Annotated in this window: 53 protein-coding genes (2 of these 53 running past the window's edge); 42 read left to right on the top strand and 11 right to left on the bottom strand. The window is 71.7% G+C overall.

Annotated features, from left to right (window positions below):
- From ACFY0F_RS21890 to ACFY0F_RS21880, 3 genes are all read left to right on the top strand, one after another.
- A protein-coding gene (locus ACFY0F_RS21890; RefSeq protein ID WP_388796667.1) for a lysophospholipid acyltransferase family protein crosses the window boundary here: on the top strand, positions 1 to 382 show its end. 383 nt of this gene lie to the left of the window's left edge; 382 of the gene's 765 nt are visible here — the last part of the coding sequence; its start codon lies beyond the left edge, outside the window; it ends in the stop codon at positions 380 to 382.
- The gene (locus ACFY0F_RS21885) at positions 379 to 1389 is read left to right on the top strand and encodes an NAD(P)H-dependent glycerol-3-phosphate dehydrogenase (RefSeq protein ID WP_388796664.1); all 1011 of its coding nucleotides are present in this window, start codon (positions 379 to 381) and stop codon (positions 1387 to 1389) included. Before ACFY0F_RS21890 ends, ACFY0F_RS21885 begins: the two co-directional genes overlap by 4 nt.
- 93 nt (positions 1390 to 1482) lie before the next feature.
- A complete protein-coding gene (locus ACFY0F_RS21880; protein ID WP_388796661.1) occupies positions 1483 to 2643 on the top strand; it encodes a D-alanine--D-alanine ligase family protein in 1161 nt (386 codons plus the stop codon).
- A gap of 19 nt (positions 2644 to 2662) precedes the next feature.
- Here the strand turns inward: ACFY0F_RS21880 and ACFY0F_RS21875 are convergent, their stop codons facing one another.
- Positions 2663 to 3181 (bottom strand): DUF3515 domain-containing protein, encoded by a 519-nt coding sequence (locus ACFY0F_RS21875; RefSeq protein WP_388796658.1) that lies wholly within the window; start codon positions 3179 to 3181, stop codon positions 2663 to 2665.
- Positions 3182 to 3201: 20 nt separating this feature from the next.
- The gene (locus ACFY0F_RS21870; RefSeq protein WP_003997603.1) at positions 3202 to 3435 is read right to left on the bottom strand and encodes an Lrp/AsnC family transcriptional regulator; all 234 of its coding nucleotides are present in this window, start codon (positions 3433 to 3435) and stop codon (positions 3202 to 3204) included.
- 213 nt (positions 3436 to 3648) lie between these two features.
- Between ACFY0F_RS21870 and ACFY0F_RS21865 the strand changes: the two genes are divergently transcribed.
- Positions 3649 to 4614 carry a thiamine-phosphate kinase gene (locus ACFY0F_RS21865; protein WP_388796655.1) on the top strand — a complete coding sequence of 322 codons (966 nt, stop codon included), beginning with the start codon at positions 3649 to 3651 and terminating at the stop codon, positions 4612 to 4614.
- Positions 4611 to 5396 (top strand): bifunctional hydroxymethylpyrimidine kinase/phosphomethylpyrimidine kinase, encoded by a 786-nt coding sequence (gene thiD, locus ACFY0F_RS21860; RefSeq protein ID WP_388796652.1) that lies wholly within the window; start codon positions 4611 to 4613, stop codon positions 5394 to 5396. The genes ACFY0F_RS21865 and thiD overlap by 4 nt, the downstream gene beginning before the upstream one ends.
- An 87-nt stretch (positions 5397 to 5483) precedes the next feature.
- Here the strand turns inward: thiD and rpmB are convergent, their stop codons facing one another.
- Positions 5484 to 5669 (bottom strand): 50S ribosomal protein L28, encoded by a 186-nt coding sequence (gene rpmB, locus ACFY0F_RS21855; protein WP_004924906.1) that lies wholly within the window; start codon positions 5667 to 5669, stop codon positions 5484 to 5486.
- Positions 5670 to 5948: 279 nt separating this feature from the next.
- On the opposite strand from rpmB, the gene ACFY0F_RS21850 reads away from it, so the two are divergent.
- On the top strand, positions 5949 to 7700 hold the full coding sequence (locus ACFY0F_RS21850) for a DAK2 domain-containing protein (RefSeq protein ID WP_388796649.1): 1752 nt from the start codon (positions 5949 to 5951) through the stop codon (positions 7698 to 7700).
- A 58-nt stretch (positions 7701 to 7758) separates the two neighbouring features.
- On the opposite strand, the gene ACFY0F_RS21845 is transcribed toward ACFY0F_RS21850, so the two are convergent.
- Together ACFY0F_RS21845 and ACFY0F_RS21840 are read right to left on the bottom strand one after the other, a co-directional pair.
- Complete coding sequence (locus ACFY0F_RS21845) at positions 7759 to 10734, bottom strand: tetratricopeptide repeat protein (RefSeq protein ID WP_388796646.1); 2976 nt, start codon at positions 10732 to 10734, stop codon at positions 7759 to 7761.
- Positions 10731 to 12602: an HSP90 family protein gene (locus ACFY0F_RS21840; RefSeq protein ID WP_388796643.1), complete on the bottom strand. Its 1872-nt coding sequence runs from the start codon at positions 12600 to 12602 to the stop codon at positions 10731 to 10733. The genes ACFY0F_RS21845 and ACFY0F_RS21840 overlap by 4 nt, the downstream gene beginning before the upstream one ends.
- Positions 12603 to 12773: 171 nt before the next feature.
- Here ACFY0F_RS21840 and recG point away from each other — a divergent pair, with 171 nt between their 5' ends.
- The 8 genes from recG to mutM all read left to right on the top strand — a co-directional run bounded on the left by recG (position 12774) and on the right by mutM (position 20045).
- On the top strand, positions 12774 to 14996 hold the full coding sequence (recG, locus tag ACFY0F_RS21835; RefSeq protein WP_388796640.1) for an ATP-dependent DNA helicase RecG: 2223 nt from the start codon (positions 12774 to 12776) through the stop codon (positions 14994 to 14996).
- Positions 14997 to 15040: 44 nt separating this feature from the next.
- Complete coding sequence (gene rsmD / locus ACFY0F_RS21830) at positions 15041 to 15628, top strand: 16S rRNA (guanine(966)-N(2))-methyltransferase RsmD (RefSeq protein ID WP_388796637.1); 588 nt, start codon at positions 15041 to 15043, stop codon at positions 15626 to 15628.
- Positions 15629 to 15654: 26 nt separating this feature from the next.
- A complete protein-coding gene (gene coaD / locus ACFY0F_RS21825; protein WP_388797071.1) occupies positions 15655 to 16134 on the top strand; it encodes a pantetheine-phosphate adenylyltransferase in 480 nt (159 codons plus the stop codon).
- 98 nt (positions 16135 to 16232) lie between these two features.
- Positions 16233 to 17333 (top strand): ATP synthase F0 subunit B, encoded by a 1101-nt coding sequence (locus tag ACFY0F_RS21820; protein ID WP_388796634.1) that lies wholly within the window; start codon positions 16233 to 16235, stop codon positions 17331 to 17333.
- Between the two features lie 131 nt (positions 17334 to 17464).
- Positions 17465 to 18115, top strand: a complete 651-nt coding sequence (locus tag ACFY0F_RS21815) for a YceD family protein (protein WP_388796632.1) — start codon at positions 17465 to 17467, stop codon at positions 18113 to 18115.
- 2 nt (positions 18116 to 18117) lie between these two features.
- Complete coding sequence (rpmF, locus tag ACFY0F_RS21810; RefSeq protein WP_003951102.1) at positions 18118 to 18291, top strand: 50S ribosomal protein L32; 174 nt, start codon at positions 18118 to 18120, stop codon at positions 18289 to 18291.
- A 7-nt stretch (positions 18292 to 18298) separates the two neighbouring features.
- Complete coding sequence (gene rnc / locus ACFY0F_RS21805; RefSeq protein ID WP_388796628.1) at positions 18299 to 19105, top strand: ribonuclease III; 807 nt, start codon at positions 18299 to 18301, stop codon at positions 19103 to 19105.
- Positions 19106 to 19184: 79 nt separating this feature from the next.
- The gene (mutM, locus tag ACFY0F_RS21800) at positions 19185 to 20045 is read left to right on the top strand and encodes a bifunctional DNA-formamidopyrimidine glycosylase/DNA-(apurinic or apyrimidinic site) lyase (RefSeq protein ID WP_388796625.1); all 861 of its coding nucleotides are present in this window, start codon (positions 19185 to 19187) and stop codon (positions 20043 to 20045) included.
- On the opposite strand, the gene ACFY0F_RS21795 is transcribed toward mutM, so the two are convergent.
- Positions 20018 to 20419, bottom strand: coding sequence for a winged helix-turn-helix transcriptional regulator (locus ACFY0F_RS21795; RefSeq protein ID WP_388797068.1), 402 nt, complete (start codon positions 20417 to 20419; stop codon positions 20018 to 20020). The genes mutM and ACFY0F_RS21795 overlap by 28 nt on opposite strands.
- 80 nt (positions 20420 to 20499) lie before the next feature.
- Positions 20500 to 21585 carry a CAP domain-containing protein gene (locus ACFY0F_RS21790; RefSeq protein WP_388796621.1) on the bottom strand — a complete coding sequence of 362 codons (1086 nt, stop codon included), beginning with the start codon at positions 21583 to 21585 and terminating at the stop codon, positions 20500 to 20502.
- A gap of 170 nt (positions 21586 to 21755) precedes the next feature.
- On the opposite strand from ACFY0F_RS21790, the gene ACFY0F_RS21785 reads away from it, so the two are divergent.
- The 4 genes from ACFY0F_RS21785 to ACFY0F_RS21770 all read left to right on the top strand — a co-directional run bounded on the left by ACFY0F_RS21785 (position 21756) and on the right by ACFY0F_RS21770 (position 28575).
- Entirely contained in the window at positions 21756 to 22037 is a 282-nt protein-coding gene (locus ACFY0F_RS21785) for an acylphosphatase (RefSeq protein ID WP_388796618.1), read from the top strand.
- A 383-nt stretch (positions 22038 to 22420) separates the two neighbouring features.
- Positions 22421 to 22624 carry a hypothetical protein gene (locus ACFY0F_RS21780; protein ID WP_388796615.1) on the top strand — a complete coding sequence of 68 codons (204 nt, stop codon included), beginning with the start codon at positions 22421 to 22423 and terminating at the stop codon, positions 22622 to 22624.
- Positions 22625 to 22869: 245 nt separating this feature from the next.
- The gene (locus ACFY0F_RS21775) at positions 22870 to 26949 is read left to right on the top strand and encodes an AAA family ATPase (RefSeq protein WP_388796612.1); all 4080 of its coding nucleotides are present in this window, start codon (positions 22870 to 22872) and stop codon (positions 26947 to 26949) included.
- A 207-nt stretch (positions 26950 to 27156) separates the two neighbouring features.
- On the top strand, positions 27157 to 28575 hold the full coding sequence (locus tag ACFY0F_RS21770) for a sugar porter family MFS transporter (RefSeq protein ID WP_388796610.1): 1419 nt from the start codon (positions 27157 to 27159) through the stop codon (positions 28573 to 28575).
- Positions 28576 to 28695: 120 nt separating this feature from the next.
- Here ACFY0F_RS21770 and ACFY0F_RS21765 read toward each other — a convergent pair whose 3' ends face one another.
- Both ACFY0F_RS21765 and ACFY0F_RS21760 read right to left on the bottom strand, forming a co-directional pair.
- On the bottom strand, positions 28696 to 29013 hold the full coding sequence (locus ACFY0F_RS21765) for a hypothetical protein (RefSeq protein WP_388796607.1): 318 nt from the start codon (positions 29011 to 29013) through the stop codon (positions 28696 to 28698).
- 111 nt (positions 29014 to 29124) lie between these two features.
- Positions 29125 to 30096 carry an LLM class flavin-dependent oxidoreductase gene (locus tag ACFY0F_RS21760; RefSeq protein WP_388796604.1) on the bottom strand — a complete coding sequence of 324 codons (972 nt, stop codon included), beginning with the start codon at positions 30094 to 30096 and terminating at the stop codon, positions 29125 to 29127.
- 326 nt (positions 30097 to 30422) lie between these two features.
- Between ACFY0F_RS21760 and ftsY the strand changes: the two genes are divergently transcribed.
- Positions 30423 to 31622 (top strand): signal recognition particle-docking protein FtsY, encoded by a 1200-nt coding sequence (gene ftsY, locus ACFY0F_RS21755; protein ID WP_388796601.1) that lies wholly within the window; start codon positions 30423 to 30425, stop codon positions 31620 to 31622.
- Positions 31623 to 31727: 105 nt separating this feature from the next.
- On the opposite strand, the gene ACFY0F_RS21750 is transcribed toward ftsY, so the two are convergent.
- The gene (locus tag ACFY0F_RS21750) at positions 31728 to 32384 is read right to left on the bottom strand and encodes a bifunctional DNA primase/polymerase (protein WP_388796598.1); all 657 of its coding nucleotides are present in this window, start codon (positions 32382 to 32384) and stop codon (positions 31728 to 31730) included.
- A gap of 458 nt (positions 32385 to 32842) precedes the next feature.
- On the opposite strand from ACFY0F_RS21750, the gene ACFY0F_RS21745 reads away from it, so the two are divergent.
- The 6 genes from ACFY0F_RS21745 to ftsH all read left to right on the top strand — a co-directional run bounded on the left by ACFY0F_RS21745 (position 32843) and on the right by ftsH (position 42704).
- The gene (locus ACFY0F_RS21745) at positions 32843 to 34321 is read left to right on the top strand and encodes a hypothetical protein (protein WP_388796595.1); all 1479 of its coding nucleotides are present in this window, start codon (positions 32843 to 32845) and stop codon (positions 34319 to 34321) included.
- A gap of 405 nt (positions 34322 to 34726) precedes the next feature.
- A complete protein-coding gene (locus tag ACFY0F_RS21740) occupies positions 34727 to 36073 on the top strand; it encodes an ammonium transporter (RefSeq protein ID WP_388796592.1) in 1347 nt (448 codons plus the stop codon).
- Entirely contained in the window at positions 36070 to 36408 is a 339-nt protein-coding gene (locus ACFY0F_RS21735; RefSeq protein WP_086730248.1) for a P-II family nitrogen regulator, read from the top strand. Before ACFY0F_RS21740 ends, ACFY0F_RS21735 begins: the two co-directional genes overlap by 4 nt.
- 82 nt (positions 36409 to 36490) lie before the next feature.
- Positions 36491 to 38938, top strand: a complete 2448-nt coding sequence (locus ACFY0F_RS21730) for a [protein-PII] uridylyltransferase (protein ID WP_388796587.1) — start codon at positions 36491 to 36493, stop codon at positions 38936 to 38938.
- 133 nt (positions 38939 to 39071) lie between these two features.
- Positions 39072 to 40622: a signal recognition particle protein gene (gene ffh / locus ACFY0F_RS21725; RefSeq protein ID WP_388796584.1), complete on the top strand. Its 1551-nt coding sequence runs from the start codon at positions 39072 to 39074 to the stop codon at positions 40620 to 40622.
- Between the two features lie 132 nt (positions 40623 to 40754).
- The gene (gene ftsH, locus ACFY0F_RS21720; RefSeq protein WP_388796581.1) at positions 40755 to 42704 is read left to right on the top strand and encodes an ATP-dependent zinc metalloprotease FtsH; all 1950 of its coding nucleotides are present in this window, start codon (positions 40755 to 40757) and stop codon (positions 42702 to 42704) included.
- A 218-nt stretch (positions 42705 to 42922) separates the two neighbouring features.
- On the opposite strand, the gene ACFY0F_RS21715 is transcribed toward ftsH, so the two are convergent.
- Positions 42923 to 43756 carry a methyltransferase domain-containing protein gene (locus tag ACFY0F_RS21715; RefSeq protein ID WP_388796578.1) on the bottom strand — a complete coding sequence of 278 codons (834 nt, stop codon included), beginning with the start codon at positions 43754 to 43756 and terminating at the stop codon, positions 42923 to 42925.
- A gap of 199 nt (positions 43757 to 43955) precedes the next feature.
- On the opposite strand from ACFY0F_RS21715, the gene proS reads away from it, so the two are divergent.
- The 17 genes from proS to whiG all read left to right on the top strand — a co-directional run.
- On the top strand, positions 43956 to 45371 hold the full coding sequence (gene proS, locus ACFY0F_RS21710) for a proline--tRNA ligase (protein WP_388796575.1): 1416 nt from the start codon (positions 43956 to 43958) through the stop codon (positions 45369 to 45371).
- 260 nt (positions 45372 to 45631) lie between these two features.
- Positions 45632 to 46234, top strand: coding sequence for a hypothetical protein (locus tag ACFY0F_RS21705; protein ID WP_388796572.1), 603 nt, complete (start codon positions 45632 to 45634; stop codon positions 46232 to 46234).
- Positions 46235 to 46510: 276 nt separating this feature from the next.
- A complete protein-coding gene (rpsP, locus tag ACFY0F_RS21700) occupies positions 46511 to 46930 on the top strand; it encodes a 30S ribosomal protein S16 (protein ID WP_388796569.1) in 420 nt (139 codons plus the stop codon).
- A 5-nt stretch (positions 46931 to 46935) separates the two neighbouring features.
- A complete protein-coding gene (locus ACFY0F_RS21695) occupies positions 46936 to 47175 on the top strand; it encodes an RNA-binding protein (protein WP_003973401.1) in 240 nt (79 codons plus the stop codon).
- A gap of 107 nt (positions 47176 to 47282) precedes the next feature.
- Positions 47283 to 47834, top strand: a complete 552-nt coding sequence (rimM, locus tag ACFY0F_RS21690; RefSeq protein ID WP_388796566.1) for a ribosome maturation factor RimM — start codon at positions 47283 to 47285, stop codon at positions 47832 to 47834.
- Positions 47834 to 48667, top strand: a complete 834-nt coding sequence (gene trmD / locus ACFY0F_RS21685) for a tRNA (guanosine(37)-N1)-methyltransferase TrmD (protein ID WP_388796563.1) — start codon at positions 47834 to 47836, stop codon at positions 48665 to 48667. The genes rimM and trmD overlap by 1 nt, the downstream gene beginning before the upstream one ends.
- 135 nt (positions 48668 to 48802) lie before the next feature.
- Entirely contained in the window at positions 48803 to 49153 is a 351-nt protein-coding gene (gene rplS / locus ACFY0F_RS21680; RefSeq protein ID WP_061925786.1) for a 50S ribosomal protein L19, read from the top strand.
- Positions 49154 to 49198: 45 nt separating this feature from the next.
- Positions 49199 to 49900 carry a signal peptidase I gene (gene lepB / locus ACFY0F_RS21675; RefSeq protein WP_388796559.1) on the top strand — a complete coding sequence of 234 codons (702 nt, stop codon included), beginning with the start codon at positions 49199 to 49201 and terminating at the stop codon, positions 49898 to 49900.
- Positions 49893 to 50987 carry a signal peptidase I gene (lepB, locus tag ACFY0F_RS21670; RefSeq protein WP_388796556.1) on the top strand — a complete coding sequence of 365 codons (1095 nt, stop codon included), beginning with the start codon at positions 49893 to 49895 and terminating at the stop codon, positions 50985 to 50987. Before lepB (ACFY0F_RS21675) ends, lepB (ACFY0F_RS21670) begins: the two co-directional genes overlap by 8 nt.
- Entirely contained in the window at positions 50878 to 51846 is a 969-nt protein-coding gene (lepB, locus tag ACFY0F_RS21665) for a signal peptidase I (protein ID WP_388796553.1), read from the top strand. The genes lepB (ACFY0F_RS21670) and lepB (ACFY0F_RS21665) overlap by 110 nt, the downstream gene beginning before the upstream one ends.
- Positions 51847 to 51904: 58 nt before the next feature.
- Entirely contained in the window at positions 51905 to 52690 is a 786-nt protein-coding gene (gene lepB / locus ACFY0F_RS21660; RefSeq protein ID WP_388796550.1) for a signal peptidase I, read from the top strand.
- Positions 52680 to 53204 carry an NUDIX hydrolase gene (locus ACFY0F_RS21655; RefSeq protein ID WP_388796547.1) on the top strand — a complete coding sequence of 175 codons (525 nt, stop codon included), beginning with the start codon at positions 52680 to 52682 and terminating at the stop codon, positions 53202 to 53204. Before lepB (ACFY0F_RS21660) ends, ACFY0F_RS21655 begins: the two co-directional genes overlap by 11 nt.
- Before the next feature lie 55 nt (positions 53205 to 53259).
- The gene (locus ACFY0F_RS21650) at positions 53260 to 53568 is read left to right on the top strand and encodes a DUF2469 domain-containing protein (protein ID WP_003965949.1); all 309 of its coding nucleotides are present in this window, start codon (positions 53260 to 53262) and stop codon (positions 53566 to 53568) included.
- An 88-nt stretch (positions 53569 to 53656) separates the two neighbouring features.
- A complete protein-coding gene (locus ACFY0F_RS21645) occupies positions 53657 to 54031 on the top strand; it encodes a YraN family protein (protein ID WP_388796544.1) in 375 nt (124 codons plus the stop codon).
- Positions 54031 to 55656 (top strand): YifB family Mg chelatase-like AAA ATPase, encoded by a 1626-nt coding sequence (locus tag ACFY0F_RS21640; RefSeq protein ID WP_388796541.1) that lies wholly within the window; start codon positions 54031 to 54033, stop codon positions 55654 to 55656. Before ACFY0F_RS21645 ends, ACFY0F_RS21640 begins: the two co-directional genes overlap by 1 nt.
- Positions 55653 to 56813: a DNA-processing protein DprA gene (dprA, locus tag ACFY0F_RS21635; RefSeq protein ID WP_388796538.1), complete on the top strand. Its 1161-nt coding sequence runs from the start codon at positions 55653 to 55655 to the stop codon at positions 56811 to 56813. Before ACFY0F_RS21640 ends, dprA begins: the two co-directional genes overlap by 4 nt.
- Before the next feature lie 312 nt (positions 56814 to 57125).
- Positions 57126 to 57440, top strand: the 5' portion of a protein-coding gene (gene whiG, locus ACFY0F_RS21630) for an RNA polymerase sigma factor WhiG (RefSeq protein ID WP_388796535.1). It continues 543 nt past the right edge of the window; 315 of the gene's 858 nt are visible here — the first part of the coding sequence; the start codon lies at positions 57126 to 57128; its stop codon lies beyond the right edge, outside the window.

Raw genomic sequence — 57440 nt, 5'->3', positions numbered from 1 at the left:
TCCGGACGGCTGGCCCATGACCGGCAAGACCGGCGCCGCGCGCGTGGCGCTGCAGACCAAGTGCCCGGTCATCCCGGTCGCCCAGTGGGGCTGCAACGAACTGCTGCCGCCGTACGCCAAGAAGCCGCACCTCCTCCCGCGCAAGACCCACCACGTGCTGGCCGGCCCGCCGGTGGACCTCTCCCGTTTCTACGGCCGGGAGATGACCGCGGACCTCCTGAAGGAGGCCACCGACGTCATCATGGAGGCCATCACCCGCCAGCTGGAGGAGATCCGCGGCGAGAAGGCCCCCGAGACCCGCTACGACCCGCGCCGGGAGCGGATCGAGCAGCGGCGCAGGACCCGGGCGCAGACCGGCCACGAAGAGGAGAACGCCAAGTGAGCGAGTCGGTCAAGGCGGCGGTCTTCAGTGCCGGTTCGTGGGGCACCGCCTTCGGAATGGTGCTCGCCGACGCCGGTTGCGAGGTCACCATCTGGGCCCGTCGGCCCGAGGTCGCGGACGCGATCAACCACACCCGGACCAACCCCGACTACCTGGCCGGCGTGGAGCTTCCGGAGAACCTGCGGGCCACCACGGACCCGGCCGAGGCCCTCGCCGGCGCGGACTTCACGGTCCTGTCGGTGCCCTCCCAGACCCTGCGCGAGAACCTCGCCGAGTGGACCCCGCTGCTCGCCCCCGGCACCGTCCTCGTCTCCCTGATGAAGGGCGTCGAACTCGGCTCGGCGATGCGGATGAGTGAGGTCATCGAGGACGTCGCCAAGGTGGGCCCGGAACGGATCGCCGTCGTCACCGGGCCGAACCTGGCCCGTGAGATCGCCGCTCGCATGCCCGCCGCGGCCGTCGTCGCCTGCACCGACGAGGCCGTCGCCCAGCGGCTCCAGACCGCCTGCCACACGCCCTACTTCCGCCCGTACACCAACACCGACGTGGTGGGCTGTGAACTGGGCGGCGCGGTCAAGAACGTCATCGGCCTGGCGGTGGGCATCGCCGACGGGATGGGCCTGGGGGACAACGCCAAGGGCTCGCTCATCACGCGCGGGCTCGCCGAGACCACCCGGCTCGGCATGGCCCTGGGAGCCGACCCGCTGACCTTCTCCGGCCTCGCCGGCCTGGGCGACCTGGTGGCAACCTGCTCCTCGCCGCTGTCCCGCAACCACACCTTCGGCACCAACCTCGGCAAGGGCATGACCCTGCAGGAGACCATCGCGGTCACCAAGCAGACCGCGGAGGGCGTCAAGTCCTGCGAGTCCGTGCTGGATCTGGCCCGCCGGCACGGTGTCGACATGCCCCTCACGGAGACGGTCGTCGGCATCGTGCACGAGGGCAAGCCGCCGGTGGTCGCCCTGAAGGAGCTGATGTCGCGCAGCGCGAAGCCCGAACGACGCTGAGCCACACCGCCGGCCGCGCCGCTGGGCCACCCGCGTCGCCGCGGCCCGCCGACGCTGTCTCCGGGCCCTACCACCGGGTACTCTCAACGCGATATGAGCACCGAGAACCTCCCCCAGAGCCCTGAGCAGCAGCCGTCCCGCAAGCCGCGGGTGGCCGTCGTGTTCGGCGGCCGCAGCTCCGAACACGGGATCTCCGTGGTCACCGCCGGCGCCGTCCTCAAGGCCATCGACCGGACGAAGTACGACGTCCTGCCGATCGGCATCACCAGGGACGGCCGTTGGGCGCTCACCGCCGACGAACCCGAACGGATGGCCATCACCGACCGGCGCACGCCCAGCGTCGAGGAGCTCGCGGAGTCCGGCGAGGGCGGCGTGGTGCTCCCCGTCGACCCCGCCAGCCGGGAGGTCGTGTACAGCGAGCCCGGCTCGGTGCCCAAGGCGCTCGGCGAGGTCGACGTGGTCCTCCCGGTGCTGCACGGCCCGTACGGCGAGGACGGCACCCTCCAGGGCCTCCTGGAGCTCTCCGGCGTCCCGTACGTGGGTTCGGGCGTGCTCGCCTCGGCGGTCGGCCAGGACAAGGAGTACATGAAGCGGGTGTTCACCTCCTTCGGGCTCAAGGTAGGCCCGTACGTGGTGATCCGGCCGCGTGAGTGGCAGCAGGACGAGCCCGCCGCCCGCAAGAAGATCGTCGACTTCGCCGGCGAGCACGGCTGGCCGCTGTTCGTGAAGCCCGCGCGCGCGGGTTCGTCGATCGGCATCACCAAGGTCGACGACCTCTCCGGGCTGGACGAGGCCATCGCCGAGGCCCAGCGGCACGACCCGAAGATCCTGGTGGAGGCGGCGCTGCGGGGCCGCGAGATCGAGTGCGGGGTCCTGGAGTTCGAGGACGGGCCGCGTGCCTCCGTGCCCGCGGAGATCCCGCCGCCGGACGCGCACGCGTACTACGACTTCGAGGCCAAGTACATCGACTCCACGCCCGGCCTCGTGCCCGCCCCGCTCACCGAGGAGGAGACCGCCGAGGTGCGCCGCCTCGCGGTGGAGGCCTTCGAGGCGGCCTCCTGCGAGGGCCTGGTCCGCGCGGACTTCTTCCTCACCGAGGACGGCGAGTTCGTGATCAACGAGATCAACACGATGCCCGGCTTCACGCCCATCTCCATGTACCCGCAGATGTGGCAGGCGACCGGCATCGGCTACCCCGAGCTGGTGGACCGACTGCTCCAGGCGGCGCTGCGCAGGCCGACCGGGCTGCGGTAGACATCCCCCGGCGCGGGTGTCAGGTCATGGAGGCGATCCCCTCGGGGATCGCCTTCTTCACGGACGCCGCGATACCGGTGAGGACGGCGGCGCTGTGATCCTGGCCCGCCAGCTTCTTCGGCAGGACCAGCTCGACGTAGGCCTCGCGGTTGGCGGTGGTGAGCCGGTAGGTCCCGTCGCCCTCGATCTCCATGAGCCATTCGACCCCGTTCACCCCGCCGGTCATCGCCTTCGGGTCGTTGCCCTCGGCCACCTTGGGGTCGACCATCTTGGGCGGCCGGGTGACACCGCAGCGCAGTATGATCGCCGGGCTTCCCCAGCCCGCCGTGTAGGCGGACCGGGGCTCGGGGTCGTTGCGGCTCCGTCCGTCCAGCTTCTTCGGCAGTACCCGGTGCAGGCTCCGGCACAGCCCGGCCGTCTTGGTGTCCGGGGTGGGAACCGCCATCCTGGCGCTGTCGTCGCTTGAGGAGCAGCCCGCGACGGCGATCAGCAGGGCGAGCGCGGGAAGACCGGCGGGCCGGTGACGGAAGAAGTTCACCGGCCAAGGGTAGACGGGGGCTAGAGATGCACGACCGGGCAGGTCAGGGTGCGGGTGATGCCGTCCACTTGCTGGACCTTGGCCACCACCATGCGGCCGAGGTCGTCCACGGTGTCGGCCTGGGCGCGCACGATGACGTCGTACGGTCCCGTCACGTCCTCGGCCTGGATGACTCCGGGGATCTTGCTGATCGTCTCGGCGACGGTCGACGCCTTGCCGACCTCCGTCTGGATCAGGATGTACGCCTGTACCACGGAACCTCCAGGGCGGCCACGAGGATCATGTGGGGAAAAGGAACGCCACGGTATCGCGTAGTCGGTCGTCGCGGGGAGACCTGCGCAGCGGTGCCTCCCGCGCGCCGGGGTAGGGGCACGCCGGGAGCCGGGGGTCGCCTCGGCCGTGACGGGGGCCAGGATGAAGTGTGAGCGGGTAGGCAGAGGCACAGGCAGAGAAGGGGCTGAAGGGCAATGAAGGGCACTGTGGGTGAGCTGGGTGAGTTCGGGCTCATCCGGGAGCTCACCTCCCGTCTCACCACGACCCCGGCGGTCCGGGTCGGCCCCGGTGACGACGCCGCGGTGGTCGCCGCTCCGGACCGCAGGGTGGTGGCGAGCACCGACATCCTGCTGGAGGGGCGGCACTTCCGCCGCGACTGGTCCACGGCGTACGACGTGGGGCGCAAGGCGGCCGCGCAGAACCTCGCGGACATCGCGGCCATGGGGGCCGTCCCGACCGCGCTGCTGCTCGGCCTGGTCGTCCCCGCCGAACTCCCGGTCACCTGGCCGAGCGAGCTGATGGACGGGCTGCGCGACGAGTGCCAGGTCGCGGGCGCCTGTGTGGTCGGCGGTGACGTGGTGCGCGGTGACACGATCATGGTGTCGATCACGGCGCTCGGCGACATGCGCAACCAGGAGCCGGTGACCCGGGCCGGCGCCCAGCCCGGCGACCTCGTCGCGGTGACCGGCTGGCTGGGCTGGTCCGCGGCCGGGTACGCGGTGCTGTCCCGCGGCTTCCGCTCGCCGCGGGCCTTCGTGGAGGCGCACCGGCGCCCGGAGCCGCCGTACCACGCCGGTCCGGCCGCCGCAGGGCTGGGCGCCACCGCCATGTGCGACGTCAGCGACGGTCTGATCGCCGACCTCGGGCACATCGCGGAGGCCAGCAAGGTCCGTATCGACATCCGCTCCGGCGCCATCGACATCCCCACCCAGATGAACGACATCGGGCAGGCCGTCGGCGTCGACCCGCTGCAGTGGGTGCTGAGCGGGGGAGAGGACCACGCGATCGTGGCCACGTTCCCGCCGGACGTGAAGCTGCCGGCCCGCTGGAAGGTGATCGGCGAGGTGCTGAACCCCTCGGCGCTGCCCCAGGTCACGGTCGACGGGGCGCCGTGGACCAGGAAGGGCGGCTGGGACCACTTCGGGGACATCGAGTCGTGATCCCCAGGGTCCTGACGGTGGCGGGCTCCGACTCCGGCGGGGGCGCGGGCATCCAGGCGGACCTGAAGACGATGCTGGCGCTGGGTGTGCACGGCATGAGCGTGATCACCGCGGTCACCGCGCAGAACTCGCTCGGCGTCCAGGGTGCCTGGGAGCTGCCGGTGGCGGCCGTACGGGCCCAGTACCGCAGTGTCGCCGACGACATCGGCGTCCAGGCCGTGAAGACCGGGATGCTCGCCTCGGCCGAACTGGTCGAGGCGGTGGCCGAGTTGATCGGCGGGACGGACGCGCCCGCGGTGGTCGACCCGGTGGGCGTCTCCAAGCACGGGGACCCGCTGCTGGCGGCCTCCGCGCTGGACTCCGTACGCACCGGGCTGCTGCCGGTGGCGACGGTGGCGACTCCGAACCTGGACGAGGTGGCGCAACTCACCGGAGTGAGGGTCGAGTCGGAGGGCGACCTGCGACGGGCCGCGGCGGCCGTGCTGGCGTACGGGCCGCGCTGGGCGCTGATCAAGGGCGGGCATCTGTCCGGGGACGCCGTCGACCTGCTGACGGACGGTTCCGAGGAGCACTGGCTGCGGGCGCCCCGGCACGACAACCGGCACACGCACGGTACGGGCTGCACGCTGGCCTCGGCGGTCGCGGCGGGACTCGCGAAGGGGCTGGCCGTGCCGGAGGCGGTGGCGGCGGCGAAGAGCTATGTCACCGGGGCGATCGCCGCCGGGTTCGCGCTGGGGGCGGGGATCGGGCCGGTGGACCACGGGTGGAGGTTCAGGGACTGACCCGGGCACGGCAAAAAGCCGGCCCACCTTCCGGTGGACCGGCTCCGTGCAGCGAACCAGGCAGTGGCCGCGCGCTCAGCTGTAGCGTCAGCGCGAGACCTTGCCGGCCTTGATGCACGAGGTGCAAGCGTTCACGCGCTTCGGCGTCCCGCCGACCACAGTACGCACGCGCTGGATGTTCGGGTTCCAGCGACGGGGCGTACGGCGGTGCGAGTGCGAGATGTTGTTGCCGAAGCCCGGCCCCTTGCCGCAGACGTCGCAGTTGGCAGCCACGGGTCACTCCAAAGACTTCAGATGCACTTACGGTTGATTCCCGGCATGCCGGGATCGAGATCCTAAGACCTGAGATCTTGAGTGGCGCTGCCAGGGGAATGGCCCGACCAGGATCGGGCAACCGGAGCAGCATACAACGGCTGCGCCCGTACAACGAAACTACCATGGCGGCCCGGCGGTCCTCCCCGCCTCTGCCCACCGGTCCCTTCCGGTGGACACCGGTCCGGGGTCTACGCTGCGTCCCAGGTCGAGCCCAGGTCGAGCCCCAGGGAGGCGCAGGTGGCGCAGGTGCCGCAGACATTCTTCGATGCTCTCGCGGTGCGCACCTGGTGCTCTCTGGCGCTCCGGGCGCTGGGACGCTCGCGCGAGGAGATCGACGCGATCAACGTGTACCCGGTGGCGGACGGGGACACCGGTACGAACCTGTACCTGACCCTGGAGTCCGCGGCGGCGGCGGTGGAGGCCGTGTTCGCCGGGCACGCGGCGGGGCCGGGGAGCCGTCCGGAGAGCGTCGCGGAAGGCTCCGGGCCGTCCACGGCCGATGCCATGCACGCCATGGCGCACGGGGCGCTCATCGGGGCGCGGGGCAACTCCGGGACGATCCTCGCGCAGCTGCTGCGCGGTATGGCCCAGGTGCTGGCCGCCGAGGGTGAGGAGACTCACGCCGACGGACGGGCGCTGCGGCTGGCCCTGCGGCACGCGGCCGACTCCGCCCGCCAGGCCGTGGCCCACCCCGTGGAGGGCACGGTCCTCACGGTCGCCGCGGCCGCCGCCGACGCGGCGGAGGGGGCCGGCGGCGACTGCGCGAGCGTGTCCCAGGCGGCCTACAAGGGGGCCTGTGCGGCCCTGGCGGCGACGCGGGGACAGCTCGGAGTGCTGCGGCGGGCCGGCGTGGTCGACGCCGGCGGGCGGGGGCTGGTGGCGGTGCTCGGGACGCTGGTGGAGACGTTCACGGGGGAGACCCCGGCGGCGGTGGCGGCGCACGAGCCCTACGCGCGCGTGGAACCCACCGGGCCAGGCGAACCCACCGGGCCAGGCGAACCCACCGGGACGGGGAAGCCCGTCGGGACTGGGAAGCCCGCCGGGGCCGAGGAGTGCGCCGAGGCGGGCGGGCCCGCCTTCGAGGTGATCTACCTGCTGGAGGCCGAGGACGCCGCCGTGGCCCGGCTGCGCGAGCGGCTCGACCGGCTCGGGGACTCCCTCGTCGTCGTCGGCGGCGACGGGCTGTGGAACGTGCACGTGCACGTCGACGACGCGGGCGCCGCCGTGGAGGCCGGTGTCGAGGCCGGGCGGCCGTACCGGATCCGGATCACCCACTTCGGGCTCGGGGACGTCCACACCGGGGCCGAGCGGCCGCCCAGGGAACGGGCCCAGCGCGCGGTGGTGGCCGTCGTGCCCGGCGAGGGCCTGGCCGGGCTGTACGCCGAGGCCGGCGCGACCACCGTGCTCGCCCGTCCCGGGGAGCCGCCCGCCAGCGGGGAGATCGTCCAGGCGGTGCGCCGCGCCCACGCGCGCGAGGTGGTGCTGCTGCCCAACGACGCGGAGCTGCGCGACACGGCGGCCGCGGCGGCCGAGCAGGTGCGCACGGAGGGGGTCCGCGTCGCCCTCATCCCGACCCGCTCGGCGGTCCAGGGGATCGCCGCGCTGGCCGTGCACGCGCCGGACCGGCGTTTCGACGAGGACGTGGTCCAGATGACCTCGGCGGCGGGCGCCACCCGGTACGCCGAGGTCGTCGTCGCCGAGCACGAGTCCTGGACGATGGCCGGCATCTGCCAGGCCGGCGACGTGCTGGGGCTCGTCGACGGCGACGTGGCGGTGATCGGCTCGGACGTCACCGCCACCGCCGGGACGGTCCTGGACCGCATGCTCCAGGCCGGCGGCGAACTGGTCACCATCGTGCTCGGCGACGAGGCACCCGAGGCCGTCGCCGACCACTTGGAGGCGCGCGTACGCGAGTCCTACCTCGCCGTCGACACGGTGGTGTACCGGGGCGGGCGCCAGGGAGCGCTGCTGCTCATCGGGGTGGAGTGAGCGGCCCGGCGGCCGGGCCTGCCGCGGGCCCCGTGCGCAGCAGAACGGGCGCTGTTGCTCACGGGGACGAGGTGAGCGGTCCTTCGTCCCGTGGCCGGGTGTCCGCGGGGAGCACGTCCAGCAGCTGCTCCGCCTCGGCTCGCCGGGCCTCGACGGTGTCGTCCGTGCCGTCCGCCCCGGCGTAGGCCGCCAGCACCGCACGCGCGCGTGCGGCCGCCTCGGTGGGGCGGCTGAGGTCGGCCTCCAGCCAGCCCGCGGCCAGCTCGGCGGCGGTACGGCTGTGCAGGGCGCCCGCGCCGATCGAGGCGAACGCCGCGACGGCCCGTGTCATCTGGGTCAGCGCGTCCTCGAACGCGGCCCGGATCGCGGCGTCCTCGGCGTCCTCGGACACCGAGCGGGCCAGCAGGTCGCCGCACTGCCGGTGGGTGTGACCGAGCTCGGCGGCGAGCCGCTCCCGGTCCTCCGGATCGTCCGTCTCCTCCAGCGCCGCCGCGCACTCCCGGACCGCCTCCGCCATCAGCTCCCGCGCCGCTTCCAGTCCCGCCTCGGTGCGCAGCGCCAGCCAGGCGCGGGCACGCAGACTGCGCACCAGGCCGTGGACGTTGCCCAGGGAGCGCCACAGATCGCCCGCGCGCGCGTAGGCCCGGTCCGCGTCGGCGGGGAGCCCGGCCTGTCCGAGGGACTCGCCGGCCAGGTGGGCGAGCGTGGCGTGGTCCTGCTGCTCGGGCCAGTGCCGGGCGATCTCGGCGGCCTGCAGCCGGTGCTCGGCCGCCGCCCGGTGCTCGCCGAGCTCGCCGAGGCAGTCCCCGAGCCACCACCGCGTCTGCACGATCGCGCCGTCGCCGTGCGTGTCGGCGGTCAGGTCGGGCAGCGCCGACTCCAGCACCTCGGCGGCCTCCGCGTACCGGCCCTGCCGCAGCAGGAAGCCGCCCAGTTGGTGGCGCGCCCAGGCGCCGAGGCCGGCGGCCTCGCCCGCCTCGTCGGCCCAGTGCGCGGCCTGCAGCGCGTGTTCCGCCGCCTCCCGCACGTCACCCCGGCCGCCGACCACCTCCGCGAGCTGAAGGTGCAACTGGGCCCGGCCGACCGCCTCCACATGGGGTCCGCCGTGTTCCAGGGCCGCCCGCAGCGCCCGTTCGGCCTCGGCCATGTCGCCCCGCTCGTGGGCGAGGCCGGCCACCCGCACCTCGTACTCCACCGCGAACCACGGCAGCCCCGCCGCGACGAACTCCGCCGCGGCCCGCCGGAACAGCTCCGCCGCCCTCCCGGCGTCCCCGGAGTGCTCCGCGGCCTCCGCCAGCATCGCCCGGGCCTCGGCGGTCCGGGACACCAGCCGCACGTCGTCCCCGACGTGCCCGTCGACGAGCGCCAGCAGCTCCCGGATCGCCTGCTCGGCGTCGGGCAGGGCGCCGGGCGCCCCCTCGTGCACCCGGCGCATCAGGATCCGCGCCCGGCTCATCAGCACGGACGCCGCCTGCCGCACGCCGGTGGCCTCCTCGGCGTAGAGGGCGAGGATCCCGTCGTAGGGCTCGGCGACCGCCGCGACCGCCTCGTCGACCCGGCCCGCCAGGGCCCGTATGTACGCCGCACGCGCGCGTGCCGCCAGCGACTCCCCGGCATCGCCCGCTTCCGCGTACAGCTCGGCGGCCCGCTCGAACAGTTCGGCCCCCTCCGGGCCGCGACCCATCGCCTCGTGCTCGACGATCTCCGCGCGGTCCCGCGCGTCCAGCTCGACGCCGTCCGCGGCCCGGGCGACCGCCGCCCACGCCTCGAGGGCGTGCGGCTGGAGGCCGTCCGACAGCCGCCGGGCCTCGGCCAGCAGTGCCTGCAGATCCGGCTCGCCCGAGTCCGAGTCGGTGCCCGTGCCCGTGCCCGCGACGGGCGGAACCGGAGCCTGCGGCCTGGCCGTGACGGCCGGCCCGGCCGCCGTGCGCACCCCGAGCGGCAGCCGCTCCACCAGCGGGCGCCGCGCCATCCGCGCGCGTGCCTCGTCGCCGATGTGAGAGGTGCCGTTGCGCAGGTCGAACCGCCCGGCCAGTTCGAGGGCCTCGGCGCGCGCGTGGGCCGCGAGTTCCCGCGCCGTCCACACCTGCCCGGCCGGGCCCGGTACCCGCCGGCCGCCCAGCCCGAGTTCGGTCAGGCGGTCCATGAGCAGCGCCACCACGGCCATGAAGTCCAGGCGGCTGCGCGGATGCCCGGTGTCCGTGAAGTAGGCCGGCCGCTCGGCGAGCAGTTCCAGGCCGCGCGCCTCGTTGCCGGTGAGCGCGCAGAACTCCACATGGTCCGCGTACGCGCCGCGCATGCTCTCCATCGGCCGCACCAGCCGGAAACCGCGCAGATGGTGGGCGCGGGCCTCGTCCACGCGGCCCAGCCTGAGCAGCGGTACCAGGGAGGAGGCGAGGACACTGTGCGGCTCGTGGGCGCAGCTGTACTCGCCCTCCAGGACCGGCCGCCACAGGTCCAGGGCCTCCGCGTCCCGGCCGCGCTTGACGTGCCAGGTGCCCTGGCCGTGCAGCTCGCAGGCGTGGCAGTCCGCCATCCGGTCCCGGTCGGCGGCCAGCCAGGCCGTGTAGGCCCGCTCGGCGCGGTCCAGGTCGCCGGTGTGCGCGGCCACGCTGAACTCGGCGCTGCGCACGGCCCGTTCGGAGTGTCCGGCCAGCCGGTAGCGGTGCTCCATCTCGCCGAGCCACTTCTCGATGGAGGCCAGCGGCACGTGCGGCTGGTCCAGCATGCCGGCCGACACCCACTTGAAGACCCAGTGCAGGGAGTGCGTCTCGTACTCGTCGAAGTCCCCGGGCCGTTCGTCCCACATGCGCAGCAGCCGCGCGAACGGGACGAACATCTTGTCCTTCTCGGAGCTGTAGTTGTAGACCTTCAGCTGGTGTCCGAGCGCCTCGATCACCGCGAGCGGGATGTCCAGCCTCTCCGCCTCGGCGAGCAACTGCTCGGCGCGCGCGTTGCGGGCCGGGCCCTCCGGCCGCTCGGAGTTCTCCGCCATCGCCCGGCGCAGCGCGTCGAAGTCCGTGATCCCGCTCATCGGTGACCGTCCTCCCCGTTCGCGGATTCCCCGTGTGTAGCCCATTCCAGGAGGCCGATGAACGCGCGGTTGAGCAGCGCGGAGTCCGCGGGCCTGAGCGGGCGCTGCGCCATCAGCAGCGCCTGTCCGTACAGCGACTCGGTCGCGGTGCCGATCAGCTCGGGATCCCGCAGGGAGGCGATCCGCCGGATCAGCGGGTTGAGGTGGTTGAGCACCAGACGCGCGCGTGGCGCGCTGCCGCGCAGCGAGCCGAGGATGCCCGCCCACAGGTCGTCCGCCTGTGCCTCGGCCTCCGCACGGGCCTGCTCGTGCCGGGCCGCCCGGTCGTCCAGGTGCAGCGCGGGCACCGAGACGGGGTGGAAGGCGCGCAGGACGACGTCACAGCCCAGCGGGTCGAGCTTCGCCCGCGCCGCCGCCAGGAAACCGGACAGCGCCAGCTCCTGCGCCGCGTCCACCGCGTCCAGATGGGCGGTCACGGTGTCCGCGTCCAGCTCGGCGACGACCGTCCCCGGGCGCACCGACGGCAGCGCCTCGACCAGCTCGCTGTCATAGGTGTAGCCGCCGTTGACCACCCCGACACCCTGTGCGGAGGCGATCGGGGCGACCTGCCGGTACTCCTCCACCGTCCGGGTGAAGTGCACCACCGGGTGGCGCAGCGCGAACTCCTCCAGGGACAGCTGCCCGTCGGTCGTCTCGAACGGCAGCCACGGCAGCATCGTGCGCAGCATGTCCTTGTCGTGCCGGGCGAGGGACTTCACCCCGAGGTGGTGCACCGACAGGAAGGCCGCCAGCCGCTCCGGATCGCCCGCCGCCAGCCCGGTCAGCCAGGACCGGATCCGCTCGCCGAGCGCTTCCCGTACGGCGGCCAGCGTCTCGTCCTCGTAGAGCGACTCGCGCGAGGCGGTGGGCCGCAGGCTGTCGGTGTCCAGGACACAGCGCACGAAGAACGCCCAACCCGGCAGCAGCTGTTCGGCCCGCTCGGTCAGCAGCATGCCCTTCAGGTGCACCCGGTGCGTGGCGCGCTGGGCCGGGCTGACCGCGGCGGGCAGCACGTACGCCACCCCGCGGATCCCGGCCAGCGGCACGTTCAGTTCGATCGAGTCCAGGGGGGTGAAGCCGAAGGTGTCGTGGCAGTGCCGGGCCAGGGCCACGCGGCGGGTCGCGGGGGAGGGGTGGGGGCGGTCCCAGGGCGCGGGCAGGTCGGTGACCGTCTCCTCGCCCACCCGCACGTCGTAGGGCAGGAGCGAGCCGAAGTCCCGGGCCAGCGCGAGCACCCGCTGCCCGGCCAGCCACTCCCCGGCGTCGGCCCGCGCCACCAGGTGCACCGTGGTGCCCGGTTCCGGCCGGGCCTCGTCGGGCAGCGTCCGCACGGTGTAGGAGCCGTCGTCGCTCGCCGTCCACTCCACCGGCGGAGCGCCGGGCTCACGGGCGCTGCGGCTGACCACCCGGATGCGCTCGGCGACCACGAAACAGGCCAGCAGGCCGATGCCGAACTGGCCGAGGAAGTCGGAGCGGGCCTCCTGCAGCCCGTCGGCGCGTTTGGAGCTGCGGCCGATGGTCGCCAGCAGGCTGTGCACGTCCGACTCGGTGAGCCCGACGCCGGTGTCCTCCACCCGCAGCGCGGCGGGCCCCGCCGAGTCCGCCGGGTCCGTGTACAGCCGCACCCGCGCCGGGGCGTCCGGCTGCTCGGCGCGCCGGGCGGTGATCGCGTCCACCGCGTTCTGCAGCAGCTCGCGCAGGTAGACCTTGGGACTGGAGTAGAGGTGATGGGAGAGCAGGTCCACCAGACCACGCAGGTCGACCTGGAACGTATGAGGTGGCTGTGATTCGTGGGATGCCTGGGCTGACTGTGAGGTCTGGGAGTCCATCGTCGCAGCGCCGCCGGTGGGGGGACTTCGCGACAGCGCGGGGTCGGGCGGCCCCTTGTTGGGGAGGTGGCCGCGGGGGATGGCCGGAGCGCGCCATCCTAGAGCGCGAACAGCCCGGCTGACCAGGACTTTCCCGACACGTATACGGCATTGTCAGTGCCGTGTTGTGCAATGGGTGTCGTGCCCGCACTGGAAGAACCACTGAAACAGCCGCTGAAGTCAGTGCTCGGCCCCGCCACCGCCAAGGTGATGGCCGAGCACCTCGGCCTGCACACCGTCGGCGACCTGCTGCACCACTACCCGCGCAGGTACGAGGAGCGCGGCCAGCTCACCCACCTCGCCGACCTCCCCATGGACGAGCACGTCACGGTGGTCGCCCAGGTCGCCGACGCCCGCCTGCACAGTTTCGCCTCCGCCAAGGCCCCGCGCGGCAAGGGACAGCGCCTGGAGGTGACGATCACCGACGGCAGCGGCCGACTCCAACTGGTGTTCTTCGGCAACGGGGTTCACAAGCCCCACAAGGAGCTGCTCCCGGGCACGCGCGCACTCTTCGCGGGCAAGGTGTCCCTGTTCAACCGGCGGCTGCAACTCGCCCACCCGGCATACGAGTTGCTCAGGGGCGGCGACAGCGAGGAGACCGTCGAGACGTGGGCCGGGGCCCTCATCCCGCTCTACCCGGCCACCGCCAAGCTGGAGTCCTGGAAGATCGGCAAGGCGATCCAGACCGTGCTCCCCGCCGCGCAGGACGCCGTCGACCCGCTCCCCGTCTCCCTGCGCGAGGGCCGCGGTCTGGTGTCCCTCCCCGAGGCCCTGCTCAAGATCCACCGCCCGCACACCAAGGCCGACATCGCCGACGCCCGCTCCCGCCTCAAGTGGGACGAGGCCTTCGTCCTCCAGGTCGCCCTGGCCCGCCGCCGGCACGCCGACGCCCAGCTCCCGGCGGTCGCCCGCGAGCCGCTCCCCGACGGCCTCCTCGCGGCCTTCGACGACCGGCTGCCCTTCACCCTGACCGAGGGCCAGCAGAAGGTCTCCCGGGACATCTTCGGCGACCTCGCCACCGAGCACCCGATGCACCGGCTGCTCCAGGGCGAGGTCGGCTCCGGCAAGACCCTTGTCGCACTGCGCGCCATGCTCGCCGTCGTCGACGCCGGCGGCCAGGCCGCCATGCTCGCGCCCACCGAGGTGCTGGCCCAGCAGCACCACCGTTCGGTCACCGAGATGATGGGCGAGCTCGCCGAAGGAGGCATGCTGGGCGGCGCCGAGCACGCCACCAAGGTGGTGCTGCTCACCGGCTCGATGGGCGCCGCCGCCCGCCGTCAGGCACTGCTCGACCTCGCCACCGGCGAGGCCGGGATCGTGATCGGCACGCACGCGCTGATCGAGGACAAGGTGCAGTTCCACGACCTCGGACTGGTCGTGGTCGACGAACAGCACCGCTTCGGCGTCGAACAGCGCGACGCCCTGCGCGGCAAGGGCAAACAGCCCCCGCACCTGCTGGTCATGACCGCCACACCGATCCCTCGGACGGTCGCCATGACCGTCTTCGGCGACCTGGAGACCTCCGTCCTCGACCAGCTCCCGGCCGGCCGTTCGCCGATCGCCAGCCATGTCGTCCCGGCCGCCGACAAGCCGCACTTCCTGGCCCGGGCGTGGGAGCGGGTGCGTGAGGAGGTGGCGGCCGGCCACCAGGCGTACGTCGTCTGCCCGCGCATCGGTGACGAGGAGGACGATCCGAGGAAGGGCGGCAAGAAGAAGTCCGCGGAGGACGAAGCCGAGAAGCGGCCCCCGCTGGCCGTCCTCGACGTGGCCGAGCAACTGGCCAAGGGCCCTCTGCAGGGCCTCGGGGTCGAGGTCCTGCACGGCCGTATGCACCCCGACGACAAGGACGCGGTGATGCGCCGGTTCGCCGCAGGGGAGACCGACGTCCTGGTCGCCACCACGGTCATCGAGGTCGGCGTCAACGTCCCGAACGCCACCGCCATGGTGATCATGGACGCGGACCGGTTCGGCGTGTCCCAGCTCCACCAGCTGCGCGGCCGCGTCGGCCGCGGCTCCGCGCCCGGCCTGTGCCTGCTGGTCACCGAGATGCCGGAGGCGAGCGAAGCCCGCCGGCGGCTGGGCGCGGTGGCGTCGACGCTGGACGGCTTCGAACTCTCCCGTCTCGACCTGGAACAGCGCCGCGAGGGCGACGTCCTTGGCCAGGCCCAGTCGGGCGCCCGCACGTCCCTGCGCGTGCTGGCCGTCATCGACGACGAGGAGATCATCGCGGAGGCGCGGGAGGAGGCGGCGGCGGTCGTGGCGGCCGACCCGGAGCTGGAGCGACTCCCCGCGTTGCGCACGGCCCTTGACGCGCTGCTGGACGAGGAGAGGGAGCAGTACCTGGAAAAGGGCTGACAGACTGGGAACGGCCACCATCCGCGCACCGACAAGGACCTGAGATGACCCGCGTGATCGCCGGGGCAGCCGGCGGACGCCGCCTGGCCGTCCCGCCAGGGAACGGCACCCGCCCCACATCGGACCGCGCGCGCGAGGGACTCTTCTCCACCTGGCAGTCCCTGCTGGGCGGCCCGCTGGACGGCGAACGCGTCCTCGACCTGTACGCGGGTTCGGGCGCCGTGGGCCTGGAGGCGCTCTCCCGTGGCGCGAGCCACACCCTCCTCGTGGAGTCCGACGCGCGGGCGGCCCGCACCGTTCGGGACAACGTGAAGAACCTCGGCCTCCCCGGCGCCGAGGTCCGGGCGGGCAGGGCCGAGCAGATCATCCAGTCACCGGCGCCGGCGGAGCCGTACGACCTCGTCTTCCTCGACCCGCCGTACGCCGTCTCCGACGACGATCTTCGGGAGATTCTGCTCACACTCCGCACGCAGGGGTGGCTCGCGGCGGAAGCCCTCGTCACCGTGGAGCGCAGCACCAGAGGCGGCACATTCCACTGGCCGGACGGCTTCGAGGCGATCCGGGCCCGTCGCTACGGCGAGGGAACGTTTTGGTACGGTCGCGCCGCCTCTACGTGCGAAGACGCACGATGACCGGACCGGAGAGCGAGGGACCACCAGTGCGCCGCGCCGTCTGTCCCGGGTCGTTCGACCCGATCACCAACGGACACCTCGACATCATCTCCCGCGCCTCCCGTCTCTACGACGAGGTCTACGTCGCGGTGATGATCAACAAGGCCAAGAAGGGCCTGTTCGAGATCGACGAGCGGATCGACCTGATCCGCCAGGTCACCGCCGAGTACGAGAACGTGCGGATCGAGGCCTTCCACGGCCTCCTCGTCGACTACTGCAAGCAGCGGGACATCCCCGCCATCGTCAAGGGCCTGCGCGCCGTCAGCGACTTCGACTACGAGCTGCAGATGGCCCAGATGAACAACGGGCTCTCGGGCGTCGAGACGCTCTTCGTGCCGACCAACCCCACCTACAGCTTCCTCTCCTCCTCCCTGGTCAAGGAAGTCGCCACCTGGGGCGGCGACGTCTCCCACCTGGTGCCGCCGCAGGTCCTCGACGCCCTCGGCAAACGCCTCAGGAAGGACTGACGGGCTGACAGTCCGTCACCCGGTGTCGGACCCGCGTCCCGGGGCCGTACAGTCGTTCCGTCCGTCTCCAACACAGCTGTAGAGAGTGGCGAGCACAGGTGGACGTCCAGAAGAAGCTCGACGAGATCGTCACCGCGGTCTCCAGCGCCCGGTCCATGCCGATGTCGGCCTCGTGCGTGGTCAACCGCGCCGAGCTGCTCGCGATGCTCGAGGAGGTGCGCGAGGCGCTGCCCGGCTCCCTCGCGCAGGCCCAGGAACTGATCGGCGACCGCGAGCAGATGGTCGAGCAGGCCCGTCTGGAGGCCGAGCGGATCATCGAGAGCGCGCACGCCGAGCGCGGCTCGCTGATCTCCGACACCGAGGTGGCCCGCCGCTCCCAGGCCGAGGCCGACCGGATCGTGGCCGAGGCCCGCAAGGAGGCCGAGGAGATCCGGGCCGAGGCCGACGAATACGTCGACTCCAAGCTCGCCAACTTCGAGGTCGTGCTTACCAAGACCCTCGGCTCGGTCGGCCGCGGCCGCGAGAAGCTGCTGGGCACCGGCCCCGGTGTCGACGAGCACGGCTACGAGGACGAGGACGCCCCGGAGCGCAGCCACGACCCGGAGACCCTGCGCCGCGACGCGGACGCCTACGTGGACGTCAAGCTCGGCGCCTTCGAGGCGGTCCTCGCCAAGACCCTCGAGGCCGTCGGCCGTGGCCGTCAGAAGCTGCACGGCCGTATCGCCACCGACGACCTCGGCGCCCTCGCCGACGACTCCACCACCCTGCAGCACTCCAGCGACGCCGACTACCTGGCCGACCTCGCGGCCCTCGCCCAGCAGGACGCCCGGACCGCACAGGCCGCCCAGTCCGAGCAGCAGCCGCAGTACGACCAGCAGTCCGCCTACTCCCCCACCTCCGGCTACGCTCCGGCGGGAGGTGCCCCCATCGAGCAGCAGCCCGACCCCTACGGCGGCTTCCCGCAGCAGCACGGCTACGGCCACCAGGACCCGTACGGCTACCAGCAGGCCGACCCCTACGCCTACCAGGCCTCCTACGACCAGCAGGCCTACGACCCGAACCAGACTCACCAGGCGCAGCAGCTTCACCAGCCCCAGCAGGCCCAGCAGGACTACGCCCTCGACGAGACCAGTCTCTTCGACACCAGCATGATCAGCGCGGAGCAGCTGCGGGCCTACGAGCAGGAGCGCGGCCTGTAGCGACGACCCCGATTGGGCCGTGAGTGAAAGGTCCAGTATCCTGGCTCTTCGGTCGCGTGCACGTCCGCGATCAGCGCTGCCCCGGTACGCAACGGGTGGCGTCCCTCTGAGCTCGAAGATCGAAAGCAGGAATGGCTTCCAACGCGCGCCTCGACCACCGCAACCCTCTCGTGTTCGACACACACGAGCTGGGGCGGCGTCCAGGTGCGCTGCAGCGCCTGACCCGCACGATCGACGCCCCCAGGGACCTCGGTATCCAGGGAGTCATCGGAGTGCCGGAAGGCGCCCCGGTGGAGCTCGAACTCCGGCTCGAGTCGGTCATGGAAGGGGTGCTCGTCACAGGCACCGCCCGTGCAGCGGCCGAGGGGGAGTGCGTAAGGTGTCTGGAGCCGGTCGAGCTGGAGCTCGAAGCGGACTTCCAGGAACTGTTCTCGTACCCTGACGCCGACGACCGGGGCCGTGTGATCGCGGAACCGGGCGACGACGCCGAGGACGACGAGGACAGGTTCTTCCTCGAGGACGGACTCTTCGACCTCGAACCTCTGCTGCGGGATGCGGTAGTGCTCGCACTGCCGATGCAGCCGGTGTGCCGGGAAGACTGCCCGGGCATGTGCTCCGAGTGCGGAGCGCGGCTCGCGGACGACCCGGACCACCACCATGACGCCGTCGACATCCGTTGGGCGGCATTGCAGGGACTCGCCGGCACCATGAAGGACGGCGAGAAGGACGAGATGAGCGGCGCTGACGCGGAAGCGGGCGTCGACGAGAAGCAGGAGAAGTAGCCGTGGCTGTTCCGAAGCGGAAGATGTCGCGCAGCAACACGCGCCACCGCCGGTCGCAGTGGAAGGCTGCGGTCCCCACCCTGGTTGCGTGCGAGCGCTGCCACGAGCCCAAGCAGCAGCACATCGCGTGCCCGTCTTGCGGCACCTACAACAAGCGCCAGGTCCTCGAGGTCTGAGCGGCTGGTGAGAGGCACTGTGTCCACGCCGAAGAAGAACTCAGCGGACAACACGGCCTCGTCCCACACGCTTCTGGAAGGGCGGCTCGGCTACCAGGTCGAGTCCGCCCTTCTGGTGCGAGCGCTGACCCACCGGTCCTACGCGTACGAGAACGGCGGTCTGCCGACGAACGAGCGGTTGGAGTTCCTCGGGGACTCCGTACTCGGTCTCGTCGTCACGGACACGCTGTACCGCACCCACCCGGATCTGCCCGAGGGCCAGCTGGCCAAGCTCCGGGCCGCCGTGGTGAACTCTCGTGCGCTCGCGGAGGTGGGCCGCGGTCTCGAACTGGGCTCCTTCATCCGGCTGGGCCGCGGTGAAGAGGGCACGGGCGGACGGGACAAGGCGTCCATCCTCGCCGACACCCTGGAAGCGGTGATCGGCGCGGTCTATCTCGATCAGGGCCTCGACTCGGCGTCCGAGCTGGTGCACCGGCTCTTCGACCCGCTGATCGAGAAGTCCTCCAACCTCGGAGCCGGCCTGGACTGGAAGACCAGTCTCCAGGAGCTCACCGCGACGGAAGGGCTCGGCGTGCCCGAGTACCTGGTCACGGAGACCGGCCCCGACCACGAGAAGACCTTCACTGCTGCCGCCCGCGTCGGAGGCGTCTCGTACGGCACCGGCACCGGCCGCAGCAAGAAGGAAGCGGAACAGCAGGCCGCCGAGTCCGCATGGCGGTCCATCCGGGCCGCGGCGGACGAGCGTGCCAAGGCGACGGCCGACGCGGTCGACATCGACGCGGGCGCCGGCGACGAAGCCTCCGCTTCCGCCTGACAGGCAGCAAGAGCCGAGCGCCCGCCCCAGCTCAGGGGCGGGCGCTCGGATCGTCCACCAGATGTTCCCGGGGGTCCCGATGCCCGAGTTGCCGGAGGTCGAGGTCGTACGACGCGGCCTGGAACGGTGGGTCGCCCACCGGGCCGTCGCCGACGCCGAAGTGCTGCACCCTCGTGCCGTACGCCGCCACCCGGCCGGTGCGGACGACTTCGCGCACCGCCTCAAGGGGCACCGGGTGGGCACGCCCAGCCGCCGGGGCAAGTACCTGTGGCTGCCGCTCGAGGACACCCGGCAGGCGGTGCTCGCCCACCTCGGGATGAGCGGCCAGCTGCTGGTGCAGCCGGACAGCGCGCCGGACGAGAAGCACCTCAGGATCCGCGTCCGCTTCGCCGACGGCCTGCACACCGAACTCCGCTTCGTCGACCAGCGCACCTTCGGCGGTCTGTCGCTGCACGACACGACCCCGGACGGCCTGCCGGACGTCATCGCTCACATCGCCCGCGACCCCCTCGACCCGCTGTTCGACGACGAGGCCTTCCACCTGGCACTGCGCCGCAAGCGGACCACCATCAAGCGGGCGCTGCTGGACCAGTCGCTGATCAGCGGCGTCGGCAACATCTACGCGGACGAGGCACTGTGGCGCTCGCGTCTGCACTACGAGCGTCCCACCGGCACCTTCACCCGCCCCCGCACCAGCGAACTCCTCGGCCACATCCGGGACGTGATGAACGAGGCCCTCGCCGTGGGCGGCACCAGCTTCGACAGCCTCTACGTCAACGTCAACGGCGAGTCCGGCTACTTCGACCGCTCCCTGGACGCGTACGGCCGGGAGGGCCTGCCCTGCCGGCGCTGCGCGACGCCCATGCGCCGCCGGCCCTGGATGAACCGGTCCAGCTACTTCTGCCCGAAGTGTCAGCGGGCGCCGCGCCTGGCGTCGTAACGCTCGCGGGCGGCCAGCACCCCGTCCATCCGGCCCTCCACGCAGTGGATGAGGTCCAGCAGGCGGGTCGCCACCTCGCGGCCCAGCGGGGTCAGGTCGTAGTCCACCCGCGGCGGGTTCGTCGGCTGCGCCTCGCGGTGCACCAGGCCGTCGCGCTCCAGCGCCTGCAGGGTCTGGGAGAGCATCTTCTCGCTCACGCCGTCGACACGGCGGCGCAGTTCGTTGAACCGCAGCGAGCTCTCGTACAGCGCGCCGAGGGTGAGCGAGCCCCAGCGGCCCGTGACATGCTCCAGGGTTCCCCGCGACGGGCAGGCCCGCGCGAACACGTTGTAGGGGAGGTCCCGCTCCTCCGCGCCCGGCTGACTCTCGTGCATGACGGTCATCCGTCAAGCGTACTCGAAGGAAGCGCTAACCATCAGGTTGCACTAACCGCAGGTAAGCGCTGCGGCCGATCCTAGTAGCCGAAGTCCTGTGTCCACCACGGACCGCCGGACCCGTAGTGCACACCGACTCCCAGGGTCTTGAAGTCACAGTTCAGGATGTTGGCCCGGTGGCCCGGGCTGTTCATCCACGCCTCCATCACCGCGGCGGCGTCCGCCTGGCCCCGGGCTATGTTCTCGCCGCCGAGACCGCTTATGCCCGCCTTGGCGGCGCGGTCCCAGGGGGTGGCGCCGTCGGGGTCGGTGTGGTCGAAGAAGCCGCGCGCGGCCATGTCCGCGCTGAAGCCCTCGGCGAGCTTGGTCAGCGAGCTGTTCGCCGACAGGGCGCTGCAGCCGACCTTGGCCCGCTCCTCGTTCACCAGCTTCAGCACCTCGGCCTCGGCCGCGGCCTCCGCCGACACCGTCACCGGCGCCGGCGTCGTGACCGGGGCCTTGCCGGCCGTACGGCTCGGCGTGGTCCTCGGCCGCGCGGGGACCTTCGCCGTCGGGCGCTTCGAGGGTGCCTTGGTCGGCGTGGGGGACTGCGACGCCGGTGTGGAGGGCGCGGAGGGGGAGGGGGAGGCGGAGTCCGAGGCGGACGGGCTCGCCGGAGAGGCCGGCCGGTCGGTGTCACGGCTGGTCGAGGGGCCGCCGCTGCGGCTCGCGGTGGCACTGCCGGAGGCGCCGCCCTGCTCGCTCGCCGTGTTGCTGGGCGTGCCCGCGGCCTGCACGTTGTCGCCGCCGCTGCTGGTGGTCCCGCCGAGCCGGTAGTCGTCGAGCCCGGGCACCGCGCCGGTGGCCACGGCCACCGTGCCGAGCGCGACCGCGGCGGACACCCCGAGCAGCCCGGTGCGCACCGCCGCCGGCTTCTTCTTCCGGCGACGGCCGCGGGGCGCATTGCCGGAGGGGGAGAAACCGGTCTCGGGGAAGGCGACCGTACCGGTGGCCCGGGCGTAGTCGTCGTCCGTGGCGTACAGGTACGCCTCGGACTTCTCGTGGGTGCCGGCGTACGCCTCCGGGTTCAGGTAGGGCGCGATGCCCATGGGCTCGCGGTCACCGGCGTACGCATCCTGCGGGTCGTGGCCGCCCGTGCCGGCGGCAGAGCGTCGGTGGCGTCCCATGTCCTGGCCTTCCTCGTCCCTCGCGGTCAACCCCTCTCATACGATCTTGTGGGTCAACCCAACTCACTCGATCGAGTGAGTTTCATATGAGATTCATTGGGTGGGGACGGTACCCCATGCCGCGCGAGGGCGAAGTGTCCCAAGAGACATTGGCCGGTTAGGTTGCACCCATGAGCGAGGATGTACGGCTGGTCGCCTGGGTGCGTGGACGCGTGCAGGGCGTGGGATTTCGCTGGTTCACGCGGGCCAGGGCGCTCGAGATCGGCGGACTGAGTGGTTTTGCTCTCAATTTGGCGGACGGCCGGGTCCAGGTGGTCGCCGAGGGCCCGCGCGAGGCGTGCGAGGAACTGCTGAAGTGGCTCCAGGGCGGCGACACGCCCGGGCTCGTCAACGGTGTCACCGAGATCTGGGACACAACCCGCGGCGGCTACGACGGCTTCGCCATCCGCTGAGCCCGTTCCGGCACGTCACCCGGGTGGAAGCGGAGGGGCGTGCCACCGGCAACTGCCGGAAGCAGAAAGAGCCTGGTTGTTGCCAAGAACCGCTTGCAGTGGCAGGCTCCGCACGTAAGGATGATCGCCACGCCCCGAGGGCCCCGTATCAGCCGCAGCGCCGCCGCTTTCCGGCCGCGCAGCGCCGGGTTGCCCGCCAATCCGGGGCGTGATCGTGTTGACCGTCAAACTTTTTGGTGAGACGCTGAAAGCCCCGCGCACCTTAGCTGTTTGGCATGTAGCAATAGCAGAGCAACACTCGAGTGTGCCAAGCACCCCGGGTGCGAATCCCTCACGACCCACCACCGCTTCGGTCGGTCACTCAGTGTGGAGGACCATCCATCATGGCAAAGGCGCTTCTCGGTTACGTCGGCGGCTCCGACCCTCGACTCCTCGCCGAGATGCGACGGCTCCAGCAGCGCGTACAGGACCTGGAATCCGAGCTCGTACGGATCCAGGCGGAGAACGACGCGCTTTCGGCTGCCGCTTCTCACGACAGGATCATGGAGAGCATCGACGCACACCAGGCGGAGCCTGCGCTCACCTGATCGCTGCACCGCTCCACGACAGCACACGCAGCGGTTGGGCCGCCCGTATCAACCGCTCGGTTGTCAGACGACTGAAGGCAAGTCGTCAGATTTGCAAGGGACGCTTCGGCGTCCCTTCTTTCTTTCCCCCGCGCATCCTTTCACCTTCTTCAACGTCTGATGTGCCCTGCCTGTTCATGCGCGAAACCGTGCGGTTGCCGATGTTCGTAGAGTGAGATAGGGACGGAAGGGTAAAGTCCGGCGGCGTGCACCTCAAGGCCCTGACCCTTCGCGGGTTCAAGTCGTTCGCCTCGGCGACCACACTCCGGTTCGAACCGGGCATCACGTGCGTCGTCGGTCCGAACGGCTCGGGCAAGTCCAACGTGGTGGACGCCCTCAGCTGGGTCATGGGGGAGCAGGGCGCCAAGTCGCTGCGCGGCGGCAAGATGGAGGACGTCATCTTCGCCGGCACCACCGGCCGTCCGCCGCTCGGCCGCGCCGAGGTGTCCCTGACCATCGACAACTCCGACGGCGCGCTGCCCATCGAGTACGCCGAGGTCACCATCACGCGGATCATGTTCCGCAACGGCGGCAGCGAGTACCAGATCAACGGCGACACCTGCCGTCTCCTCGACATCCAGGAACTGCTGTCCGACTCCGGCATCGGCCGCGAGATGCACGTCATCGTCGGCCAGGGGCAGCTCGACTCCGTCCTGCACGCCGACCCCATGGGCCGCCGCGCCTTCATCGAGGAGGCCGCCGGGGTCCTCAAGCACCGCAAGCGCAAGGAGAAGGCGCTGCGGAAGCTCGACGCGATGCAGGCCAACCTCGCGCGCGTGCAGGACCTGACCGACGAACTGCGCCGCCAGCTCAAGCCGCTGGGCCGCCAGGCGGCGGTGGCACGCAGGGCCGCGGTGATCCAGGCGGACCTGCGCGATGCCCGCCTGCGTCTGCTCGCCGACGACCTCGTCCGGCTGCGGGAGGCCCTGCAGGCCGAGATCGCCGACGAGGCGGCGCTGAAGGAACGCAAGGAGGCCGCCGAGCAGGAGCTGAGGAAGGCCCTCCAGCGCGAGGCCCTGCTCGAGGACGAGGTCCGTCGGCTCACGCCGCGCCTCCAGCGCGCCCAGCAGACCTGGTACGAGCTGTCCCAGCTCGCCGAGCGGGTGCGCGGCACGATCTCGCTGGCCGACGCCCGGATCAAGAGCGCCACCTCCGCGCCCCCTGAGGAACGGCGCGGGCGGGACCCCGAGGACATGGAGCGCGAGGCCGCCCGGATCCGCGAGCAGGAGGCCGAGCTGGAGGCCGCTCTGGAGGCCGCCCAGCGCGCCCTGGACGACACCGTCGCTCACCGGGCCGACCTGGAACGCGAACTCGCCGTCGAGGAACGCCGCCTCAAGGACGTCGCGCGGGCCATCGCCGACCGCCGCGAGGGCCTGGCCCGGCTCAGCGGGCAGGTCAACGCGGCCCGTTCGCGCGCCGCCTCCGCGCAGGCCGAGATCGACCGCCTGGCCGCCGCCCGGGACGAGGCCCAGGAGCGGGCGGTGCGTGCGCAGGAGGAGTACGAGGCCCTCAAGGCCGAGGTCGACGGCCTCGACGCCGGGGACGCGGAACTGGCCGAGCAGCACGAGACGGCGAAGCGGCAGCTTGCGGAGGCGGAGGCCGCCCTGTCCGCCGCCCGGGAGGCGCTCACCGCCGCGGAGCGCAGCCGCGCCGCGACGCAGGCCCGCCGGGAGGCGCTGGCGCTCGGGCTGCGCCGCAAGGACGGCACCGGAGCGCTGCTGGGCGCGAAGGACCGGCTCACCGGTCTGCTCGGCCCGGCCGCGGAACTGCTGACGGTGACACCCGGGTACGAGGTCCCGCTCGCCGCGGCCTTCGGCGCCGCCGCCGACGCCCTCGCCGTGACCACCCCGTCCGCCGCCGCCGACGCGATCCGCCTCCTGCGCAAACAGGACGCGGGCCGCGCGACCCTGCTCCTGACGGGGGCCCCGGAACCCGCCGACGCCCCGTCCGACGGGGCCGCGAGGGCCGTTGGCGGCGCCGACGCATCCGGGCCGGACGCCGGGTCGCCGGGCGGGGGTTACGTACCCGGCCGTGCGGCCGGAGCTGCCGGGGCGGATGGTGCTGCCGGTGGCCCTGGGGCAGGTGGGCCAGGTGCCTCAGCGCCTGGCGGGGGTTACCGACCGGGTGTTGCGGCCGGAGCGGCCGAGACGGACGGACCCGCTGGTGGCCCTGGGGCAGGTGGACCGGCTGTCGCGTCGGCGGGTGGACGTCGGGACCTGCCGGGTCGTGCGAACGAAGAGGCCCGGGCCGGCGGGTCACCTGCTGGGCCGGGGGCCTCCGCGACGGCTGCCGCGGCGTCCGGCCAGGCCACCGGCATCCCCGGCCGGGCCACCGGTGTGGCGGGAGGGCTGGAGCCCGACGGCCGGGAAAACGGGCCGGACGGCACAGGCACCCGAAACGGGCCGGACGGCACAGGCACCCGAAACGGGCCGGACGGCACAGGCACCCGTACCGCCGCCGCGGGCGCGTCCGGCAGTCCCGCCGGGTCGCTCCGCGCCGCCGACCTGGTCCGGGGGCCCGGCGAGCTCATGCCCGCCGTGCGCCGGCTGCTGCGCGGGATCGTCGTCGTGGGCAGCCTGGAGGACGCCGAGGACCTGGTCCACGCCCGCCCCGACCTCACCGCCGTGACCGCCGAAGGCGATCTCCTGGGCGCGCACTTCGCGCAGGGCGGATCCGCCGGTGCACCGAGCCTGCTCGAGGTACAGGCCTCCGTCGACGAGGCCACCGCCGAGCTGGAGGAGCTGGCGGTGCGCTGCGAGGAACTGGCCGAGGCGCAGCGGGCGGCGGCCGGGCGGCGCGGCGAGTGCGCCGCACTCGTGGAGGAACTGGGGGAGCGGCGCCGGGCGGGCGACCGGGAGAAGTCCGCCGTCGCCCAGCAGCTCGGGCGTCTCGCCGGCCAGGCCCGCGGCGCCGCCGGGGAGGCCGAGCGGTCCACCGCGGCGGCGGCCCGCGCACAGGAGGCGCTGGACAAGGCCGTCCAGGAGGCCGAGGAACTCGCCGAGCGGCTCGCCGTCGCCGAGGAGATGCCGGTCGAGGAGGAACCGGACACCTCCGTACGGGACCGCCTCGCCGCCGACGGCGCCAACGCCCGCCAGACCGAGATGGAGGCCCGGCTCCAGGCCCGTACCCACGAGGAGCGGGTCAAGGGCCTCGCCGGACGCGCCGACTCCCTGGACCGGGCCGCCCGCGCGGAACGCGAGGCACGCGCGCGTGCCGAGCAGCGGCGGGCCCGGCTGCGGCACGAGGCCGCCGTCGCGCAGGCCGTCGCCTCCGGCGCCCGCCAGCTGCTCGCCCACATTGAGGTGTCGGTGGGCCGCGCCGAGCGGGAGCGCGCCGCCGCCGAGGCCGCGAAGGCCCGCCGCGAGCAGGAACTGGCGGCCGCGCGAGGCGCGGGACGGGACCTCAAGGCCGAGCTGGACAAGTTGACGGATTCAGTTCACCGAGGCGAGGTACTAGGAGCAGAGAAGCGGCTGCGGATCGAGCAGCTGGAGACCAAGGCGCTGGAGGAACTCGGTGTGGAACCGGCGGGGCTCGTGGCCGAGTACGGCCCGCAGCAACCGGTGCCGCCCTCGCCCCCCGCCGAGGGCGAGCAGCTCCCCGAGGATCCGGAACACCCGCGCAACCAGCCGAGGCCGTATGTACGCGCCGAACAGGAGAAGCGCCTCAAGTCCGCCGAGCGGGCCTACCAGCAGCTCGGCAAGGTCAACCCGCTGGCCCTGGAGGAGTTCGCGGCACTGGAGGAACGGCACCAGTTCCTCAGCGAGCAGCTCGAGGACCTGAAGAAGACCCGCGCCGACCTGCTGCAGGTGGTCAAGGAGGTCGACGAGCGGGTCGAGCAGGTCTTCACCGAGGCCTACCGGGACACGGCCCGCGAGTTCGAGGGCGTCTTCGGCCGGCTGTTCCCGGGCGGTGAGGGACGCCTGGTGCTGACCGACCCCGACAACATGCTCACCACGGGCGTGGACGTCGAGGCGCGTCCGCCGGGCAAGAAGGTCAAGCGGCTGTCGCTGCTGTCCGGTGGCGAACGCTCGCTGACCGCCGTCGCGCTCCTGGTGTCGATCTTCAAGGCGCGCCCCAGCCCGTTCTACGTCATGGACGAGGTCGAGGCCGCCCTCGACGACACCAACCTGCAGCGGCTGATCCGGATCATGCAGGAGCTGCAGGAGGCCTCGCAGCTGATCGTGATCACGCACCAGAAGCGCACCATGGAGGTCGCCGACGCACTGTACGGCGTGTCCATGCAGGGCGACGGAGTGTCGAAGGTCATCTCCCAGCGGCTTCGGTAGCGGCCACCCTCGGTCACTGCGGCCTCACGCGACCTTCAAGAAATGAACACAACAAGTCCTCCCGTATCTCGAAGGTCACACCACTTCGCCTATTGACTTCAAAACTTGAAGGCATAGTCTCGGCACCGTTGTTTTTACCTTCAGGTCTCACCGGAAGGGCTCGCCCCCACGCCGGCAGCGTTGCCGGCGGCCCGAGGAGTTGAACGCGTGACCAGCACAACGCAGGCACACAAGTCAGGAGCCGGCACGGCTCACCCCGAACATCTCGGGCACGTCATCTTCATCGCGGCGGCGGCCGCGATGGGCGGCTTCCTCTTCGGCTACGACAGCTCCGTCATCAACGGCGCCGTCGAAGCCATCCGGGACCGCTACGACGTCGGCTCCGCAGCACTGGCGCAGGTCATCGCCATCGCCCTGATCGGCTGTGCCATCGGTGCCGCGACCGCCGGTCGCATAGCCGACCGGATCGGCCGCATCCGCTGCATGCAGATCGCCGCGGTCCTGTTCACCGTCAGCGCCGTCGGCTCCGCGCTGCCCTTCGCGCTGTGGGACCTCGCCCTGTGGCGCGTCGTCGGCGGCTTCGCCATCGGCATGGCCTCCGTCATCGGCCCCGCCTACATCGCCGAGGTCGCCCCGCCCGCCTACCGCGGCCGCCTCGGCTCCTTCCAGCAGGCCGCGATCGTCGTCGGCATCGCCATCTCCCAGCTCGTGAACTGGGGCCTGCTCAACGCCGCCGGCGGCGACCAGCGCGGCAAGCTGATGGGCCTGGAGGCCTGGCAGGTCATGCTCGGCGTCATGGTCGTGCCCGCCGTCCTCTACGGGCTGCTCTCCTTCGCGATCCCCGAGTCCCCGCGCTTCCTCATCTCCGTCGGCAAGCACCAGCGCGCCCGGGAGATCCTCAACGAGGTGGAGGGGGACAGCGCGAACCTGGACGCCCGCGTGCACGAGATCGAGACCGCGATGAAGCGTGAGGAGAAGTCCAGCTTCCGCGACCTGCTCGGCGGCGGATTCTTCTTCAAGCCGATCGTCTGGGTCGGCATCGGCCTGTCCGTCTTCCAGCAGTTCGTCGGCATCAACGTCGCGTTCTACTACTCCTCGACGCTGTGGCAGTCGGTCGGCGTCGACCCGACGGACTCCTTCTTCTACTCCTTCACGACCTCGATCATCAACATCCTCGGCACCGTGATCGCGATGATCTTCGTTGACCGGGTGGGCCGCAAGCCGCTCGCCGTCATCGGTTCGGTCGGCATGGTCGTCGGCCTCGCGCTGGAGGCCTGGGCCTTCTCCTTCGACCTCGTCGACGGCAAGCTGCCCTCGGCGCAGGGCTGGACCGCCCTGATCGCCGCGCACGTGTTCGTCCTCTTCTTCGCGCTCTCCTGGGGCGTGGTCGTCTGGGTCATGCTCGGCGAGATGTTCCCGAACAAGATCCGCGCCGCCGCCCTGGGTGTGGCCGCCGCCGCGCAGTGGATCGCCAACTGGGCCATCACCGCGAGCTTCCCGTCCCTGGCCGACTGGAACCTCTCGCTGACCTACGTGATCTACACGGTCTTCGCCGCGCTCTCCATCCCGTTCGTCCTGAAGTTCGTCAAGGAGACGAAGGGCAAGACGCTGGAGGAGATGGGCTGAGCCTCGTCGCAGCCCCCTGAACCGGGGAGAAGGGCCAAGTCCCCGCTGCCCCTCTCCTCGTACCTCAGCCGCCCCGGCCCGCCCACTGCGCGGGCCGGGGCGGCGGTGTCGTAAGAGCGGTCACCAGATGAGGACGCCGCCGCCGATCCCCAGGGCCTTGCGGCAGCTTTCCTCGATGATCCCCAACCGCGTCTCGATCTGGTGCCGGTGCTCCTCCACCGTCCGCGGCCGCTCGGTGCCGTGGGCGACCTCGTCGAGACGGGAACGCAGCACAGCGACCTCGCGCCGGAACTCCGGCACGTCCCCGGCCTCGACATAGAGGTCCTGTTCGGCCGGCACGGGCAGGAAGCGGGCGCCCAGCGAGCGCACGAACTGCGATCCCCACACCGTCGTACGCCAGGACTCGAAACCGCCGGAGTGAAACACGTCGTCCGGCACGTCAGTATCCGTAACTCCCCGTCCGCTTCCCGGACGAACACCTCTACTGTCAGACTCATGCGCCCAGTGGATCACCGCAGGCCTCCACCGGCCAGGGATTAACGGCGCAGGTCAGTCCCGCAACGCCGGAACCACCCGCTCCGCGAACAGCCGCAGGCTCCGCCAGCCCTCCTCCACCGGCATCCCGCCGGCCAGCGGATGCAGGACGAGGTTGTCGAGCCCCTGTGCCAGGCACTCCTCGGGGGTGAGCACCCGGTAGACCCCCTCCGCCCGCAGCTCCGGCACCGTCGTGGCCGACGACCGCACCGCCGAGCGGATGTCCGAGGACTGCCAGGAGGCGTACGTCCGCGCCTCGTGCAGGAAGTGCTCCCCGTACTCCGCCCACGTCCGGTCCGGGTCCTCGGCGAGGTGCAGCAGCGGCGTCTCGGCCGCGGGCATCATCGTCCAGCCCTCGGTGCCGTGCGCCACGAGCTGCTCCTTGTAGTACGCCTCCAGCTCGGGCAGGTGCGCGCTCGGGAAGAACGGCAGGCCGAGCCGGGCCGCCCGGCGGGCGGCGGCCCTGGAGGAACCGCCGACCAGGAGCAGGGGGTGCGGGTCGCTGAGCGGGCGCGGGGTGACCCGCACCGTACGGCCCCGGTACTCGAACTCCTCGCCCGTCCACGCCTTGAGCAGGGTCTCCAGCAGCTCGTCCTGGAGCCGGCCGCGCCGCTTCCACTCCACGTCGAACAGGGCGTACTCCTCCGGCCGGTACCCGATGCCCGCCACCGTCACCAGCCGGCCCCCGCTGAGCAGGTCCAGCACGGCGATCTCCTCCGCCAGCCGCAGCGGGTCGTGCAGCGGGCCGATGATCGCCGACACCGTGACCGCGATCCGCCGGGTGGCCCCGAAGACCGCGCCCGCGAAAGCGAACGGCGTCGGCAGCCAGTTGTCGTCCGCGCCGTGGTGCTCCTCGGTCTGCACGGTGGTGACGCCCCGCTCGTCGGCGTACGCGGCCATCTCCAGGGCCGCCCGGTAGCGGGAGCCGAGGGCGGCGGGGGAGGCGCCGGGTTCGACGAGGTTGAAACGGACGACCGTGACGGGCATGGGGGGTCCCCCTTCGCCGGGTGGGTGGGCCGGGTGCGGGGACAATAGCTGACGGTGTGTCAGGTAGCCAGGGGTCGGCGGGCCTGAGCCGCCGCCGTCAGCGGCAAGGGTGTGTCACGACCCACCTCATGGGCCGTGACACACCCTGGGGACGCCGCTGCGCGTACCCGACGGAACCCTGGATAACGGACCCGTTGTGACTCCGCCCGGAGGGCTTCCGGTCGACGCGAGGTCGGACCGCGGGCCGGCCCGGCCCGGCGGGGCCCATGAGGCCCCGCGCGTACAACGAACGGCCGAGCGGTAGGTCACGCCATACTGGACAAGTTATGGAAACCATCATCCTTGCCGTAGTCATCGCCGTGGTCGTGCTCGGTGCGCTCGGGGGGCTCATCGTCGGCAGCCGGCGCCGGAAGCCGCTGCCCCCGCCGCCCCCCACCACGCCCGACATCACCGCGCCCCCGGCCGAGCCGCACGTCGGCGAAGAGGCCGAGACGCCGCGCGACGAAGAACGCCGGACCATCGAGGAGGTGGACCTCCCCGGCGGCCCCCCGGTCGCCGTCGAGGAGCCCCCCGTCGTACCGGCTCCCGAGATCGAGGTCCCGGAGCCCACCGCCGGCCGCCTGGTGCGCCTGCGCGCCCGGCTGTCCCGCTCGCAGAACGCCCTCGGCAAGGGTCTGCTGACCCTGCTCTCCCGCGAGCACCTCGACGAGGACACCTGGGAGGAGATCGAGGACACGCTGCTCACCGCCGACGTCGGTGTGCAGCCCACCCAGGAACTGGTCGACCGGCTGCGTGAGCGCGTCAAGGTGCTCGGTACGCGCACCCCGGAGGAGCTGCGGGGCCTGCTGCGCGAGGAGCTGGTCAAGCTGGTCGGCGCCGATGCCGACCGCACGGTGAAGACGGAACCCGAGGACCGCAAGCCCGGCATCGTGATGGTCGTCGGCGTCAACGGCACCGGCAAGACCACCACCACCGGCAAGCTCGCCCGGGTCCTGGTGGCCGACGGGCGCACCGTCGTCCTCGGCGCCGCCGACACCTTCCGGGCCGCCGCCGCCGACCAGCTCCAGACCTGGGGCGAGCGGGTGGGCGCCTACACCGTGCGCGGGCCCGAGGGCGGCGACCCCGCCTCCGTCGCCTTCGATGCGGTCAAGGAGGGCAAGGAGATGGGGGTCGACGTCGTCCTCATCGACACCGCCGGGCGTCTGCACACCAAGACCGGCCTCATGGACGAGCTCGGCAAGGTCAAGCGCGTCGTCGAGAAGCACGCCCCGCTGGACGAGGTGCTGCTCGTCCTCGACGCCACCACCGGGCAGAACGGGCTGGTGCAGGCCCGGGTCTTCGCCGAGGTCGTCGACATCACCGGCATCGTGCTGACCAAGCTGGACGGCACGGCGAAGGGCGGCATCGTGGTCGCGGTCCAGCGCGAGCTGGGCGTGCCGGTCAAGCTGATCGGCCTCGGCGAGGGCGCGGACGACCTGGCGCCGTTCGAGCCGGAGGCGTTCGTTGACGCCCTTATCGGAGAGTGACCATCACCTGCCGAACGCGGCAGCCGATCGCGGAAGCGCCCGCCCCGGGATGTGACGGGGCGGGCGCTTGCGTCGTGCGGGGCGGCGAGGGCGCCGGGACCCGGCTCAGACCCGTGACCGGTGCGCCACGTACGCGAGTGTCCCCAGCAGCAGCCGGGCCGTCGGAGGCCTCGTCGCCGAGTCCAGCGCGGGCGGCCGCAGCCAGCGCACCGGGCCCAGGCCGCCCCGGTCGGAGGGCGGCGCGGTGATGTACGCGCCGGGTCCGAGGCCGCGCAGGTCGAGGGCGGAGGGGGCGTCCCAGCCCATCCGGTAGAGCAGTGCGGGGAGCTCCGCGGCGGCGCCCGGGGCGACCAGGAAGTGGGCGCGGCCGTCCGGGGTGGCGGCGACCGGACCGAGGGGCAGGCCCATGCGTTCCAGGCGCACCAGCGCGCGGCGGCCGGCCGGCTCCGCCACCTCGATCACGTCGAACGCCCGTCCGACGGGCAGCATCACGGCGGCGCCCGGGAACTCGGCCCAGGCCTTGGTCGCCTCGTCCAGTGTGGCCCCGGCGGAGATCCGGGGCGCGAACTCCAGGGGGTGGGCGCCCGGTGCGGGGCAGTCCGCGCGTCCGCAGGAGCAGGCGCCCGCGGCGGCCCGCGCGCCCGGGACCACGTCCCAGCCCCACAGTCCGGTGAACTCGGCGACGGCGGTGCACTCCGACGAGCGCCCGCGCCGACGCGCGCCGGAGCGGATCTCACGGATGCCGCCGATCGTGAACTCCATGCCCCCTCCAACGGGTCCGGCACGCGGTGGTTACGCGACGGAACGGTACGGAAACGGAACGTGACCTGTCAGGGTTCCGCCTTCCCTTCTTTCCGCCCGATGCAGACGGCGCGTGGAAGCGTCCGGGGCCGTACGCCCGGCCGTGCGCGCCCCTCGGTGCACCGCTGCACCTGCTTCCGGCCGCCCTGTGTCAAGTGAATCGCGCCCGGGCGGACGTGAGTTCATTCGAAGGGGTGGCGAATGGTGGCGATTCCAGGATCGCCGTGGCTGCGTCCGTGATCGTAGGATTACGCTGTGTGCGCGAGTCCTGGGGACGCATGCACTCGTGGGTATGCCGGAGGCAAGTCGCCATCCCGTTCGAAGGGTGGCAACTGCCGGACGAGAAGCCGTATTTACCGGCATTCTGATAAGGCTTGGTGCACTCGGCGACAAGTGGTCTCAGGGATGGGGGCGTTCCAGTGGGCGGCAGTGGCGGTAGCGGGACGAACGCTGACAAGCGCCCCAACGAGCTGCTCGGCTCGTGGTTCGTGCGCAGCGGCTGGTCCAAGGGCGAGCTCGCCCGCCAAGTCAACCGCCGAGCACGCCAGTTGGGCGCCAACCACATCTCCACGGACACCTCGCGGGTGCGCCGCTGGCTGGACGGGGAGAACCCGCGCGAGCCGATCCCCAGAATCCTCTCCGAGCTGTTCTCCGAGCGGTTCGGCTGTGTCGTCTCCGTGGAGGACCTCGGTCTGCGCGCGGCCCGCCAGTCACCCTCCGTGTCCGGAGTGGACCTGCCCTGGACCGGCCCGCAGACGGTTGCTCTGCTCAGTGAGTTCTCGCGCAGCGACCTGATGCTGGCGCGGCGCGGCTTCCTCGGGACCTCGCTGGGCCTGTCCGCGGGCCCGTCCCTCATCGAGCCGATGCAGCGCTGGCTCGTCCCCTCGCCGTCCGCGCCCGTACCGCACCAGGCCGGGCCCGTCGCCGAGCCCCGCCGCCCCGGCCGGCTGTCCAAGCCGGAGCTGGAGCTGCTGGAGACCACCACGGTGATGTTCCGGCAGTGGGACGCGCAGTGCGGCGGCGGTCTGCGCCGCAAGGCGGTCGTCGGCCAGCTCCACGAGGTCACCGACCTCCTCCAGGAGCCCCAGCCCGAGGCCGCCACCCGCAAGCTCTTCCAGGTCGCCGCCGAGCTCGCCGAACTGGCCGGCTGGATGAGCTACGACGTCGGGCTGCAGCCCACCGCGCAGAAGTACTTCGTCCTCGCCCTGCACGCCGCCAAGGAGGCCGGCGACAAGCCGCTCGGCTCCTACGTGCTGTCCAGCATGAGCCGCCAGATGATCCACCTCGGCCGACCCGACGACGCGCTGGAACTGATCCACCTCGCGCAGTACGGCAGCCGGGACTGCGCGAGCCCGCGCACCCAGGCGATGCTGTATGCGATGGAGGCCCGCGCCTACGCCAACATGGGCCAGCCCGGCAAGTGCAAGCGGGCGGTGCGGATGGCCGAGGACACCTTCGCCGAGGCCGACGAGTGGGACGATCCCGACCCCGACTGGATCCGCTTCTTCTCCGAGGCCGAGCTGCACGCGGAGAACTCCCACTCCTACCGCGACCTCGCCTATGTCGCGGGCCGCAGCCCCGCCTACGCCTCCCTCGCCGAACCCCTGATGCAGCGGGCCGTGGAGCTCTTCGCCAAGGACCACGAGCACCAGCGGTCGTATGCGCTCAACCTCATCGGCATGGCCAGCGTGCACCTGCTGCGCCGGGAACCCGAGCAGAGCGCGGTCATGGCCACCCAGGCCATGCAGGTCGCCAAGAAGGTCCGCTCCGAGCGTGTGAACACTCGTATCCGAAAGACCGTAGACACCGCCGTCCGTGATTTCGGTGACCTCGCCGAGGTCGTCGAGCTCGGCGAGCAGCTCGCCGTCGACCTCCCGGAGACCGCCGAAGCGGTCTGACCGCACACCGCAAACCGCAAGCCCCGGCCGCGGCCGGCCCTCCCGAACTGTCCGACTCGGCTCCCCCATGCCAGGTCATCGGAAGGCCGTCCGCGGCCGGTTTCCCCCCTTTGCGCCTAAGCCCCTCTCGCGGACGTGGCTGATCACCGTGGGGGGTTCCTCAACCGATGGTTGCGGTCGTCTTCGTCCAAGGTTGCGCCACGATAACGACCGGCGCGGCCGACATCCGGCAATTCACCGGCACGTAACACGCACGGCGTCTTCGTCACCCCGGCGAAACAACGAGGGGCTTCCACCGAAACCGCGCTGCGCCAATCTCGTGGCGCATAACCGGCCCACCCCTCACTGACCGGACCGCTCAGGCTTCGCCCGCACGGGGCCGTACCAATCGACGAGGAGACGCCGATGGCACCAGCCATCACGCTTGCCGCGGAGGCACCGAAGCTGTCCTCCGCGAACACAGGCTTCATGCTCATCTGTTCCGCCCTGGTGCTGCTCATGACACCCGGTCTCGCCTTCTTCTACGGAGGCATGGTCCGCGTCAAGAGCACGCTGAACATGCTGATGATGAGTTTCGTCAGCATCGGGATCGTCACGATCCTCTGGGTCCTCTACGGCTTCTCCCTCGCCTTCGGCACGAAGAACAGCCTCATCGGCTGGAATTCCGACTGGTTCGGGATGAGCGACGTCGGCCTGACGCAGCTCTGGCCCGGCTACACCATTCCGATCTTCGTCTTCATGGTCTTCCAGCTGATGTTCGCGGTCATCACGCCGGCCCTGATAAGCGGCGCCCTCGCGGACCGCGTCAAGTTCTCGGCATGGTCGCTGTTCGTCGCCCTGTGGCTCACGGTCGTCTACGTCCCGGTCGCCCACTGGGTCTGGGGCGCCGACGGCTGGGCCTACAAGCTCGGTGTGATCGACTTCGCCGGTGGTACGGCGGTTCACATCAACGCCGGTGCGGGTGCCCTCGGCGTGATCCTGGTCATCGGCAAGCGCGTCGGCTTCAAGAAGGACCCGATGCGCCCGCACAGCCTTCCGCTGGTCATGCTCGGTGCCGGTCTGCTGTGGTTCGGCTGGTTCGGCTTCAACGCCGGCTCGTGGCTCGGCAACGACGACGGCGTCGGCGCGCTGATGTTCGTCAACACACAGGTCGCCACCGCCGCCGCCATGCTGGCCTGGCTCGCCTACGAGAAGATCCGCCACGGCGCGTTCACCACGCTGGGCGCCGCCTCCGGTGCGGTCGCCGGTCTGGTCGCGATCACCCCGTCCGGTGGTGCGGTCTCCCCGCTCGGCGCGATCGCCGTCGGCGCCATCGCCGGTGTCGCCTGCGCCGCGGCCGTCGGCCTGAAGTTCCGGTTCGGCTACGACGACTCCCTCGACGTCGTCGGCGTCCACATGGTCGGTGGAATCATCGGCTCCCTGCTCATCGGCTTCTTCGCCACCGGCAAGGGCCAGTCCACCGCGACCGGTGTCTTCTACGGCGACCACTCCTTCACCCAGCTGTGGAAGCAGTTCGCCGGTGTCGGCGCGGTCCTCGCCTACTCCCTGATCGCCTCCGCCGTCCTCGCCTTCCTCCTCGACAAGACCATCGGGATGCGGGTCACCGAGGACGAGGAGATCTCCGGCATCGACCAGGCCGAGCACGCAGAGACCGCATACGACTTCAGCGGCGCCGGCGGCGGTGTCGCCGGGTCCGTCTCCGCCGCGGCCCTGGCCGCCCCGCAGACCAAGACCAAGAAGGTGGACGCATGAAGCTCATCACCGCCGTCGTCAAGCCCCACCGGCTCGACGAGATCAAGGAGGCCCTCCAGGCCTTCGGCGTCCACGGACTGACGGTGACCGAGGCGAGCGGATACGGTCGTCAGCGGGGCCACACCGAGGTCTACCGGGGTGCCGAGTACACCGTCGACCTGGTTCCCAAGATCCGCATCGAGGTACTGGCCGAGGACGACGACGCCGAACAGCTCATCGAGGTCGTCGTCAAGGCGGCCCGCACCGGCAAGATCGGTGACGGCAAGGTCTGGTCCCTGCCGGTCGACACGGCCGTACGGGTCCGGACCGGCGAGCGCGGCCCGGACGCGCTGTGACCGGACGCGCCGAGAACCGGACGCGCTGAGAACCGGACGCGCCGAAGAACAGAACCACCTGAATACGAGCGGGAGCTGCTGGGTGACGAGTACGGGTGTACGGAAAGAAACGGGTGACTCGGGACCCAGCGGCTACGCGGCGGCCCGGCTGCGTCTCCTCGGCGAGGGGGCGCGGTCCGGGCCGCCGCGCCGTGCGGCCCTCGCCGAACTGACCGACGACTGGCTCTCGGGGCTGTTCACCGCGGCGGCCGAGGGACTGAGAGGCGTCTGTCTCGTCGCGGTCGGCGGCTACGGGCGCGGCGAGCTGTCCCCGCGCAGCGACCTCGACCTGCTCCTGCTGCACGACGGCGGCGACACCAAGGCGGTCGCCGCCCTGGCCGACCGCCTCTGGTACCCCGTATGGGACCTCGGCCTCGCCCTCGACCACTCCGTGCGCACACCGGCCGAGGCCCGCAAGACCGCCGGTGAGGACCTCAAGGTCCAGCTCGGCCTGCTCGACGCCCGGCACCTCGCCGGTGACCTCGGCCTCACCGCCGGGCTGCGCACGGCGGTACTCGCCGACTGGCGCAACCAGGCGCCGAAACGTCTCCCCGAACTCCAGGAGCTGTGCGCCGAGCGCGCCGAACGCCAGGGCGAGCTGCAGTACCTGCTCGAACCCGATCTGAAGGAGGCCCGGGGCGGCCTGCGGGACGCCACCGCCCTGCGCGCCGTCGCCGCCTCCTGGCTGGCCGACGCCCCGCGCGAGGGCCTCGCCGACGCCCGCCGGCGCCTGCTCGACGTACGCGACGCCCTGCACCTGGCCACCGGACGGGCCACCGACCGGCTGGCCCTGCAGGAGCAGGACCAGGTGGCCGCGGAGCTGGGACTGCTCGACGCCGACACCCTGCTGCGGCAGGTGTACGAGGCCGCCCGGGTCATCTCGTACGCCAGCGACGTCACCTGGCGTGAGGTGGGCCGGGTGCTGCGGTCACGTGCGGTACGCCCACGCCTGCGCGCCATGCTGGGCGGCGGCAAGCCGGCCCCCGAACGGTCGCCGCTGGCCGAGGGCGTGGTGCAGCAGGACGGCGAGGTGGTGCTCGCCCGCGCCGCCCGCCCCGAACGCGACCCCGTACTCCCGTTGCGCGCCGCGGCCGCCGCCGCGCAGGCCGGCCTCCCGCTCTCCCTGCACGCCGTGCGGCGCATGGCAGCCCACACACGCCCCCTGCCCACGCCCTGGCCCGCCGAGGCGCGCGAGCAACTCGTGACCCTGCTGGACTCCGGACGCCCGACCGTCGACGTCTGGGAGGCACTGGAGGCGGAAGGCCTGATCAGCCGCCTGCTGCCGGACTGGGAGCGGGTCCGCTGCCGCCCACAGCGCAACGCCGTCCACATCTGGACCGTCGACCGGCACCTGATCGAGACCGCGGTGCGCGCCTCCGAGCTGACCCGCCGGGTCAGCCGCCCCGACCTGCTGCTCGTCGCCGCACTGCTGCACGACATCGGCAAGGGCTGGCCCGGTGACCACTCCGTGGCCGGCGAGATCATCGCCAAGGACGTCGCGGCACGGATCGGCTTCGACCGCGCGGACGTGGCCGTGCTCTCCACGCTGGTCCGCCACCATCTGCTGCTCGTCGAGACCGCCACCCGGCGCGACCTGGAGGACCCGGCCACCGTCCACTCGGTCGCCGAGGCCGTCGGCACCCAGAGCACACTGGAACTGCTGCACGCCCTCACCGAGGCGGACGCGCTGGCCACCGGCCCGGCCGCCTGGTCCTCCTGGCGCGGCTCCCTCGTCGCCGACCTGGTCAAACGGGTCTCCGCCGTGCTCGCCGGGGACGCCCCCGACGAACCCGAGGCCGCGGCGCCCACCGCCGAGCAGGAGCGGCTCGCCATCGAGGCGCTCCGCACCGGCGGGCCGGTCCTCGCCCTGCGCGCCCAGACCGAGCCGCCGGCCGACGAGGCCTCGGCCGAACCCGAGCCGCTCGGCGTGGAACTCCTCATCGCCGTCCCCGACCAGCCCGGTGTCCTGCCCGCCGTCGCCGGTGTCCTGGCCATGCACCGGCTGACCGTCCGCACGGCGGAACTGCGCGCCCTGGACCTGACCGACAGCATCGAGGAGGGCTCGGCGCTGCTCCTCAACTGGCGGGTCGCCGCGGAGTACGGCTCCCTGCCCCAGGCGGTCCGGCTGCGCGCCGACCTGGTACGCGCCCTCGACGGCAGCCTCGACATCGCCTCCCGCCTCGCCGAACGCGACGCCGCCTACCCCCGCCGCCGCGGCCGGGTCGCCCCGCCGCCGCGCGTCACGGTCGCCCCGGCCGCCTCCCACCACGCCACGGTGATCGAGGTCCGCGCCCAGGACGCGCCCGGGCTGCTCTTCCGGATCGGACGGGCACTGGAGGACGCGGCGGTGCGGGTGCGCAGCGCACACGTCAGCACGCTCGGCTCCAACGCGGTGGACGCCTTCTACGTCACCGGCGCCGGGGGCACACCGCTGCCGGGGGCGGAAGCCGCGACCGTGGCCCGCACCCTCGAGGAGACGCTGCGGACCTGACCCCGCGGCCGGACCGCACGTCCTCCCGTCGTCCCCGCCCGCCGGATCCAGCGGGCGGGGACGATTTGCCTGCGGGGCCGGATACCCTGGAGGGCAGCCCAGATTGTCGCCGACACCAAGGACCGACGCCGCCGTGTTCGATACCCTCTCCGACCGCCTCAGCGCGACTTTCAAAAACCTCCGCGGCAAAGGCAGGCTGAGCGAGGCGGACATCGACGCCACGGCGCGCGAGATCCGTATCGCGCTCCTCGAGGCGGACGTCGCCCTCCCTGTCGTCCGCACGTTCATCAAGAACGTCAAGGAGCGCGCCCTCGGCGCCGACGTCTCCAGGGCGCTGAACCCGGCCCAGCAGGTCCTGAAGATCGTCAACGACGAGCTCGTCACGGTCCTCGGCGGCGAGACCCGCCGGCTGCGCTTCGCCAAGCAGCCGCCGACCGTGATCATGCTCGCCGGTCTGCAGGGTGCCGGTAAGACCACCCTCGCGGGCAAGCTCGGCCGGTGGCTGAAGGAGCAGGGACACTCGCCCCTGCTGGTCGCCGCCGACCTCCAGCGGCCCAACGCCGTCAATCAGCTCAGCGTGGTCGCCGAGCGCGCCGGTGTCGCGGTGTACGCGCCGGAGCCGGGCAACGGCGTCGGCGACCCGGTGAAGGTCGCCAAGGACTCCATCGACCACGCGAGGACCAAGGTCCACGACATCGTGATCGTGGACACCGCCGGCCGCCTCGGCATCGACCAGGAGATGATGCAGCAGGCCGCGGACATCCGCGACGCGGTCAGCCCCGACGAGATCCTCTTCGTCGTCGACGCCATGATCGGCCAGGACGCCGTCAACACCGCGGAGGCCTTCCGCGACGGTGTCGGCTTCGACGGCGTGGTCCTCTCCAAGCTCGACGGCGACGCCCGCGGTGGTGCGGCCCTGTCGATCCGCCAGATCACCGGCAAGCCGATCATGTTCGCGTCGAACGGCGAGAAGCTCGAGGACTTCGACGCGTTCCACCCGGACCGGATGGCTTCCCGCATCCTCGACATGGGTGACCTGCTCACCCTGATCGAGCAGGCGGAGAAGACGTTCAGCCAGGAAGAGGCCGAGAAGATGGCCTCCAAGCTGGCGTCCAAGAAGGGCCAGGACTTCACCCTGGACGACTTCCTGGCCCAGATGGAGCAGGTCAGGAAGATGGGCAGCATCAGCAAGCTGCTCGGCATGCTGCCCGGCATGGGCCAGATCAAGGACCAGATCAACAACCTGGACGAGCGGGACGTCGACCGCACGGCCGCGATCATCAAGTCGATGACCCCGGGCGAGCGCCAGGACCCGACGATCATCAACGGCTCGCGCCGCGCCCGCATCGCCAAGGGCTCCGGCGTGGACGTCAGCGCGGTCAAGAACCTCGTCGAGCGGTTCTTCGAGGCCCGCAAGATGATGTCCCGCATGGCCCAGGGCGGCGGCATGCCGGGTATGCCGGGGATCCCGGGCATGGGCGGCGGCCCCGGCCGCTCCAAGAAGCAGCCGAAGAAGGCCAAGGGCAAGCAGCGCTCCGGCAACCCGATGAAGCGCAAGCAGCAGGAGCTGGAGGCGGCCCAGCGCCGCGAGGCGGCCGCCCAGGGCGGCGGCGCCTTCAATCTGCCCCAGCAGGGCGGCCAGGACTTCGAGTTGCCGGACGAGTTCAAGAAGTTCATGGGCTGACCGGCTGCCGGTCCCGGTGCGGCCGGTACGCGGTACGCCGGTACGCCGGTACGACATCGAGGGCGCCCCTCCCGTGAAGGAGGGGCGCCCTCAGCGCGTGCCACGGCCCGCTGTGTGCCGTAACGTCCATATATGAGCAATGCCGCGCCACCCCCCAGGGCCCCTGACCGCCCGTGGCGCACCGAGGGCACCCCGGACGAGACACCACCCCGGACCGGCGGCAGAAGGATCCGCGGCCGGTGGTGGGGGCTGCTTGTCACCGCGGTGATCGTCTTCCTGCTGGCGTACGCCGGGCTGAACTACCTCGGCAAGGGCAACGAGCCGACGATCTCGTACACGGAGTTCAGCAGGCAGGTCGGCGCCGGCAACGTCGCCAAGATCTACTCCAAGGGCGACGCGATCGAGGGCCAGCTCAGAACCGCCCGTACCAACCCCGAGGGTGGCGGCCGGTACGTCAGGTTCCGGACGCAGCGCCCGGCCTTCGCGGACGACAGGCTCTGGCAGAACCTGAGCAGCCACCACGTCACGGTGACCGCGCAGCCGGTGGTGCAGCAGCGCAGCCTGCTGTCCAACCTGCTGCTCTCCCTGGTGCCGCTGGTGGTCCTGGTGGCGGTGTGGCTCTTCTTCGCGCGGCGGTTGCGGGCGGGCGGTCTCGGCGGCCCGGGGGGCATGCTCGGCCGCAAGGCGCCGCCCAGACCGGTCGAGCTGCGGCCGGGCACCCAGCGCACCACGTTCGCCGACGTGGCCGGCATCGACGAGGTCAAGGGCGAGCTGGACGACGTCGTCGACTTCCTGGAACACCCGGACCTCTATCGCAGGATGGGCGCGAAGATGCCGCGCGGCGTGCTGCTCGCGGGTCCTCCCGGCACCGGCAAGACCCTGTTGGCGCGGGCGGTGGCGGGCGAGGCGGGCGTGCCGTTCTTCTCCGCCTCCGCCTCCGAGTTCATCGAGATGATCGTGGGCGTCGGTGCCTCCCGGGTCCGCGAGCTGTTCGCCGAGGCACGCAAGGTGGCCCCGTCGATCATCTTCATCGACGAGATCGACACGATCGGCCGGGCCCGCGGCGGCGGTGCCTCGGTGAGCGGGCACGACGAGCGCGAGCAGACGCTGAACCAGATCCTCACCGAGATGGACGGCTTCTCCGGCTCGGAGGGCGTGGTCGTCATCGCGGCGACGAACCGCGCCGACATCCTGGACCCGGCGCTCACTCGGCCCGGCCGGTTCGACCGGGTGGTCAACGTCTCGCCGCCGGACCGCGGCGGACGTGAGGCCATCCTGCGGATCCACACGCGCGGGATCCCCCTCGCCGCGGACGTGGACCTGGCCCGGGTGGCCCGCACGACCCCCGGCATGACAGGGGCGGATCTGGCCAATCTCGCCAACGAGGCAGCGCTGCTCGCGGTCAAGCGCAAGCAGGAGCAGGTGACCCCGTCCGACCTGTCGGAAGCCCTGGAGAAGGTGCAGCTGGGCGCCGAACGCACCCTGATCATGCCCGAGGAGGACCGCCGCCGCACCGCCTACCACGAGAGCGGCCACGCCCTCCTGGGCATGCTGCAGCCCGGCGCCGACCCCGTCCGCAAGATCACCATCGTGCCGCGCGGCCGAGCCCTCGGGGTGACGATGTCGACCCCGGAGGTCGAGCGGTACGCGCACTCGGAGGAGTACCTGCGCGGCCGGATCATCGGCGCCCTGGGCGGCATGGCGGCGGAAGAGGTGATCTACGGGGTCGTCACCACGGGCGCGGAGAACGACCTGGAACAGGTCACCAACATCGCGCGCGGCATGGTGGCCCGCTGGGGCATGAGCGAACGCGTCGGTCGCCTCTCCGCCCTCCCGAGCGACGCCCAGCAGGCGTACGGGCTCGCCGCCGCACCGCACACCCTCGACGTCATCGACGACGAGATGCGGCGGATCGTCGACGAGTGCTACGAGGAGGCATGCCGCAAACTGCGCGACCACCGCGGGAAGCTGGACGCCCTCGCCCACGCCCTGCTGGAGCACGAGACGCTCGAAGAGGTCGACGCGTACCGGATCGCGGGGATCACCCGGCTGACCAAGGACGAGCCCCAACGAACCGCCTAGGGGGTGTCTTGTGGATCAGGCCGGTTGAGACCGACGGCGCCTTCCAGCCGACCCGAGCGGGGTCTGGTGCGTGCAGCTGCAAGGCGGAGGAGGGAGTCGACGCGGAGCGTCGAGGACCGACGACAACGCCGGTGGGGGCCCCTCCCGCTCGAGCGAAGTCGAGAGTGGGGGAGTGCGTGCCAGACCCCGCGACCCCGGCGTGATCCACAAGACACCCCCTAGGGAACGCGGGCGACCAGGTACCGGAAGACGTTCGGCATCCAGACGGTGCCGTCCGCCCGCCGGTACGGGTGCAGCGCCTCCGCCAGCTCCTTGCCGACCCGCTCCTGGTCGGTCGCGGCGATCGCCCCGTCGAGCAGGCCCGTCGACATCAGGCCGCGTGCGGCGCTGTCGGGGTCGGCGTACCCGAAGGGGCAGGAGACCCGGCCCGAGCCGTCCGGTTTCAGCCCGGCCCGCTGGGCGACGTCCTCCAGGTCGTCGCGCAGGGCGGGACGCCACCGCGCCCGTCCGGCGGTCGCCCGCAGCACCGCCGACGTGGCGCAGCGTTCCGGCGGGCCCCAGCCGGCGAGCACCACGGGCGCCCCGCGCCGGGCGAGCGGGGTCGCCGCGGCGAGCAGCTCCGCGAGGTCCTCGGAGCCGGCCGCCAGGGATCCGACCGGGTCGAAGGCGGTGACGAGGGTGTAGACGGGGGTGTCCGGGCCGGCCACGTCCCGGACGGATCCGGCGAGGATCCGGGTGCGGACACGCGCGCGTGTGTTCCAGCCCTCCGGTTGCAGGCGTTGCCGCGCGAGGGCGAGTCGTTCGGGCGAGGAGTCGACACCGGCGACCGCGGCCCCTCTGGAGACCGCCATCAGCAGGGCGAGTCCGGAGCCGCAGCCGAGGCCCAACAGCCTTGTGCCGGGGCCTGTTTCAAGTCGCTCGTAGACGGCCTCGTAGAGCGGGACCAGCATCCGCTCCTGAATCTCGGACCAGTCACGCGCGCGTGCGCACAGGTTCACGCGGGGAGCCGCCCCCACGTGAGACAGGTGTTGTCGCACGAGCGTAGGTGTCATAGGTAAGCGCCCCAATCCGCAGAGAGTTGCCGCTGTGCCCCGTTGCGTGGCCCCCGTGCCGTGCGCTCGCACATTCCACGTATGTCAGGTAACTCCGGGCTCGCGGCGGCGTCCAGTGGCCGAGGGGCCCTCTTTGTGCCTTCCCGGTGCCTGTGGCGAGAATTCACATCCTCGCAACGTGAGCCCGTACCATCTCGCCATGGCCAAGGCACCCGTTCTCACACCCCGGGCGGACGACTTCCCCCGCTGGTACCAGGATCTGATCAGCAAGGCGGAACTGGCCGACAACGGTCCGGTGCGCGGCACCATGGTCATCCGACCGTACGGATACGGACTGTGGGAGCGGATGCAGGCGGAGATGGACGCCCGCATCAAGGCGACCGGCACCCAGAACGCGTACTTTCCGCTGTTGATCCCGCAGTCGTACCTCACCAGGGAGGCCGACCACGTCGAGGGGTTCGCGCCCGAACTCGCGGTGGTCACGCACGGCGGTGGCAAGGAGCTGGAGGAGTCGGCGGTGGTCCGGCCGACCTCCGAGATGATCATCAACGACTACTTCTCGAAGTGGGTGCAGAGCTACCGTGACCTGCCCCTGCTGATCAACCAGTGGGCGAACGTGGTCCGTTGGGAGCTGCGGCCGCGACTGTTCCTGCGCACGACCGAGTTCCTGTGGCAGGAGGGCCACACGGCGCACGCCACCTACGAGGACGCCCGTGACTTCGCCTCGCACATCCACCGCGAGGTGTACGAGGACTTCATGACGAACGTCCTGGCGATGGACGTGGTAGCGGGACGCAAGACCGCCAAGGAGCGGTTCGCCGGCGCCATCAACACCCTCACGCTCGAAGGAATGATGGGCGACGGCAAGGCCTTGCAGATGGCCACCAGCCACGAGCTGGGCCAGAACTTCGCCAAGGCCTTCAACACCCAGTACCTGTCCCAGGAGGGCAAGCAGGAGCTGGTCTGGCAGACCTCGTGGGGTTCGACCACCCGCATGATCGGCGCCCTGGTGATGATGCACGGTGACGACAACGGCCTGCGCGTCCCGCCGCGCCTCGCGCAGACCCAGGTCGTCGTCCTCGCGATCAAGGGCGACGACGCGGTTCTGGCCAAGGTCCGTGAGATCGGCGACCGGCTGAAGGCGGCGGGTCTGCGGGTCCAGGTCGACGACCGCACCGACACGCCCTTCGGCCGCCGGGCCGTCGACTGGGAGCTCAAGGGCGTGCCCGTGCGCGTCGAGGTCGGCCCCCGCGACCTGGAGAACGGCACCGCGATGCTCGCCCGGCGCATCCCCGGGGGCAAGGAGCCGGTGAAGCTCGACGCGCTGGCGGACGTCCTGCCCGGCCTGCTGGAGGAGGACCAGGCGCTGCTGCTGAGCCAGTCCCGTGAGCGGCGCGAGTCCCGCACCACGGACGTGTCCTCGATCGACGAGGCCGTGGAGGCGGTCGGCGCGGGCGGCTGGGCGCGCATCCCGTGGGCGACGCTCGGCGCGGACGGCGAGGCCGAGCTGGCGGAGCAGGCGATGACCGTACGCTGTCTGGTCGCCGAGGACGGGTCGGTGCCGGCCGACGAGGACGCCCCGGGTAACGTCGCGCTCGTCGCACGCGCTTACTGAGCGCGGCCCCTCCGGTCGGCGAGCGGCCGAAACGCCTCTTGCGGCTCCTGCGGAACACGGCGGCTTGGCGCGCGGACACCAGGTACGTGCTGGGCCGTACGTTGCACTACGTACCGGCTTGTTACGACCTGTGCGGCATATCCGCAGATCAACGCACCCGCCCTCGTCAGGACGCATCAGGTGAAACTGACGGGTACGTGCAAATTATTTGGGATGCCCCGGAATCGGAACACTGCGGCACCCCGGCTCGTTGTCATTACGTGAGCACGACACAGACACCACCTGTCCTCGCCGCAGAGCTGGCGCAGGCGTGGTCCGACATCCAGCGGTACCACCCCGAGCTGCCTGACCTCGCCGCGCCAGAGTCCCTGATCGGAGAGTCCTCGTCCGCCTGCGGACACGAGCTCTCCTTCGAGCGACTGCTGCACGAAGCAGTCCACGGCATCGCCGCCGCGCGCGGAGTGCGCGACACCTCCCGCGCCGGCCGCTACCACAACCGCCGATTCCTCGCGATCGCCGAGGAGCTGGGCCTGGACCACCCCGACGAGCCGCACCCCAGCAGCGGCTTCTCGCTGGTCACGCTCAACCCCGAGGCGAAGCGTCGCTACCGGTCGACCATCGAGCGCCTGCAGCGCGCCCTCAAGGCCCACACGGCGGCCACGTCCGCCGACACCTCCCGTACGTTCCGCGGCCCGGCCGCCCGCCACGGCTCGTCCGGCGGCGGCGTCCGCGTCAAGGCGGTCTGCGACTGCGGCCGCAACGTCCGGGTGGTCCCGTCGGTCCTGGCCCAGGCCCCGATCGTGTGCGGCGGGTGCGGCAAGCCGTTCCGGATCCCGGAGGTCGTGGGGGCGGCGGCGAGCTGAGGTTACGGCTGTTCGTGGCAGCCGTAACCCGCTCCCGTCCGGCGGGCGGGCACCCGACGTACCTCACCTCCGCGCCGGGTGCCTCTCAGGCATGCCCGCGCACGCCCCCGTACCGAAGCGACCCGCCGGGTATGGCACAATGGCTAGCTGTACTCGACAGCCGCACAGGACCCCTCTCTCCTCCGGCTGACGCGTCCATCGGGCACTCGGGTACCGCAACCCCACGCGGCATTCTCGCCGTGCCCAACCACGTCAAATCCAGGAGAACCCACTCCCGTGGCAGTCAAGATCAAGCTGAAGCGTCTGGGCAAGATCCGTTCGCCTCACTACCGCATCGTCGTCGCCGACTCCCGTACCCGTCGTGACGGCCGTGCGATCGAGGAGATCGGCAAGTACCACCCGACCTACAACCCGTCGGTCATCGAGGTGGACGCCGAGCGCGTGGCGTACTGGCTGGGTGTCGGCGCGCAGCCGACCGAGCCCGTGCTGGCCATTCTGAAGAAGACCGGCGACTGGCAGAAGTTCAAGGGCGAGCCCGCCCCGGCGCCGCTGCTCGTCGCCGAGCAGAAGTCCGCTCGTCCGTCGTTCGACGCTCTCGGCGGTGACGACGAGGGCAAGGGTGAGGCGATCACCCAGAAGAAGAAGGCTGAGAAGAAGGACGAGGCCGCGGCTGAGTCCGAGTCGACCGAGGCCTGAGCAGCATGCTCGAAGAGGCGCTTGAGCACCTCGTGAAGGGCATCGTCGACAACCCTGACGATGTGCAGGTCGCCTCGCGCAACCTGCGCCGCGGGCGCGTCCTCGAGGTCCGGGTGCACCCCGACGACCTCGGGAAGGTGATCGGCCGCAACGGCCGCACCGCACGCGCCCTGCGCACCGTCGTGGGCGCCATCGGCGGCCGCGGTGTCCGCGTCGACCTGGTCGACGTGGATCACGTCCGCTGATCGTGCAGCAGCACCGGCTCGGGCCGGGGAAGGCCTTCGGGCCGTCCCCGGCCCGTAGTCGTATGAGCCGCCCTACGGCTCGTCGTTCCGACAGGAGAGCAAGCACAGTGCAGCTGGTAGTCGCACGGATCGGCCGCGCCCACGGCATCAAGGGCGAGGTCACCGTCGAGGTCCGTACCGACGAGCCGGAACTCCGGCTCGCACCCGGTGCCGTACTGACCACGGACCCCGCCTCCGCGGGGCCGCTCACCATCGCCACCGGCCGCGTGCACAGCGGCCGGCTCCTCCTGCGCTTCGAGGGCGTCGCCGACCGCAACGCCGCCGAGGCGCTGCGCAACACCCTCCTGATCGCCGAGGTCGATCCGGACGAACTCCCCGAGGAGGAGGACGAGTACTACGACCACCAGCTCGTCGACCTCGACGTGGTGACCGAGGACGGCACGGAGGTCGGCCGGATCACCGAGATCTCGCACCTGCCCACCCAGGACCTGTTCATCGTGGAACGCCCGGACGGGACCGAGGTCATGATCCCGTTCGTCGCGGAGATCGTCACCGAGATCGACCTGGAGGAGCAGCGGGCCGTCATCGCCCCGCCGCCGGGGCTGATCGACGACCGGGCGGAGATCGCCTCGTCCCGGGAGCCGGGGGACGCGTCGTAATGCGCCTCGACGTCGTCACGATCTTCCCCGAGTACCTGGAACCGCTCAACGTCTCCCTCGTCGGCAAGGCACGCGCGCGTGGGCAGTTGGACGTGCACGTGCACGACCTGCGGGGCTGGACGTACGACCGCCACAACACCGTCGACGACACCCCGTACGGCGGCGGCCCCGGCATGGTCATGAAGACCGAGCCCTGGGGCGACGCCCTCGACTCCGTCCTCGCCGACGGCTACGAGACGGGCTCCCACGCGCCCGCGCTGATCGTCCCGACCCCCAGCGGCCGCCCCTTCACCCAGGAGCTGGCCGTCGAGCTGTCCGAGCGCCCCTGGCTGGTCTTCACCCCGGCCCGCTACGAGGGCATCGACCGGCGTGTCATCGACGAGTACGCCACCCGGATCCCGGTGTACGAGGTGTCCATCGGCGACTACGTCCTGGCCGGCGGCGAGGCCGCCGTGCTCGTCATCACCGAGGCCGTGGCACGGCTGCTGCCCGGTGTCCTCGGCAACGCCGAGTCCCACCGCGACGACTCCTTCGCGCCCGGGGCGATGGCGAGCCTCCTGGAGGGCCCCGTCTACACCAAGCCGCCTCTCTGGCGCGGCCGCGACATCCCGGACGTGCTGCTCAGCGGCCACCACGGGAAGATCGCCCGCTGGCGCCGGGACGAGGCCCTCAGGCGTACCACGGCCAACCGGCCCGACCTCATCGAGCGCTGCGCCCCCAAGGCGTTCGACAAGAAGGACCGCGAGATGCTGTCCATCCTGGGCTGGGAGCCCGACCCGGACGGCGAGCCCTACGGCCGATTTTGGCGCAGGACCGAGGGCGTGGAAGAATAGACCGCTGTTGTGCGTCCGTCCGGTGGGCGCCCCTGCCACAGGGGGACACGACGTCCGCCCCGACGCGCACGGCAGTCCTCCTGGAAACCTAGTTCCCGTTGATGACCTGTGGCATCAGCGAAGAAAGCAGACGAAATGTCTCACCTGCTCGACACCGTCGACTCCGCGTCGCTGCGCAGCGACATCCCGGCCTTCCGCCCGGGTGACACCGTCAACGTCCACGTCCGCGTCATCGAGGGCAACCGCTCCCGTGTGCAGCAGTTCAAGGGCGTTGTGATCCGCCGCCAGGGCTCCGGTGTCCGCGAGACCTTCACGGTCCGCAAGGTCTCCTTCTCGGTCGGCGTCGAGCGCACCTTCCCGGTGCACACCCCGATCGTGGAGAAGATCGAGCTCGTCACCCGCGGTGACGTGCGCCGCGCCAAGCTGTACTACCTGCGCGAGCTGCGCGGCAAGGCCGCGAAGATCAAGGAGAAGCGCGAGAGCTGAGCTCTCCGCGGAGTTCACAGCGGGGGCGGATAGCATCTGGCCCCGATGGACGCCGAAGCACAGCCCACGGAGCGCGACCGCTCCTCCCGCCCCGACGACACCGGAGGCACGGAGGATCGGTCGCGTTTCGCGTTGGTGTCGCGGATCACCGACCGGCTGCCGGGCGGGCGGATCACCCTCACCCTCTTCGCCTGCCTGGTGTTCCTGCTCCTCCTCAGCACGTTCGTGGTTCAGCCCTTCCAGATTCCCAGCGGATCCATGGAACAGGGATTGAGGATCGGGGACCGCGTTCTCGTAAATAAGTTGGCGTACCGTTTCGGTGCCCAGCCGCGCCGTGGCGACGTGATTGTGTTCGACGGCACCGGGTATTTCGGGGACGCCGACTACGTCAAACGCGTTGTAGGTGTGGGGGGAGACCACGTGGTCTGCTGCGACAAGGAGGGGAGGATCGAAGTGAACGGCCGGCCGGTCGACGAAACGGCGTTCCTCCACCCCGGGGACAGCGCGTCCGACGTGCCCTTCGACGTCGAGGTGCCCGACGGCACGCTCTTCGTCCTGGGCGACCATCGCAGCGACTCCAGCGACTCCCGCGACCACCTGGGCTCGCCGGGCGGCGGCATGATCCCCGTCGGCGACGTGATCGGGAGGGCCGACTGGATCGTGTGGCCGTACGACCGTCTCACCCACCTGAGGCGACCCGCCGCCTACGCGCGCGTGCCCGCCGCCGCGGAGGGCGCCCATGGGTAACCGCGGCAAACCGCGCGGCGTGCCCGGAACCCCCGCCGACAGCCTGCTGCCCACCGGGTTCCGCCGCACCTCCGGTCCGTCGTCCGGCGGGCGCAGCCGCGCCGAGCGGCGCAAGCTGCAGCGCAAGGTCAAGCGCAAGCGCAGGCGCGGCGCCATGCGGGAGATCCCCCTTCTGGTGGGCGTGGCCGTGCTCATAGCGCTCGTGCTGAAGACCTTCCTCGTCCAGGCGTTCGTGATCCCCTCGGGCTCCATGGAGGAGACGATCCGGATCGGCGACCGCGTCCTGGTCGACAAGTTCACCCCGTGGTTCGGCTCCAAGCCGCAGCGCGGCGACGTCGTGGTGTTCCACGATCCGGGCGGATGGCTCAAGGACGAGAAGACCACCACGACCAAGAACGACCCCGTGGTGGTCAAGCAGGCCAAAGAAGGGCTCCAGTTCATCGGCCTGCTGCCCTCCGACAACGAAAAGGACCTCATCAAGCGGGTCATCGGGGTCGGCGGCGATCACGTCAAGTGCTGTGACGCGCAGGGCCGGGTGACGGTCAACGGCGTTCCCCTGAGCGAGACCGACTACCTGTACCCGGGCAACGCCCCGTCCCTCATGCCGTTCGACATCACCGTCCCCAAGGGACGGCTGTGGGTGATGGGCGACCACCGGGGCAACTCGGCGGACTCCCGCTATCACCAGAACACCAAGTACGGCGGCACGGTCTCCGAGGAGTCGGTCGTCGGACGCGCCATGGTCATCGGCTGGCCACTGGGGCACTGGACCCGTCTCAAGGAACCGCAAACCTTTTCTTCCGTCACCGACGCGGGGTCCGCGACGGCCTCGGCACCGCAGCCGTCGCATAGGGTTGTCACCGACGATCCGAACGGAACGATCCAACTCCCGAGCCCTGCGGAACTTCCGCTCGTTATGGGAGTGGTGGGCCTGCACCGTGGATGGGGCAGGCGGCGGCGCAGAGTGAGGAGTTGGCGTGGGGGATGTGGCCCTTGGCGCACGGTCAGGACACGACGGCGAGGAGGACCGCGGACGCCCCGTGGACGCGACCCCCGGTGCGGACGACGCCGTGACCGCAGGGAATGATCCCGCGGCGGGCGACGGTGACGGTGCGGCGCCGGGCGAGCAGCAGCCCCCGGCCGGGGACCAGGGTGCCGGTGGCTCGACGCCGGCTCCGAGGAAACCGCGCTCCTTCTGGAAGGAGCTGCCGATCCTGATCGGCATCGCGCTGGTGCTGGCCCTGCTGATCAAGACGTTCCTGGTACAGGCCTTCTCGATCCCCTCCGACTCGATGCAGAACACCCTGCAGGAGGGCGACCGGGTCCTGGTCGACAAGCTCACCCCGTGGTTCGGCTCCGAGCCGGAGCGCGGCGAGGTCATCGTCTTCCACGACCCCAGCGAGTGGCTGGCCGGTGAGCCCACGCCCGAACCCAACGCCGTGCAGAAGGTCCTCAGCTGGATCGGCCTGATGCCGTCGGCGGAGGAGAAGGACCTGATCAAGCGGGTGATCGGAGTCGGTGGCGACACCGTCGAGTGCAACAAGACCGGCCCGCTCAAGGTCAACGGCAAGGCACTGAACGAGCCGTACGTCTACCCCGGCAACACGCCCTGCACGGATGACGACTCGGGCGGCCAGTTCAAGGTCAAGGTGCCCAAGGGCTACGTCTGGGTCATGGGCGACCACCGCCAGAACTCCCGCGACTCGCGCTACAACCAGGACGACAAGTACCACGGCATGGTTCCGGTCAAGGACGTCGTCGGACGCGCCATCGTGAAGGCCTGGCCGATCAACCGCTGGGGCACGCTGCCGGTTCCGGACACCTTCGACCAGCCGGGCCTCGACCAGCAGTCGGCCGCCATGGCGCCCCTCTCGGTGGCGCCGCAGGCCATCGCTCTGACGGGTGTGCTTCCGGTGGCGGTGTGGCGGCGGAAGCGCAAGAGCTGACCAAGATCGGGAAAGAGGGGCTGCCCCCGTTCGGTACCGCCGGGTAGGGTGCGGGGCCATGGGTGGCGAGAGCACGACGCGTACGGCCCCGCACAGCGGCGGGAGCACAGCAGCGGCACGGACAGGCAGCCGGCTGGGACAGCGGCTGTCCGGGGTGGTCGTGGCACTGGGCCTGGTGATGTTCCTCGGCGGGTTCGGCTGGGGGGCGCTGGTCTACCGGCCGTACACCGTGCCCACCAGTTCGATGTCGCCGACGATCGCCGCCGGCGACCGGGTGCTCGCCCAGCGCGTCGACGGCGACGAGGTGCGACGCGGCGACGTCGTGGTCTTCCGGGACAAGACGTGGGTGACGGGCGCGAACGTGGTCAAGCGCGTGGTCGCGGTCGGCGGTGACACCGTCTCCTGCTGCACCGACGGCAAGCTGACCGTGAACGGCAAGCAGATCGACGAGCCCTACCTGCCCAAGGGCAGTCCGGCCGAGGACAAGCAGATCCCGACGGTGACCGTGCCCAAGGGCCGGCTCTTCCTCCTCGGCGACGAGCGCCAGGGCTCCCTCGACTCCACCGCACACCTCACCGACGCCGCCAGGGGCACCGTCTCCCGCAGCGCCGTCTCCGCCCGCGTCGACGCCGTCATCTGGCCCATGAACGGCATGCTGAAGCGCCCCACCGGCTTCGAGGCCCTCGGCGCCCTCTCCCAGCCGGGCCCGCTGCGCACGATCGTCTGGCTGATCATCGGCGGCGCCGTGCTCATCCTGGGCGGCTCGGCCTACGGCCCGGTGGCCAAGCGACTGGGCGGCAAGCGCTCACCGGCGCGAACCGCGGAGCCCGCCGGTGCCCGCTGAGGTCACCGAGCCGGACCCGGACTCCCGCGGCGGCGGACTGCGCAAGGTGGCCCGGGTGATCCTGCTGGACCCCGAGGACCGCATCCTGCTCCTGCACGGTCACGAGCCGGACGACCCGGCCGACGACTGGTGGTTCACCCCCGGCGGAGGACTGGAGGGCGACGAGACGCACGAAGAGGCCGCACTGCGGGAACTCGCCGAGGAGACCGGCATCACCGAGGTCGAACTCGGCCCGGTGCTGTGGCGGCGCATGTGCTCGTTCCCGTTCGCCGGCCGCCGCTGGGACCAGGACGAGTGGTACTACCTGGCCCGTACGGCCCAGACCGACACCCGCGCGGCGGCCCTCACCGAGCTGGAGCGGCGCAGTGTCGCCGGAGCACGCTGGTGGACGTACCGGGAACTCACCCGGGCACATGAGACGGTGTATCCGACCAGACTCGCCGAGCTCCTGGGCAGGCTGCTCGACGAAGGTCCCCCGGCCAGGCCCGTCACCCTTGACCCGGAAATCGTCTAGGGGCCTGCGGGACTGACGCACAATGGGGGGATCGCACGGTGAAGGGGAACATGCCATGAGCGCCGAGGACCTCGAGAAGTACGAGACCGAGATGGAGCTGAAGCTCTACCGGGAGTACCGCGATGTCGTCGGTCTGTTCAAATACGTGATCGAGACCGAACGGCGCTTCTATCTCACCAACGACTACGAGATGCAGGTGCACTCGGTCCAGGGTGAGGTGTTCTTCGAGGTGTCCATGGCGGACGCCTGGGTGTGGGACATGTACCGGCCGGCCCGCTTCGTGAAGCAGGTGCGCGTCCTCACGTTCAAGGACGTGAACATCGAGGAGCTGAACAAGAGCGACCTGGAGCTCCCGGGCGGGTGACGGGGTTGTCCACAACCGCGGACTTGTCCACCAAGATCCAATAGTCCGCTGAACCGCCCTCATCGTTGGCGCCGGAGGTGGTGCCGACATGAGGGCACACAACGCACAACGCAGTGCGACGGGCAAGTACGGCGAGGACCTGGCCGCGCGCCGGCTGGGGGCGGCCGGGATGACCGTCCTGCAGCGCAACTGGCGCTGCGGCAGGACGGGTGAGATCGACATCGTGGCCAGGGACGGCGACATCCTGGTGGTCTGCGAGGTCAAGACCCGCCGGGCCGGCTCCTTCGAACACCCCATGGCCGCGGTCACACCGGCCAAGGCACGGCGCCTGCGTTGTCTGGCGGAACGCTGGACCCAGGAACACGGGGGCGCCCCGCCGGGCGGTGTCCGCATCGACCTGATCGGTGTCCTGCTCCCCGACCGCGGCTCGCCCGTGGTCGAGCACGCACGGGGGGTGGCCTGATGGGATTCGCCCGAACGTGTGCGGTGGCACTGGTGGGCGTCGAGGGCGTGGTGGTCGAGGTCCAGGCCGACCTCGAACCGGGCGTCGCCGCGTTCACCCTGGTGGGCCTGCCCGACAAGAGCCTCACGGAGAGCCGGGACCGGGTGCGGGCGGCGGTCGTCAACTCGGGCGGCGAGTGGCCGCAGAAGAAACTCACGGTGGGCCTCAGCCCGGCCTCGGTACCCAAGGCAGGCAGCGGTTTCGACCTGGCCGTCGCCTGCGCGGTGCTCGGCGCCGCCGAGCGCATCGACCCCCGGGTCCTCGCCGACATCGTGATGATCGGTGAACTCGGACTGGACGGCCGGGTCCGCCCGGTCCGGGGCATCCTCCCCGCCGTGCTGGCCGCGGCGGACGCGGGGTACGAGCAGGTGGTCGTCCCGGAGTGCGCCGCCGCCGAGGCCGCACTGGTGCCCGGGGTCTCGGTGCTCGGCGTCCGCAGCCTGCGGCAACTGATCGCCGTCCTGACCGACGAACCCGTACCCGAGGAGGAACCGGACGAACCGGGCCGCCCGGACCCGCTCCTCGCCGGACTGCGCGCGCCCGGCGCGGGAGCCGCCACCGGTGTGCACGGCCTCGGCGACGCGCAGCACGAGCAGGTCCACGACCTCGCCGACGTCGTCGGCCAGCGCTCAGCCCGCACGGCGGTGGAGGTGGCCGCCGCGGGAGGGCACCACCTCTTCCTCGAAGGACCCCCGGGCGCGGGCAAGACCATGCTCGCCGAGCGGCTGCCCGCCGTCCTGCCCCGCCTCGGCCGGCAGGACTCCCTGGAGGTGACGGCCGTGCACTCGGTCGCCGGGCTCCTGCCACCGGGCAAGCCCCTCATCGACACCGCCCCGTACTGCGCCCCGCACCACTCGGCCACCATGCAGTCCCTCGTCGGCGGCGGCCCGGGCATCGCCAGGCCCGGCGCCGTCTCGCTGGCACACCGGGGCGTGCTCTTTCTGGACGAGGCCCCCGAGTTCCACAGCCACACGCTCGACGCGCTCCGGCAGCCCCTCGAGTCGGGCCACGTGGTGATCGCGCGCAGCGCCGGCGTCGTGCGGTTCCCGGCGAGGTTCCTGATGGTGCTCGCGGCCAACCCGTGTCCCTGTGGACGGTTCTCGCAGCGCGACTCCCTGTGCGAATGCCCGCCCTCGACGATCCGCCGCTACCAGTCCCGGCTCTCCGGCCCCCTGCTCGACCGGGTCGACCTGCGCGTCGAGGTCGACCCCGTCACCCGGACCGAACTCACCGAGCCCGGTGCGCGCGGGGAGTCCACGGCGACGGTCGCCGACCGGGTCCGGGCGGCCCGGGAACGGGCCGCCGCCCGCCTCGCCGGAACCCCGTGGCGGACCAACAGCGAGGTGCCGGGCAGGGAGCTGCGCGGCCGCTGGCACGCGGCGAGCGGTGCGATGGACGAGGCGGAGCGGAACCTGGAGCGGGGCGTGCTGACCGCCCGGGGGATCGACCGCGTGCTGCGGGTCGCCTGGACGGTGGCGGACCTCGTCGGCCACGACCGGCCGGACGCCACGGACGTCGCCCTGGCCCTCCAACTGCGCACCGGCGTCCCCCGGGGTGTACCGATGGCCATCGGAGCGCTGACGTGACCGCGGTGGACGCTGCGCCCGAGGAACGGCTGTGCCGGGTCCTCCTCACCCGGGTCCTCGAACCCGGTGACGAGACCGGCGGCCGCTGGGTGCGGGAGCACGGGGTCCGGGAGGTGGCCCGGCGGCTGCGGGAGCGGGACGAGCCGCTGCCCGGGGTGAGCGGCACGCGCTGGGCGGGGCTGCGGGCCCGGGCCGGGCAGGCCGAGCCCGAACGGGACCTGGAGGTCGCGCGGGCGGCCGGGGTGCGGTTCGTGTGCCCCGGGGACGCCGAGTGGCCGGGCCAGCTCGACGACCTCGGAGATGCCCGGCCCCTGGGGTTGTGGGTGCGCGGCCGGGCCGGCCTGCGGATGTGGGCGCTCAGATCGGTCGCCGTCGTGGGCGCCCGGGCCTGCACCGAGTACGGCGCCCACACGGCGGGCGTGCTCTCCGCGGGGCTCGCCGAGCGGGGCTGGGTGGTCGTCTCCGGCGGCGCCTACGGCGTCGACGGCGCCGCCCACCGGGGCGCCCTCGGCGCGGGCGGTGCCACCGTCGCCGTCCTCGCCTGCGGTGTCGACCGGCCCTACCCGCGCGGACACACCCAGCTGATCGCCCGGATCGCGCACCAGGGACTCGTGATCGGGGAGCTGCCGCCCGGTGATCACCCGACACCGAGCAGGTTCATCCTGCGCAACCGGGTGATCGCGGCGCTCACCAGGGGCACCGTGGTCGTGGAGGCCGCCTGCCGCAGCGGCGCCCTGGTCACGGCGCGGGCGGCACAGCGGCTGGGACGGTACACCATGGGCGTGCCCGGGCCCGTCACCAGTGCCCTCTCGGCGGGGGTGCACGAGCTGCTGCGCGGCGAGGCGGTGCTCGTGACCGACGCCGCGGAGGTCGTCGAGCTGGTCGGCGAGATCGGTGACCTCGCCCCGGCCCGGCGCGGCCCGGTCCTGCCGCGCGACCTGCTGGAGCCGGACGCCCGGCGCGTCCTGGCCGCCCTGCCCGCACACCGGCCGGCCCCGCCCGGGGAGATCGCGTGCGGCGCGCAGACCACGCGGGACGAGGCGGTCGCCAGACTGTACGAACTCCGAGCACTTGGTTACGTGGAACGACACGGCGACGGCTGGAAGTTGACACGCCAGGCGATGAACCCGGTCGAGGACGATCGCACCCGATGTTGACCGAGCGTGTTCGGCCGTCCGGGGGAACCCCCGACACCCTTGGGTTTCCACGGAGTTGGCACCCCCGGACAGTCACGCAGAGCAATGCGTCCGGCGAGCGTGGACGCGCCGTCACGGGTGCCCCCGCAGGGGGTGACGCTCGTCGTTCGCGCACCGCGACTCCTCAGTCACGCTACGCTCACGAAGGCTTCGACACAGACCGCGGCAACTCGACACCAGGCAGACACCTCACCCACCCGATCCCTCTTCGGTCCACTCCTCTCAGTTACAGCACTTCACGGCACTTCACGGCAGAACGGCACAAGGCGACGAATGCCCCAGCACACCTCCGGGTCCGACCGGGCGGCGATCCCCCCAGCCGCCCGCGACGGTGGCAGCGTGCGGCCGCCCGCTCCCTCGACGCTCGACGAGCTGTGGCGGTCCTACAAGGCGACGGGGGACGAGCGGCTGCGGGAGCAGCTGATCCTGCACTACTCGCCGCTGGTGAAATACGTGGCGGGACGGGTGAGCGTCGGCCTGCCGCCCAACGTGGAGCAGGCCGACTTCGTGTCCTCGGGGGTCTTCGGGCTCATCGACGCGATCGAGAAGTTCGACATCGACCGGGAGATCAAGTTCGAGACGTACGCG

The sequence above is a fragment of the Streptomyces sp. NPDC001544 genome (assembly GCF_042894285.1).
GTDB lineage: Bacteria > Actinomycetota > Actinomycetes > Streptomycetales > Streptomycetaceae > Streptomyces.
This window is presented reverse-complemented; position numbering and strand designations above follow the sequence as displayed.

Coding starts and splice junctions, on each gene's coding strand:
- proS (WP_388796575.1), top strand. CDS start 43,956: ATGGCCAAGGCACCCGTTCTCACACCCCGGGCGGACGACTTCCCCCGC.
- ACFY0F_RS21640 (WP_388796541.1), top strand. CDS start 54,031: ATGGGATTCGCCCGAACGTGTGCGGTGGCACTGGTGGGCGTCGAGGGC.
- ACFY0F_RS21785 (WP_388796618.1), top strand. CDS start 21,756: ATGAGCGAGGATGTACGGCTGGTCGCCTGGGTGCGTGGACGCGTGCAG.
- ftsY (WP_388796601.1), top strand. CDS start 30,423: ATGGAAACCATCATCCTTGCCGTAGTCATCGCCGTGGTCGTGCTCGGT.
- rplS (WP_061925786.1), top strand. CDS start 48,803: ATGTCTCACCTGCTCGACACCGTCGACTCCGCGTCGCTGCGCAGCGAC.
- lepB (WP_388796556.1), top strand. CDS start 49,893: ATGGGTAACCGCGGCAAACCGCGCGGCGTGCCCGGAACCCCCGCCGAC.
- rsmD (WP_388796637.1), top strand. CDS start 15,041: ATGACCCGCGTGATCGCCGGGGCAGCCGGCGGACGCCGCCTGGCCGTC.
- lepB (WP_388796550.1), top strand. CDS start 51,905: ATGGGTGGCGAGAGCACGACGCGTACGGCCCCGCACAGCGGCGGGAGC.
- ACFY0F_RS21695 (WP_003973401.1), top strand. CDS start 46,936: ATGCTCGAAGAGGCGCTTGAGCACCTCGTGAAGGGCATCGTCGACAAC.
- lepB (WP_388796559.1), top strand. CDS start 49,199: ATGGACGCCGAAGCACAGCCCACGGAGCGCGACCGCTCCTCCCGCCCC.
- ACFY0F_RS21780 (WP_388796615.1), top strand. CDS start 22,421: ATGGCAAAGGCGCTTCTCGGTTACGTCGGCGGCTCCGACCCTCGACTC.
- ACFY0F_RS21865 (WP_388796655.1), top strand. CDS start 3,649: ATGAAGGGCACTGTGGGTGAGCTGGGTGAGTTCGGGCTCATCCGGGAG.
- ftsH (WP_388796581.1), top strand. CDS start 40,755: ATGAGCAATGCCGCGCCACCCCCCAGGGCCCCTGACCGCCCGTGGCGC.
- trmD (WP_388796563.1), top strand. CDS start 47,834: ATGCGCCTCGACGTCGTCACGATCTTCCCCGAGTACCTGGAACCGCTC.
- mutM (WP_388796625.1), top strand. CDS start 19,185: ATGCCCGAGTTGCCGGAGGTCGAGGTCGTACGACGCGGCCTGGAACGG.
- ACFY0F_RS21840 (WP_388796643.1), bottom strand. CDS start 12,602: ATGGACTCCCAGACCTCACAGTCAGCCCAGGCATCCCACGAATCACAG.
- ACFY0F_RS21795 (WP_388797068.1), bottom strand. CDS start 20,419: ATGCACGAGAGTCAGCCGGGCGCGGAGGAGCGGGACCTCCCCTACAAC.
- ACFY0F_RS21735 (WP_086730248.1), top strand. CDS start 36,070: ATGAAGCTCATCACCGCCGTCGTCAAGCCCCACCGGCTCGACGAGATC.
- recG (WP_388796640.1), top strand. CDS start 12,774: ATGGGTGTCGTGCCCGCACTGGAAGAACCACTGAAACAGCCGCTGAAG.
- ACFY0F_RS21880 (WP_388796661.1), top strand. CDS start 1,483: ATGAGCACCGAGAACCTCCCCCAGAGCCCTGAGCAGCAGCCGTCCCGC.
- ACFY0F_RS21750 (WP_388796598.1), bottom strand. CDS start 32,384: ATGGAGTTCACGATCGGCGGCATCCGTGAGATCCGCTCCGGCGCGCGT.
- ACFY0F_RS21760 (WP_388796604.1), bottom strand. CDS start 30,096: ATGCCCGTCACGGTCGTCCGTTTCAACCTCGTCGAACCCGGCGCCTCC.
- ACFY0F_RS21845 (WP_388796646.1), bottom strand. CDS start 10,734: ATGAGCGGGATCACGGACTTCGACGCGCTGCGCCGGGCGATGGCGGAG.
- ACFY0F_RS21715 (WP_388796578.1), bottom strand. CDS start 43,756: ATGACACCTACGCTCGTGCGACAACACCTGTCTCACGTGGGGGCGGCT.
- ACFY0F_RS21645 (WP_388796544.1), top strand. CDS start 53,657: ATGAGGGCACACAACGCACAACGCAGTGCGACGGGCAAGTACGGCGAG.
- ACFY0F_RS21650 (WP_003965949.1), top strand. CDS start 53,260: ATGAGCGCCGAGGACCTCGAGAAGTACGAGACCGAGATGGAGCTGAAG.
- ACFY0F_RS21790 (WP_388796621.1), bottom strand. CDS start 21,585: ATGGGACGCCACCGACGCTCTGCCGCCGGCACGGGCGGCCACGACCCG.
- ACFY0F_RS21815 (WP_388796632.1), top strand. CDS start 17,465: ATGGCTTCCAACGCGCGCCTCGACCACCGCAACCCTCTCGTGTTCGAC.
- ACFY0F_RS21740 (WP_388796592.1), top strand. CDS start 34,727: ATGGCACCAGCCATCACGCTTGCCGCGGAGGCACCGAAGCTGTCCTCC.